The sequence below is a fragment of the Amycolatopsis sp. 3B14 genome (assembly GCF_050958625.1).
Lineage (GTDB): Bacteria > Actinomycetota > Actinomycetes > Mycobacteriales > Pseudonocardiaceae > Amycolatopsis_E > Amycolatopsis_E thermoflava.
Genome location: NZ_JBHZEN010000064.1, coordinates 1 through 54,101 on the forward strand (window position 1 = coordinate 1; position 54,101 = coordinate 54,101).

Consider the following 54,101-nt stretch of genomic DNA (forward strand, 5'->3'; position numbering starts at 1 on the left):
GCGACGGGATGACCACCCAGCACTGGTGGTGGGTTGGGCCCACTGGACGGCTGCGTTAGTCAGCGTTAACCTGTTGGTGTGGCGAGTGTGCGTGAGCTGGGGTTGCCCCAGCGGGAGGCGTCCAGCGGGGACCTGCCGGAGCGGGTGACGATCTGGGAGGTCGGCCCGCGTGACGGGCTGCAGAACGAGCAGACCGTCGTCGGCCTGGAGACGAAGCTCGAGTTCCTCCGGCGGCTCGCCGGGGCGGGGCTGACGACCCTCGAAGCGACCAGTTTCGTCCACCCGAAGTGGGTTCCGCAGCTCGCCGACGCCGATGACCTCCTCGCCAAGCTCGACCGCCGCCCGGGGGTGAAGTACCCCGTCCTGGTGCCCAACGAGCGCGGCCTCGACCGGGCGCTCGCGCTGGGGGTGGAGTCGATCGCCATCTTCGGCAGCGCCACCGAGACCTTCGCGCGCAAGAACCTCAACCGTTCCTACGACGAGCAGTTCGCGATGTTCGAGCCGGTCGTACGGCGGGCCCGGCACGAAGGGCTGGAGGTGCGCGCCTACCTCTCGATGTGCTTCGGCGACCCGTGGGAGGGCGCCGTGCCCGTCGAGCAGGTCGCGAACGCCGGCCGCAGGCTGCTCGACATGGGCTGTTTCCAGCTCTCCCTCGGCGACACGATCGGCGTCGCCACCCCGGGGCACGTCGAAGCCGTCGTCGGCGCGTTCGGCGATGTCACCAAGCTCGCCGTGCACTTCCACGACACCTACGGCCAGGCATTGTCCAACACGCTGGCCGCGCTGAAAGCCGGAGTGACCACAGTGGACTCCTCGGCCGGCGGCCTCGGCGGGTGCCCGTACGCGAAGGCGGCCACCGGCAACCTCGCGACCGAAGACCTGGTGTGGATGCTCGACGGCCTGGGCATCGAACACGGCGTGGACCTCGACGCGCTCGTGCGGACGAGCGCCTGGATGGCCCAGCAGCTCGGCCGCCCCAGCCCGTCACGGGTCGTGAAGGCGCTGACCGGCGGCTGAATTCCTCCGCCGGCGGTCAGGCCTCCTCGATCGGCAGCTTCCCGGCCTCCCGGTCGGCGCGCAGCTGCGTCTTCAGCACCTTGCCGCTCGGGTTCCGCGGCAGCGCAGGCACCACCGCGATCTTCCGCGGCCGCTTGTACCGCGCCAGCCGGTCGAGGCACCACTCCTCCAGCTCCGCGGCCGTTGGCGCGTCGCCGGGGGAGCGCGGCGAAATGACCGCCAGCGGCGTCTCCCCCCACTTCTCGTCCGGCACGCCGATCAACGCGACCTCGCCGATCTTCGGGTGCGCCGCCAGCACGTTCTCCACCTCGGCGCAGTAGATGTTCTCGCCACCGGAGATGATCATGTCCTTCTTGCGGTCCACCACGAAGTAGTAGCCGTCCTCGTCCTGCCGCACCAGGTCACCGGAGTGGAACCAGCCGCCGCGGAACGCCTCCGCCGTCTCGGCCGGCTTGTTCCAGTACTCCTTCATCACCATCGGGCTGCGGTAGACGATCTCGCCGACCTCACCGGGCTCGACGTCGTTCATGTCGTCGTCCACGACGCGCACCTCGACGTTGAGCATCGGCGTGCCGACCGAGCCGATCTTGCGGATCGAGTCCTCCCCGCGCAGCAGCGTGGTCACGGGGCTGCACTCGGTCTGCCCGAACGCCGTCGTCACCTCGGCCTGCGGGAACGTGTCGATCATCGTGCGCAGCAACGTCGTCGACGCCGGCGCCGCGCCCCACGAGATCTTCGACAACGACGACAGATCCCGCGAAGCGATGTCCGACACGTTCACGATCGCCTGCCACTGCGCGGGCACCAGGAACACCGACGACACCCGCTCGCGCTCCATCAGGTCCACCACGGCCACCGGGTCGAACTGGCCGCTCGGCAGCAGCACCGTCCGCCCGCCGAGCAGCAGGTTCGGCAGCATGCCGGACAGCCCGGCGATGTGGAACAGCGGCGCCGCGGCCAGCCACACCTTGTCACCGGGCCCGGTGTCCAGCGAGGCCATGTTGCTGAAGGCGTGCATGAGCAGGTTGTGGTGCGTGAGCACCGCGCCCTTCGGCCGGCCGGTGGTGCCCGAGGTGTACATGATGAACGCGGCGTCCTGCTCGTCCACCGCGATCTCGTCGAACTCGGGCGACGCCGCGGCCAGCGCCTCCTCGTAGTCCTCCATGCCCTCGAACGCGCCGCCGAACACCAGGCACGGGCCCGGCGCCCCGACCTGCTCGCGCGCCTTGGCCAGCGCCGCGGCGAGCGGCGCGTGCACCACGCTCGCCCTGGCCCCGCTGTCGCTCAGCACGTAGGCGATCTCGTCGGCGACGAGCCGGAAGTTCACCGGCACGCAGATCGCGCCGAGGCGCGTCGACGCGAAGTAGACCTCGAGCACTTCCAGCGTGTTCAGACCGAGCACGACGACCCGGTCGCCGTAGTGCACACCCCGGTCACGCAGCGCGTTGGCCAGCCGGCTCACGCGCTGGTCGAACTGGCGGTAGGTGAGGGTGGTGCCCTCGAACGAGAAGGCGGGCTCGTCGCCCTGCTTGCGTGCGTGGCGGGCGAGCTGGTCGCCCATGGTCATCCCACGCCCGAGGAGGCGGGGCACTTCGACAGCTCCGGACATCGGCAACCTCGGCGATCCGGTGGGTCAGGGTAACCGCGTTTCTACCGTGCGCCGAGGGAAACAGTCAACACTGACCGTCAGCGAAGAGCAGCCGGTGCGCCAGCGACTTCCACAGCGCGACGTGCGGGTCGTTCGCCGGCTGCCGCCGCCGCTCGAAGGTGTAGGGCAGCGCCGCGCCACGCATGCTCGTGAACAGCAGCTCCCGCAGCTCCGGGTAGCTCGGGTGCGCGCACACCGCCGGGCCCCAGATCCGGTCGCCGACCCGGCGGATCGCGTCGCGCAGCGCCCGCTCCTCCGGCCGCAGCGCCGCCGCGAGCGCCTCGTTCGTCCGTGCCGCGGTCCACAGTTCGACGGCCGCCCAGAACACCGGCTCGTGGAAGGTCATCCACAGCAGCTCGATGCACCGCTCGACCCGTCGCGGGCCCTCCGGTTCGCCGGCGAGCTGCTCGGCGACCCGCACCTCGGTCTGCGCGAGCCGGGTCGCGGTGAGGTGCTGGGTCGCCGCGACCAGCAGCTCGTCCCGCGACGGGAAGTGGTGCAGCAGGCGGCCACGCGACACGCCCGCCTTGGCCTGGATGGCCAAAGTGGACGCGCCCGCGTAGCCGAGTTCGACCAGGCACTCGACGGCCGCGTCCAGGATCAACGTGCGCGTGCCCGCCGCGCGGTCCTGCCGGGTCCGGGTTTCGGTCACCACGGGGATCACCATAACCCGATAACAGTCGGTGTTGACTGTTACGCCGAATCCTTGCACTCTCGCAGGGGAGTTCAACGGTTCGAGGAGGAGCCGCATGTACCCGGGTACCCACGCCGACGCCAACCCCGACAAGCCAGCCGTGATCATGGCGGGCTCGGGCGAGCGGCTGACCTACGGCGAGCTCGACGAGCGGTCCGCCCGCCTCGCCGACGCCCTGACCGGCGCCGGGCTCGGCGTGGGCGACACCGTCGCCCTGCTCAGCGACAACTCGGTCCGCGCCTACGAGGTCTACTGGGCCGCCATGCGCTCCGGCCGCTACCTGGCCGCGGTGAACAGCCACCTGTCGCCCGCCGAGGTCGCCTACATCGTCACCGACTCCGGCGCGAAGGCACTGGTCGTCTCGGCCGCACTCGGCCCGCTGGCCACCGCCGTGGCCGAGCTGGTCCCGGACGTCCCGGTCAAGCTGGTCTACGGCGGCGCGGCAGACGGGTACCGCGACTTCGACGAGTTCCTCGCCACCGGCTCGCCCGAGCGGCCCGCGGACCAGCCCGCGGGCGCCGACATGCTCTACTCGTCCGGCACCACGGGCCGTCCGAAGGGCATCAAGGTCGACCTGCCCGACCGCCAGGTGGACGAGCCGGGCGACGTGCTCACCCCGGTGCTGCAGCACATGTACGGCTTCGGCCCGGACACGGTGTACCTGTCCCCGGCGCCGGTCTACCACGCCGCGCCCCTGCGGTTCGGCGCGACGGCGCAGCGCCTCGGCGGCACGGTGGTGATGATGGAGCGCTTCGACGCCGAGGCCGCGTTGCGTGCGATCGAGACCTACCGCGTCACGCACAGCCAGTGGGTGCCGACGATGTTCGTGCGGATGCTCAAGCTGCCGGAGGAGGTGCGCGGCCGCTACGACCTGTCCAGCCACCGGGTCGCGGTGCACGCCGCCGCGCCCTGCCCGGTGGAGGTCAAGCAGGCGATGATCGGCTGGTGGGGGCCGGTCCTCTACGAGTACTACGCGTCCACCGAGGGCGCCGGGATGACGTTCATCGACAGCGAGCAGTGGCTCGCCAAGCCCGGCTCGGTCGGGCGTTCGGTGGTCGGGGTCGCGCACATCTGCGACGACGCGGGCAAGGAGCTGCCGACGGGCGAGGTCGGCACCGTCTACTTCGAACGCGACGAGGTCCCGTTCACCTACCACAACGACCCGGCCAAGACCCGCGAGGCTCAACACCCCGAGCACGAGACCTGGACGACCACCGGCGACGTCGGCTACCTCGACGAGGACGGCTTCCTCTACCTGACCGACCGCAAGGCGTTCATGATCATCTCCGGCGGGGTGAACATCTACCCGCAGGAGGTCGAGGACGCGCTCGCCCTGCACCCGGCGGTGTTCGACGTCGGCGTGATCGGCGTGCCGGACGAGGAGATGGGGGAGGCGGTCAAGGCCGTCGTCCAGCCCGCGCCCGGCGTCACGCCCGGCCCGGAGCTGGAAGCCGAGCTGCTCGCGTATGTCCGCGAGCGGATCGCCCACTACAAGGCGCCGCGCAGCGTGGACTTCGTCGACGAACTTCCCCGCACCCCCACCGGCAAGCTGGTGAAGCGGCGGCTCAAGGAAAGGTATAGCAGGTCCGCTGGCGAAGCGGCGCAGGTAGCGGAACCTCAGACGCCTTCTCGCTCCGGGATCGCCTCCTCATGAATGCCAATTCACCACGTCGGCGCTGTCCTCGCGAGAAGACGTCCGAGAACCCGCGGCGGCGCGAGTTGGCGGCCCACAGCGAGCGGCTCCGCCGCTCAGAAACGCGAAACGGATGAAGGAGGAGCAGTGCGAGACGCGGTGATCGTGGAAGCGGTGCGCACCCCGGTGGGCAAGCGTGAGGGCGGCCTGTCCGGCGTGCACCCGGTGGACCTGTCGGCGCACGTGCTGCGTGGCCTCGCCGAGCGGACCGGGATCGACCCGGCCGCCGTCGACGACGTCGTGTGGGGTTGCGTGAGCCAGGCCGGTGAGCAGACCGGCGACATCGGCCGCAACGCCGTGCTGGCGGCGGGCTGGCCGGAGAGCGTGACCGGCGTGACCGTCGACCGGCAGTGCGGCTCGTCCCAGCAGAGCGTGCATTTCGCCGCCGCGGGACTGATCGCCGGGCACTACGACGTGGTGGTGGCGGGCGGCGTCGAGTCGATGAGCCGGGTGCCGATGGGTTTCTCGGCGCAGGGCAAGAACCCGCTGGGCGACCAGGTGCTGGCCCGCTACGGCGGGGTGCGGCCCAACCAGGGCATCGGCGCGGAGATGATCGTCGAGCGGTGGGGTTTCAGCCGCACCCAGGTCGACGAGTTCTCCCTGGCCTCGCACGAAAAGGCCGCCGCCGCGCAGGACGCGGGCGCGTTCGACGAGCAGCTGCTGCCGGTCGCGGACGTCACCGCGGACGAGGGTGTGCGCCGGGGCGGGTCGCTGGAGAAGCTGGCCGGGCTCAAGCCCGCGTTCCGCGAGGACGGCGTCATCACCGCGGGCAACAGCTCGCAGATCAGCGACGGCGCCGCCGCCCTGCTGATGACGACCAGCGAGAAGGCCGCCGAGCTCGGCCTGCGGCCGATCGCCCGCGTGCACACCGCGGTGCTCGCGGGTGACGACCCGGTGATCATGCTGACCGCACCCATCCCGGCCACCCGGAAAGCCTTGCAGCGCAGCGGGTTGTCGATCTCCGACATCGGCGTGTTCGAGGTCAACGAGGCGTTCGCGCCGGTGCCGATGGCCTGGCTGGCCGAGACCGGCGCCGACGCCAAGACCCTCAACCCGCACGGCGGGGCGATCGCGCTCGGCCACCCGCTCGGCGCGAGCGGCGCGCGCATCATGACCACCCTCGTGCACCACATGCGCGCCGCCGGCATCCGCTACGGCCTGCAGACCATGTGCGAGGGCGGCGGACAGGCCAACGCGACGATCCTGGAGCTGATCGCATGAGCGAGTTCCGCGAGAAGGTCCGCGCCTGGCTCGCCGAGAACGTCCCCGGCGACGAGGAACTGGCGACCGCCAAGCGGTTCCAGGCCGCGTTGTACGACACCGGGCTGGCCGGCATCACTTGGCCCAAGGAGTTCGGCGGGCAGGGGCTCACGTCGGCCGAGCAGCAGGTCTTCGACCAGGAGTCGGCCCGCTACGACCTGCCCAACTCGGTCTTCCGGATCGGCATGGGCATGTGCGGGCCGACGATCCTCGACCTGGGCACGCCCGAGCAGAAGGCCCGCTACATCCCGCCGCTGCTGCGTGGCGACGAGATCTGGTGCCAGCTGTTCTCCGAGCCGGGCGCCGGGTCCGACGTCGCGAGCCTGCAGACCCGCGCGGTGCGGGACGGGGACGAGTGGGTCGTGAACGGGCAGAAGGTGTGGACGACGGTCGGGCACCTGGCCGACTTCGGCGCGCTGCTCGCCCGCACCGACCCGGACGTGCCCAAGCACCAGGGCCTGACGATGTTCCTCATCGACATGCACGACCCGGCGGTCACCGTGCGGCCGCTGAAGGACATGACCGGGCGGGCGCCGTTCAACGAGGTGTACTTCGAGAACCTGCGCCTGCCCGCGGACGCGGTGCTCGGCCAGGTCGGCCAGGGCTGGCTCGCCGCGGTCACCATGCTCGGCCACGAGCGCGTGTCGATCGGCGGGTTCGTGCGCAAGCGGCACGACCCGCTGGCGCACGCGAACCTCGCCGAGACCGCCCGGCGCTACGGCCGCGACGCCGATCCCGTGGTGCGCGCCGAACTGGCGAAGCTCTACGCGGCGGAACGGGCGCTGGCGCTGTTCAACGTGCGGCTGCGGCAGGAGGCCGAGGCCGGATCGCCGCCGGGCGCGCGCGGGTCGGTGGCCAAGCTCGCCGGCGCCCAGCTGCAGCAGCAGGCCGTCGCGGTCGCCGGGCTGATCGCCGGGCCGCGCGCGACGGCGTGGGAGCCGGGCGACGCGGCCGGGGAGGAACTGGCGCTGGCGATCAACCAGACGCCGTCGTCGAGCATCGCCGGCGGCACCGACCAGATCCAGCGCACCATCATCGGGGACCGGATCCTCGGACTGCCCCGCGAACCCGTCGTCGACCGCGACGTGCCCTTCCGCGAGCTGCGGGTGGGCACGCAGCGACCCGCCTGAGAGGAGAGGGATCGTGCAGCTGGTGCTCGACACCGAACAGCAGCAACTGCGGTCGACGGTGCGCAAACTGCTCGCCGACCACAACAACGTCCGGTCCGTAGTGGACGGTGACGACGCCTACGACGCCGCGCTGTGGCGGCACCTGGCCGAGCTCGGCCTGACCGGACTCGTGGTGCCCGAGGAGCTTGGCGGCGCGGGCGCGGGACATGTGGAGCGGGCCGTGGTGCTCGAAGAGCTGGGCCGCGCGCTCGCGCCGGTGCCGTTCCTCGCCTCCGCCGTGCTGGCGGTCGACGCGCTGGTGGCGTTGGGGGACACCGAGGTGCTGCCCGCGCTGGCGGCCGGCGAGAAGATCGGCGCGCTGGCGGTTTCACCGGAGTGGGGGCCGGCCCCGGTGAGCGCCACCGAACGCGACGGCGGCTGGGTGCTCGACGGGCACGCGCCGTTCGTCATCTCCGGTGACGTGGCCGACGTCTTCGTCGTGTACTCGGCCGACGGGTGGTTCGTGGCCGAGGACGCCCGGCGGACGCCACTGACCACTTTGGACCCCACGCGTGGCCAGGCGAAGCTGGAGTTCGCCGCGACCCCGGCCCGCAGGCTGGACACCGCGGACCCGGCCGCCGTGCTGGAGGAGGTGCGTGACCTCGCGTCCGTGGCGCTGGCCGCGGAACAGGTCGGCGGCATCGCGAAGGTGCTGGAAACCACGGTCGAGTACGCGAAGGTGCGGGTGCAGTTCGGCCGCGCCATCGGCTCGTACCAGGCGGTCAAGCACGCGTGCGCGGACCTCTACAGCACGAGCGAACGTGCGGAGTCCCTGCTGCGGCACGCCGCGTGGGCCGCGGACCACGACCGCGAGGCGCTGCCGCTGGCCGCGGCCACCACGCAGGTGTTCACCGGGCCCGCCTACTTCGCGGCGGCGGCGTCCGGCCTGCAGTTGCACGGCGGCATCGGCTACACGTGGGAGCACGACGCGCACCTGTACTACAAGCGGGCCAAGAGCAGCGAGCTGCTGTTCGGCGGCCACGACGAGCAGCTGGCCCGGCTCGCCGGCCGACTGGACGGTGTTTCGTGACGGAACAGCCGGTGCTGCTCGACCGGGCGGGCGCGGTGCTCACCGTGACCCTGAACCGGCCGCACCGCAAGAACGCGATCGACCAGCCGATGTGGGACCGGTTGTACGACGCGTTCCACGACGCCGAACGGGACGACGACGTGCGCGTGGTCGTCGTCACCGGCGCGGGCGGCGACTTCTGCGCGGGCGCCGACCTGTCCGCGGACCGGACGGACCACCCGCTGACCCGGATGCACCGGGTCAACGACGTCGCGCTCGCCCTGAACGAGATCTCGAAGGCGACGATCGCGAAGGTCGACGGCGTCGCGGTCGGCGCGGGCTGGAACCTCGCGCTCGGCTGCGACCTCGTGGTGGCCACCGAGCGGGCGCGGTTCAGCCAGATCTTCGCCCGCCGCGGACTGTCGCTGGACTTCGGCGGCTCGTGGCTGCTGCCCCGGCTCGTCGGGCTGCAGCAGGCGAAACGGCTCGCGCTGCGGGCCGAGATGATCGACGCGGCCGAGGCGCACGACCTCGGCCTGGTCACCTGGATCAAGCCGGCCGCCGAGCTGGATTCCTTTGTGGACTCGCTCGGTGCTGAACTGGCCGAACTGCCGCCGGTCGCGCTGGCGCTGAGCAAGCGGCTGCTCGAAGAGGGCGCGAGCCGGACCCTGCGCGAGGCGCTGGAGGGCGAGGCGCGAGCGCAGACGGTGAACTTCGCGACCGAGGACGCGCCCGCCGCGTTCGGGGCGTTCCTCGCCAAGACGGAAGCGAAATACACGGGACGATGGGCGGTGCGGTGAGTTACGACGAGATCATCTACGAGGTCGCCGACGGGATCGCCACGATCACGCTGAACCGGCCGGCGCGGCTCAACGCGTTCACGCTGGAGATGGCGCACGAGCTGGTCGCGGCGTTCGACGAGGTGGACGCCGACGACTCGGTGCGGGTGGTCGTGGTGACCGGCGCCGGGCGCGGCTTCTGCGCCGGGGCGGACCTCGAACGCGGCGCGGGCACGTTCGACAAGAACGCGATCGGCGACGTCAAGGGGTTCGGCGAGATCGACGGCGTGCCGCGAGACGCCGGTGGCGCGGTGGCGCTGCGGATCGCGGCGTGCAAGAAGGTCGTCATCGGCGCGTTCAACGGGCCCGCGGTCGGGGTCGGCGTGACGATGTCGCTGCCGATGGACATCCGGATCGCCAGCGAGAACGCCAAGTTCGGGTTCGTGTTCGCGCGGCGCGGGATCCTGCTGGAGGCCGCGTCGTCGTGGTTCCTGCCGCGGGTCGTCGGCATCTCGCAGGCGATGGAGTGGGTGGCGACCGGGCGCGTGTTCGACGCCGCCGAGGCCCGCGCGGGCGGGCTGGTGTCGCGGGTCGTGCCGCCGGACGAGCTGATCCCGGCGGCGACGGCGATCGCGCGCGAGGTCGCGGACAACACGTCGGCGGTGTCGGTCGCGGTGTCCCGGCAGCTGCTGTGGGGCATGCTCGGCTCGCCCACGCCATGGGACGCGCACCGCGCGGACTCCAGCGCGTTGCTGCAGCTCGGTGCGGGCAAGGACGCGATGGAAGGCGTGATGGCGTTCCTGGAGAAGCGCGCGCCGGCCTTCCCCGGCCGCGTCTCCGTGGACTACCCGGACGGGGTCCCGCCGTTCCCCGGGACCCCGTGAGCCGGTGGCCCGGTCAGAAGCTGAGGTAGCCGCCGTCCACGGTGATCGTGTCGGCGGTGTGGAACGCGCTGGCCGGGCTCGCCAGGTACACGGCGAGCGCGCCGAAGTCGTCCGGCCTGCCCCAGCGGCCGACCGGCATCCGCGGCAGCACCCGGCGCTGGAACCCTTCGGAGTCCAGCGCCGGGGCCGCCAGCGGCGTGTGCACCCAGCCGGGCAGGACCGCGTTGGCGCGGATGCCGTGCCTGGCCAGCTCGACCGCGATCGACTTGATCATCGCGGTGAGCCCGGCCTTGCTCGCCGCGTACGCCTGCCCGCGCGGCTGGCCCTGCACCGACGCCACGCTCGACGTGCCGACCAGGCTCCCGCCGGTGCCCTGCGCCAGCATCACCCTCGCCGCCGCGCGCAGGGTCAGGAACGCGCCGTCCAGGTCGACCCGGGTGACTCGGCGGAACTCCGCCAGCGACGTCTCAGTGAACCGGCTGCCCACCCCGGCCACACCGGCGTTGACGAAGCAGGAATCCAGGCGCCCCAGCGCTTCCACGCTGCGCGCCATCGCGGACTCCACCTGGTCCTCGTCGCCGACGTCGCAGCGCACGGCGAGGACCTTGGTGCCGTGACGGGACAGCTCGGCGACGGCTTCGTCGTTGCGTTCGGCGTTGGTGCCCCAGATCGCGACGTCGGCGCCGGCGGCGGCGAGCGCGCCGGCCATCGCGAGGCCGATCCCCGAATTGCCGCCGGTGATGACGGATGCGTGCCCGGTGAGGTCGAACGGGTTGGTCATCCGCGGATAGTGCCCCAGTTTTCCTCCGCCACGCAAGGAGTTGCCCCATGGACTTCGAGTTGCCCGCGGCGTTGCGGCAGCTGCTCACCGACCTGGACCAGTTCCTCGAGGACGAGATCTGGCCGCTGCAACGACAGGACGACAACGAGCGCTTCTTCGACCACCGCCGGGAGTTCGCGCGCACCGACTTCGAGGCGGGCGGCACCCCGCGCCGCGAATGGGAAGAGCTGCTGAGGGAGATGTTCCGGCGCGCCGACCGCGCGGGCTGGCTGCGGTACGGCCTGCCGAAATCCGTCGGCGGCAGCGACGGCAGCAACCTCGACATGGCCGTGATCCGCGAGCACCTCGCCGCGAAGGGCCTCGGCCTGCACAACGACCTGCAGAACGAGTCCTCGGTCGTCGGCAACTTCCCGTTCGTGCACATGTTCCTCGCCGCGGGCACGCCGGAGCAGCAGAGCGAGTTCGTCGAGGACATGATCACCGGGCGCAAGCGGGTCGCGTTCGGACTGACCGAACCGGACCACGGCAGCGACGCGACCTGGCTGGAGACCACCGCCGTGCCGGAAGGTGACGGCTGGATCCTCAACGGCGCCAAGCGGTTCAACTCCGGCCTGCACTCGGCGACCCACGACGTGATCTTCGCCCGCACCTCCGGCGACGGCGGGGATCCCCGCGGCATCACCGCGTTCATCGTGCCCACCGACACGCCGGGGTTCTCCGTCGACTTCCACTGGTGGACGTTCAACATGCCCACCGACCACGCCGAGGTCACGCTGACCGACGTCCGCGTGCCCGCCACCGCGGTGTTCGGCGAGGTCGGCAACGGCCTCGCGCTGGCGCAGCACTTCGTGCACGAGAACCGGATCCGGCAGGCTGCCTCCGGGGTCGGCGCGGCGCAGTACTGCATCGACCGGAGCGTGGCGTACGCGCGGGAGCGCCGGACGTTCGGCCGCCCGCTCGCCGAACGGCAGGCCATCCAGTGGCCGCTGGTCGAGCTGCAGACCGAGGCCGAGCTGGTGCGCACCCTCGTGCGCAAGACGGCGTGGGAGCTCGACCGCACCGACCACATGCTGATCAGCGACAAGGTGTCGATGTGCAACTACCGCGCCAACCGGCTGGTGTGCGACGCCGCCGACCGCGCGATGCAGGTGCACGGCGGGCTCGGCTACACGCGGCACACCCCGTTCGAGCACATCTACCGGCACCACCGCCGCTACCGGATCACCGAGGGCGCCGAGGAGATCCAGATGCGCAAGATCGCCGGTTACCTGTTCGGGTTCGCGGGGCCGGACAAGCGATGACCGGGCTGGCGGAGGCGCTCGGACGGCGGCTGGGCGCGCAGATCACCGGGCTGCGGCGGCTGAGCGGCGGCGCGAGCCGGGAGACCTGGGCGTTCACCGCCGAGCCGGGCGGGCGGCTGGTGCTGCGGCGGGACCCGCCGGGGGAGTGCCGCCCGGCGGAGATGGCGCGGGAGGCGGCGTTGATCCGGGCCGCGCGCGAGGCCGGGGTGCCGGTGCCGCGGCTGGTGGACCACGGGCCGGACGTGCTCGGCTCGCCGTACCTGATCACCGAGCATGTCGACGGCGAGACGATCCCGCGGCGGTTGCTACGGGACCCGGAGTTCGCGGACGTGCGGCCGAAGCTCGCGGCGGAGCTGGGGCGGGTCGCGGCGCGCATCCACGCCATGCCGGACGTGCCGGGGCTGCCCTCGGCGGACCCGCTGGAGTCGCTGGTGGAGCTGTACGACGAGCTGGACCAGCCGTTGCCGTCGCTGGAAATCGGGTTGCGCTGGTTGCGCGCACACCGCCCGGAGCCGGCGGGGAACACCGTGGTGCACGGCGACTTCCGCACCGGCAACCTGATCATCGGCCCGGACGGACTGGCTGCGGTGCTGGACTGGGAACTGGCGCACCGCGGCGACCCGCTGGAGGACCTCGGCTGGTTGTGTGTGAAGGCGTGGCGGTTCTCCTCGCCGCTGCCCGCGGGCGGGTTCGGCACCCGGGAGGAGCTGCTCGACGGGTACGCCGAGGTCGCCGGGTTCCGCCCGGATCCCGCGGCCGTGCACTGGTGGGAGGTGTTCGGCACGTTCCGGTGGGCGGTGCTCTGCCTGCGGCAGGCCGACCGGCACCTGAGCGGGCGGATCCGGTCGGTCGAGCTGGCTGCGGTCGGGCGGCGGGTGTGCGAGCAGGAGCACGACCTGCTGACGGCGCTCGGCACGCCCGCCGTCCCGGTGGCCGCGGCGCCGGATCCGGCGCCGGACCTGCACGGCAGGCCGACCGCGGCCGAGCTGGTGGAGGCGGTGGCGGAGTTCCTGCGGGCCGACGTCATGCCGGGCACCGAGGGGCGGGTGTCGTTCCAGGCGCGGGTGGCGGCGAACGTGCTGGGCATCGTGTCGCGTGAGCTGCGCCTGGGCACCGCGCAGGAGCGGCGGCACGTGGACCGGCTCGCGGCGCTGGGGTTCGCGACGCACGCGGAGCTGGCGCGGGCGGTGCGGTCGGGCGCCGTGGACGTGGCGGACGTGGTCGCCGCGGTGCGGGCCGACGTGACGGACCGGCTGCTGGTGGCGAACCCGAAGTACCTGGAGACGGCGTGAAGGAGATCGCGAGCGGGCCGCGGTTCCCGGAGGGGCGGGTCGCGCTGGACGACGGCTCGGTGCTCGTCGTGGAGATCGAGCGCGGGACGTTGTCGCGGCGGGTGTGGCCGGACGGATCGGTGACGGTGGTCGCGGACTGCGGCGGCGGGCCGACCGGCGCGGCGATCGGGCCGGACGAGTGGCTTGCTCACCGTCCGGAAGCCATCACCGCCTCGCGGTGCCCGCGTACTTGAGCCGCAAGCCCGGGGGGCCGGCCGTGGCGGCCTGCGATGGTGCGCGCGCCCTCGCCCGGGGGTGGCCTTCCCACCTGCCCGGGCCGCGCCTCAACTGCCCTTTGTGAGCTTGTCCAGCTGGGTCTGCAGCTCGTCGAGCCGCGCGTGCAGCAGCGCGACCTCGGCCGACAGCAGCGGCACCAGCTCCGGCGCCGACGTGGTCGAGCCGGTGGTGAAGGCGACCGCCCGGTCGTCCCGGTGCACCGGCACCCCGGCCAGCCTGCTGAAGTGCTCCAGCGTGAGCGGCGGGCGGTTGCCCGCGCACGTCGAGCACACCGGCAGCAGCTTGCGCCACCCCACGACCCCGGTGCCGGTGGCCACGAACACCTGCGCCGGCCAGCCGCACGCGCACAACCCGGCGTGCACGGCCGTCACCGTCTGCTTCGAGTACCGCACGCCCCGCTCGTACAGGAAGTAGCGCCCCGCGGCGTCCACCTCCAGCAGCACGCTCTGCTGGTACTGCGGGTCGCAGGCCAGCGCGCGGGCGTCGGCGAGTTCGTGGAAGCAGTAGAACCCGCAGTCGCACAGGCGGGACGGGCTCTGGTGACGGCTGCTCTGCGCGCACTTCGCCTCGGCTGTCACCCGGTACGCGTGCGTGCGGCCGAGCGACACGCCGGTGAACCCCACCTCGGTGCCGTCGGCGGAGAGCATCGGGTAGGCGAGCTTGTAGCCGCGCAGCGGGACGTCGCGCCGTTCCTGGGGCGTGCGGCGCAACGACAGCCTGCCCGCCATGGCTCAGCGATCGGCGGTGACGGGGGCGGGGCGCTCCGGTTCGGGGGTTTCGGCGGTTTCGCGCGGCTCCTCGATCGGGGTGACCTCTTCGGCCTTGGATTCTTCGACGACGCCCACGGCAAGCTTCCGGCCCAGTCTCATCGCAGCCTCCTCGCGGATCACGGGTGCGTTTTTCCAGCGTGACCCGCGAACGCGGGGATGTCCAGAGCTATTCGAAACGCGCGGTGTCCCCAGCACCCGTTCGGACGATCTCCGGCTCGCCGCTGGAGAAGTCGATCACGGTGGTGGGCTCGGTGCCGCAGTCGCCGGAGTCGACCACCGCGTCGACCACGTGGTCCAGTTCGTCCTTGATCTCCCAGCCCTGGGTGAGCGGCTCCTCGTGGTCGGGCAGCAGCAGCGTGCTGGAGACCAGCGGCTCGCCCAGCTCGTCGAGCAGGGCCTGCGCGACGACGTGGTCCGGGATGCGCACGCCGACGGTCTTCTTCTTCGGGTGCAGCAGCCGCCGCGGCACTTCTTTCGTGGCCGGGAGGATGAACGTGTAGCTGCCCGGGGTGGCGGCCTTGATCGCGCGGAAGACGGTGTTGTCGACGTGCGCGAACTGCCCGAGCTGGGCGAAGTCGCGGCAGACGAGCGTGAAGTGGTGCCGGTCGTCGAGGTGCCGGATGGCGCGGATGCGGTCCAGCCCGTCGCGGTTGCCGAGCTGGCAGCCCAGGGCGTAGGCGGAGTCGGTCGGGTAGACGATCAGGCCGTCCTGCCGCAGCAGGTCGACGATCTGGCCGATCGACCGGCGCTGGGGGTTGTCCGGGTGCACGTCGAAGTACTTCGCCATCCCCAGAGCTTAGGATCTTGCCTCCCGGCCCGCCGACAGAGGCGAAAGACCCGAGCCCGCAGGGCCGTTCGGCACGTTCTGCGTCCCGGTTGTCGACTCTCCGTGTCGATCACACAGCGTGGTGAAGTGTGACGTGCGTCACTATCTGTTCGGGCTAATGACCTGCTCCGAACTTCCTATATGCCGGTCATGTTGGTGACTCCTCGTCATTCGGTGGGCCGGGACCGCGTGGTCGTCGTGATCCCGGCGCACGACGAAGCCGCGAGCGTCGGCGCGACGATCGACTCCGCGCTGGCGCAGACCGTCCCGCCGGACGCGATCTTCGTCGTCGCCGACAACTGCTCCGACGACACGGCCGCGATCGCGGTGGCGCACGGCGCGCGGGTGCTGGAAACCGTCGGCAACACCGACAAGAAAGCCGGCGCGCTGAACCAGGCCCTCGAGGTCGTCCTGCCCCAGCTCGACGGGGACGACCGCGTCCTGGTCATCGACGCGGACTCGCTGCTCGCTCCGGAGTGGATCGAAACCGCGCTCACCGTGATGGAGCGGCCGGGGGTCGGTGCGGTCGGCGGCATCTTCTACGGCGAGGGGCGCGCGGGGCTGATCGAACAGTTGCAGCGCAACGAGTACGTCCGCTACGCCCGGGACGTGCTGCGGCGTGGCAAGGGTGTCTGGGTGTTGACCGGCACCTCCACGTTGTTCCGGGTGTCGGTGCTGCGCGAGATCGCCGCGGCGCGTGGTGCGGTGTTGCCGGGGCGGGCTGGGGAGTTCTACGACCGGCGCGCGCTGACCGAGGACATGGAGATCACGCTGGCGAGCCTCAGGCTCGGCTACCGGTGTGTGTCGCCGGCGCGGTGTGCGACGACGACCGAACTGATGCCGACGTGGCGGGACCTGTGGCTGCAGCGTGTGCGCTGGCAGCGCGGCGCGATCGACAACCTGCGCTCGCACGGCGTCAACCGAGTCACGTTGCCGTACCTGGGGCAGCAGCTGTGGGCGGTGCTGGGGTTTCTGGTGATCGTGGGCTACCCGCTGCTGCTGGGCCTGTCGCTGGCGGCCGGGATGCCGTTGGTGCTGCACCCGTTCTGGCTCGCGATGGGCGTGGTGTGCCTGGTCGACCGGGTGGTGACGGTGCGGAAGGCGGGCTGGCGCGGGATCGTGCTGACGCTGCTGTTCCTGCCCGAGATGTACTACGACTTCTTCCGCCTGGCCGTGTACCTGGCCGGGTGGCGGGACGCGGTGCTGCGGCGTACGGCCGGATGGCACCACCTGACGGCTGTGAGGGGGTGAAAGACATGTACGGAAAGGGTTTCACCGCCGCCGGTTCCGGTTCGGCCGCGCTGGCCTACACCGGGTTCGGCACGGCGTGGACGATCCTGGCGGGGCTGATGCTGTTGCTCGCCGGAGTGGCGCTGGTCAAGCTGGTGCCGCGCAAGGGGCAGGCCTGAGTGGGTGCAGCGCGCCCTGGCTGGCGTCGTTCTCCCCGTCGAAACTGGATTTCGACGGAAAGGAGAACGGAAATGCCGGTCATCGTCATCACGGGAGCGAGCAGCGGAATCGGGCGGGCCACCGCGGAGGCGCTGGCGGCGGCGGGGCACCAGGTCTTGCTGGGCGCGCGCCGGGAACAGCGGCTGAAGGAGCTGGCCGCGCGAATCGGGGGCTCGTACCGGAGGCTGGACGTGACGGACGCGGAGGACGTGCGGTCCTTCGTGGACTGGGCGGTGGCCGAGCACGGCCGGGTCGACGTGATCGTCAACAACGCCGGCGTGATGCCACTGTCCGCTTTGGACCGGCTGAGGCTGGACGAGTGGAACTGGATGATCGACGTGAACATCCGGGGCGTGCTGCACGGGATCGCCGCGGGGCTGCCGGTGATGCGCCGGCAGGGCGGCGGGCACTTCGTGAACGTGGCGTCGATCGGGGCGCACGAGGTGGTGCCGACGGCGGCGGTCTACTGCGCGACGAAGTACGCGGTGTGGGCGCTGTCGGAGGGGCTGCGCCAGGAGACGGGCCCGGACATCCGGGTGACGACGATCTCGCCGGGCGTGACCGAGTCCGAGCTGGCGGACAGCATCACGGACGCGGAGGCCGCCGAGGGAATGCGAAGCTACCGCGCGAAGACAATCCCCGCCGCGGCGATCGCCCGCGCGATCGCGTTCGCGATCGAGCAGCCCGCCGAGGTGGACGTGAACGAGATCATCGTCCGCCCGGCGGCTTAGGCGTAATCCAATCGCGACGTTGAACAGTGTTGCACCGAGCCGGTGACTCCCGATCCAACTGACGTCTCCACGGCACGCAAGTTAGGGGCAGTCGGTGAAATCGAGAACTCGCTGGGAAATCGGCGTCGCGGTGGTCGGTGCGCTGGTGGTCGCCGGTGTGACGGTCGGCGTGACGGCTGCCCTCGACGGGACAGACGCTCCTCGCTCGGCCGGCTCGCCGGCGACCACCACGTCGCGGTCGCCGGTCTTTTCGTCCACGGTGACGGCCGCGGCGCCATCGAGCACGCCCGTAGCGCCGCTCATCCGGTCGCACGTGACCTCGATGGCCGCGGTCGATGACGCGGCGATCATGGACCTCGTCCGGACGATGTGCACGAAGCTCAGTAGCGGCGCAGATCCCAGGGCCCTGTTCGAAAGCGGGGTGAGCTCCGGCTTCTCGGAGAGTGACTGGCAGGCGTTCATGGCCATGTCGGCGGCGCTGCACTGTCCCGCGAACAGCTCGAAGGTCACCTACGACGCGGTGGGCTGGCACCCCGGCGACAAACCCAAGTCCAAGAAATCCATTTCGGAGGGCACGTTCGAAGTCGGGGTGGACATCGAAGCGGGAAAGTACAAGGGAAACTGCCCCAACGGCGGGTATTGGGCCCGCTACGCCGACGATTCCGGCAATGACATCATCGCCAATGACCTCACCGAAGGGTCCTCCACGATGCAGTTCACCGCCAGGAAGGGCGAGTTCGTGTCGGTCAGTCGCTGCACCTTCACCAAGGTGAACTAGTTACCGCAGCAAGGAACCCAGTCGCTGGGCCGCGTCGACCACCGTGCGGCCCAGCGACTCCTCGTCGGGTGCGGAGAACAGTGACAGGCCGATGCTGACGTCCCGTCCGGGCACCACCGCGGAGATCCCGATGATCGACGGCGCGATTTCGCCGTAGGACACGGCAAATCCGCGCTTGCGGGCCAGTGCGACCTCCTCCCGCTCGCCCTCCGCCGCCGGCGCCGCGGACAGCAGCGCCAGGCCCGCCGAACCGCGGTCGATCGGGTCCACCTGGCCGGGCCGGAAGCTCACGTGCATCCGCGCCTGCCGCGGCTCGACGATCATCAGCATCCGCACCTCGTCCGCGCCCTCCCGCACCACCAGGTGCGCCGTCGCCTGGGTGAGGTCCGTCAGCTCCTCCAGCACGGGCCGCGCGAGCGTCCGCAGGTCCTGCTCCACCGGCTCGGCCAGCCGCACCAGGCCCGTCCCGAGCGAGATCCGCTTGAACCGGTCCCGCCGGCACAACCGGTGCGCCTCCAGCGTCCGCACGAGCCGGTGCGCCACCGTCCGGTGCACGCCCACCCCTTCGGCGATCTCCGTCAGCGTCATCCCCTGCGGGTGCGCGACGAGCAGTTCCAGGATCTGCAACCCGTTGTGCAGCGTTTTCGACATCCCCGAGTCGACTTCGGACACGCGGGCACCCCCTTGACGACGAACCGGACCGCGACCTACTGTTTCCGTAGTTCGCACGCTGCGTGCGATAATAGCACGCCGATCGCAGCGCGCAAGCCCCCGGAGGAGGTCATCGTGGACGTGGAGACGCTCGTGCTCGTGCACCAGCTGTACGGCGCGCAGAGCCACTACATCGACGAGGGCCGGGCCACCGAATGGGCGCACACCTTCACCCCGGACGGGGAATTCCACTCACCCAGCTATCCGGCTCCGGTGATGGGCACGGCGGCACTCGCGAAGTTCGCCGAGGACTTCGCCGCGCAACAAGGCGTCACCCGCCACGTCCTCACCAACCTGCACGTCACGCCCGCGGACGACGGCCTCACCGCGCGCGCATACCTGCAGATCGTGCGCACCCTCCCGGACAGCCCGCCCGAACTCCTCCGCCTGACCACGATCACCGACCACCTGGTCCGCCACGCGGGCACGTGGCGCATCCGCCGCCGGACGGTGCGCCGCGACGACACGAAGGAGAACCGATGAGCGACACACGCGCCCAGCACGAACCGATGACGGCCGTCTACCCGGAATTCGCGGGCAAGGTCGCGGTCGTCACCGGCGCGGCCCGCGGCATGGGCGCGCGCTTCACGGCCGCGCTCGCCGGCCGCGGCGTGCACGTCGTCGGCGCCGACATCAACGAAGAGCAGATGCTGGCGACCGCGAACGAACTCACCGCGGAACTCGCCGGCAGCGACAAGCCGGGCCAGATCGTCGGCGCCCGCATCGACGTCACCAAGCCCGAGGACCACGAAACCGTGGCACAGCTGGCGCTGGAGCGGTTCGGGCGCATCGACTTCTGGGTCAACAACGCCGGCATCTTCCCGTTCGCTCTCGCCGACGAGATCACGCCGGAGCAGATCAACGCGACCCTGTCGGTCAACGTCGAGGGGGTCCTCTACGGGGCGCAGACCGCGGCGCGGCACATGGAACCCGGCAGCGCGATCGTGAACATGTCGTCCGTGTCGGCGGTCCGCGTCCGCCGCGGCCGCGCCGCCTACTGCACCTCCAAGGCCGCCGTCGCGCACCTCACCGAATCGCTCGCCGTCGAGTTCGGCGACCGCGGCATCCGGGTCAACGCGATCGCCCCCGGCTACATCGACACCGAGATGACCCGCTGGGTCAAGGAGGACCCGGCCGCGCTGCGGCACGCGCTCGACGTCGTGCCGCTGCACCGGCTCGGTTCGCCCGAGGAGGTCGTCGGCCCGCTGCTGTTCCTGCTCTCCGACAGCGCCCGCTACGTGACCGGCCACAGCATCGCCGTCGACGGCGGGTCGCGGCATGTCTGAGTACCCGGACACGGTGCTCGTCACCGGGGCCGCCGCCGGCATGGGCGCCAGCCACGCCCGGGCCCTGGCCAAGCTCGGCACGCACGTGTGCCTCGCCGACGTCGCCGACGCCACCCCGGTCGTCGAGGAGATCGCGAACGACGGCGGCTCGGCGTCCGCGCACGAACTGGACGTCACCGACCCGCGGGCGTGGGCCCGCGTCGTCGACGAAATCCGGAAAGCGCGCGGCCGCCTCGACGGCCTCGTCAACAACGCGGGCATCTCGCGCCGCCTGGAGTTCCTGGACACCACCGACGAGGTCTGGGAGCAGGTCCTCCGCATCAACCTGTTCGGCCCGTTCTACGGCATGAAGGCCGTCGCGGAGCTGATGCGCGACTCCGGTGGCGGTTCGATCGTCAACATCTCGTCGATCTCCGGCCAGATCGGCTACTTCTCGCCCGCGTACAGCTCCAGCAAGTGGGGCCTGACCGGGCTGTCCAAGTCGGCCGCGGGCAACTTCGCCAAGTGGGGCATCCGGGTCAACTCCGTCCACCCCGGACTCGTCGAGACGGCACTGCTCGCCGGGGCCGATTCGTTCGTGGAATCCGCGGTGGCCAGCATCCCGGCCGGGCGCATGGCGCGGCCGGCGGAGATCACCGAGGCCGTGTTGTTCCTGCTGTCCAGCAGGTCCAGCTACATGACCGGCAGCGAGGTCACCGTGGACGGCGGCCTGGTGTCCAACGGCCTCTACCACCGCATCATCGCCGAGACCGGAGGAGACCTGGCATGAACGACGACTGGGACGTGGTGGTCGTCGGAGGCGGCGGCGCCGGGCTCGCCGCGGCCACCTCCGCCGCCGAGCGGGGCGCGTCGGTGCTGCTGTTCGAGTCGGAGACCGAGCTCGGCGGCTCGACCCAGCTGTCCGCGGGCATGTTCACCGCCGCCGGCACGAGCGTGCAGGCCGCGCTGGGCGTCGAGGACTCCGCGGAGCGGTTCTTCCAGCACTACATGGACCTCAACTCCTGGCAGCTCAACCCCGGGCTGATCGAGGCGTTCTGCCGCCACTCCGGCCCGACGCTGGAGTGGCTGATCGGCCTCGGCGTGGAGATCCCGGCGAAGGTGTCGGGCAACGCGCACACGCCGGGCCTGTGCCAGGCCGGGGTCGAGGACGTGTGGCGCGGCCACGTGCCGAAGGACCAGGGCTACGGCGTGGTCCAGGTGCTCGCCAAGGCCGCCCGCGCCCGGGGCGTCGAGATCGTCCTCAACACCCGCGTCGAGCGGCTCGTCGAAGACGACGGCCGGGTCTGCGGCGTCGTCGCCGACGGCATCGAGGTGCGCGCGGGCGCGGTGGTGGTCGCCAGCGGCGGGTTTGCCCAGGACCCGGACCTGCTGGCCCGCTACTACCCGGCGGCGCTGCGGGCGGGCGAGGACCTGTTCGTCGTCGCCGCCGACGGCAGCCGCGGCGACCACCTGCGCTTCGGCGAGCAGGTCGGCGCGGGCGTCACCGGCGACGGCTGGGGCCTGCTGCTGCCCACCGCCTACTTCCAGCGACTGCACCACTGGCAGTCCGGGTTCCCGCCGAAGTCGCGGATCTACGTCAACGCGGCCGGCCGCCGGTTCATGGACGAGGACGCCTCCTACGCGGTGTCCAGCGGCATCATCGAGCGGCAGGGCGGGAGCGCGTGGGCGATTTTCGACGAGCGCGCCCGCCGCAGCCTGCCCGCGGGGTACGCGCACTGGGACGCCGGCCACGTGCTGGCCGAGGCGGAAGCCGGGCGCACGCTGCGCGCCGGTAGCCTCGAGGAGCTGGCCGGCAAGGCCGGGATCCCCGCCGACGCGCTGGTCGCGACCGTGCGCCGGTGGAACGAGCAGCTGCCGTCCGGGCACGACCCGGAGTTCCTGCGGCACCGCACGCTCGCCAACAAGGGCTCGGCCGGCCACCTGGACCCGATCGGCGAACCCCCGTTCTACGCGGCGCGCCTGCTGCCCGCGGAGCTGGTGTGCACGCACGCCGGACTGGAGATCGACGCGCGCGCCGCGGTGCGCGACGAACGCGGCGAGGCCATCGCGGGCCTGTTCGCCGCGGGCGAGGCCGGAGCCGGCGTGCTCGGGCAGCGCTACGTCGGGGGCGGCAACGCCGTCGCCAACGCCCTGACCATGGGCCGCCTCGCCGGCGTCAACGCCGCGGCCTGACTTCGCACACTCAACGAGGAGAGACATGAGCGAAACCACCGCTGCCGGGGAACTCGGCAGCCGCACGATCCGCAAGGTCAGCAAGAGAGTCCTGCCGCTGGTCGCGCTGCTGTACGTGTTCAACTACATGGACCGGTCGAACATCAGCTACGCCCAGCTGGGCATGCAGCACGAGCTGCTGATCACCACGGCCGTGTTCGGCACCGCGTCGGCGATCTTCTTCCTCGCCTACGTGGTGTTCGAGATCCCCAGCAACATGATCATGAAGAAGATCGGCGCGCGGATCTGGCTCGCGCGCATCGCCATCAGCTGGGGCATCGTCACCGCCGTCACCGGGTTCGTGCAGAACATCCCGCAGCTCTACATCGCGCGGATCGTCCTCGGCGTCGCCGAGGCCGGGCTCTACCCGGGCCTGCTGCTGTACCTGACGCTGTGGTTCCGCCCGAAGGAACGCGGCCGCGCCATCGCGACGCTGGCGATCGCGCAGCCGGTCGCGATGATCCTCGGCAGCCTCACCGGCGGCCTGATCCTCGACCACATCAACTGGTCCGGCCTGTCCGGCTGGCGCTGGGTGTTCATCCTGCAGGGCCTGCCCGCGGTGCTGGTCGGCCTGGTCGTGCTCGCGTATCTGCCGAACAAGCCCAGCCAGGCGCGTTTCCTCTCGCGCGAGGAGAGCGAGTGGCTGGAAACCGAGATCAACAAGGACTACGCGCCGGAGCAGAAGGAGACCTTCCTCGGCCAGCTGCGGGTCATGAAGGACCGCAAGGTGCTCTACATGGCCTTCGCGAACCTGTTCGCCGCGTGCGGCCTGTACGGGTTCACCTTCTTCCTGCCGCAGATCGTCAAGCAGATGGACCCGTCCTACTCGGCGACCAACATCGGTTTCCTCGGCGTGATCCCGTGGATCGTCGGCGCGGTGGGCATGCTGCTGGTCGCCCGCAACTCCGACCGGACGGGGGAGCGGCGCGGGCACGTCGTCGCGATGATGCTGCTGGCCGCGGTCGGCCTGTTCGGCACGATCCAGTTCCGGCACACCCCGGTGGCGGCGCTGATCTGCCTGTCGCTGGTCGCGATCGGCGTGCTCGGCTACCTCGCGCCGTACTGGGCGCTGGCCTCGCGGGTGCTGTCCAAGGAGCACACCGCGGTCGGGCTGGCCGCGATCAACTCGATCGCCGCGCTGGGCGGGTTCTTCGGGCCGTACGTGATCGGCAAGAACGCCACCGCCGACGACGTGTCGGTGGGCCTGTACTTCCCGATCGCGTGCCTGGTCATCTGCGCGGTGATGCTGTCCTTCCTCAAGGTGACGAAGGAACGGCGTGGCGCCGCGGCGGCCCACGAGATAGTTTAGATATTAACTACTTCCTCCGGCGATAGGGTTGCGGTCATGGCGGATGGCGAGCTCGACTTCTGGTCCTTCGTCGAGCTCGCCAACCGCAGGCTCGCCGAGGAGTTCGGCTTCCGGCACCAGCTCGCCACCGAGGTGCTGCTGACGCTGAACCGGGCCTCCAACATCGTCACCTACGACCTGGAGGCCAGCGTCCACCGGCCGCGCGGCCAGTCCTGGTCCGGCTTCCGGCTGCTGTTCGTCACCTGGCTGGCCGGTCCGCTGGAGGCGAAGAAGGCCGCCGAGCTGACCGGCATGAGCCGCGCGGCGGTGTCCAACCTGTCCAAGACCCTGGTGGCCGACGGGCTGCTGGAGCGCACGCCCGGCGAGCACGACGGCCGCTCGGTGCTGCTGTCGCTGTCCGAGCGCGGGCGCGCCGAGATGGTCGAGGTGTTCCGCGAGCACAACGAGCGCGAGCACGAGTGGACCAGCGTGCTCACCGAGGCCGAGCAGCGGATCCTGGTGATGCTGCTGGACAAGCTGATCACGAACCGCGACCAGTTCGACGTGCGTGGCCGCAACTGACCCTTGCGCACGAGCGAAGTAGTACATACATTTACTACATCGGACCGGCAAGGAGGCGAGGTCATGGCGTACTACCGGCAGGTCGGTGCGGTTCCGCCGAAGCGGCACACGCAGCACCGCACCCCCGAGGGTGGCCTGTACTACGAGGAGCTGATGGGGGAGGAGGGCTTCTCCAGCGACTCGTCGCTGCTCTACCACCGCAACATCCCGTCGGCGATCGTCGACTCGACGGTCTGGGAGCTCCCGGACCTGACCACCGAGGCCAACCACCCGCTCCGGCCGCGGCACCTCAAGCTGCACGAGCTGTTCCCCGGCGAGGAGTGGAAGTCCAACGACGTCGTCACCGGGCGCCGGCTCGTGCTCGGCAACGGCGACGTGCGCATCTCCTACGTCGTGGCGGGCGAGGCCTCCCCGCTGTACCGCAACTCGATCGGCGACGAGTGCGTCTACATCGAGTCCGGTGAGGGCGTCGTCGAGACCGTGTTCGGCGTGCTGCCGTTCCGCCAGGGCGACTACGTGATCCTGCCGCGCGCCACCACCCACCGCTGGGTGCCGGACGGCCCGGTGCGGGCGTACGCGATCGAGGCGAACTCGCACATCACGCCGCCGAAGCGGTACCTGTCGAAGTACGGCCAGCTGCTGGAGCACGCGCCGTACTGCGAGCGCGACCTGCACGGGCCCACCGAGCCGCTGCTGGTCGAGGGCACCGACGTCGAGGTGCTGATCAAGCACCGCGGCAGCACCGGGATCGTCGGCACCCGGTTCGTGTACCCGCAGCACCCGTTCGACGTGGTCGGCTGGGACGGCTGCCTCTACCCGTACACGTTCAACGTCAGCGACTTCGAGCCGATCACCGGCCGCGTGCACCAGCCGCCGCCGGTGCACCAGGTGTTCGAGGGCGACAACTTCGTCGTCTGCAACTTCGTGCCGCGCAAGGTGGACTACCACCCGCTGTCCATCCCGGTGCCGTACTACCACTCCAATGTGGACTCCGACGAGGTCATGTTCTACTGCGGCGGCGACTACGAGGCGCGCAAGGGCTCGGGCATCGGGCAGGGCTCGATCTCGCTGCACCCGGGCGGCCACTCGCACGGCCCGCAGCCGGGCGCCTACGAGCGCAGCATCGGCGTGGAGTTCTTCGACGAGCTGGCGGTCATGGTCGACACGTTCCGCCCGCTGGAGCTGGGTGAGGGCGGCCGCGCGGCCGAGGACCCGAACTACGCGTGGACCTGGGCCGGGCGGGGGCCGAAGTGAGTGTGTTCGCCGGCTTCCTCGACGACGCGGCGGTGTTCCCGCCCGGTCTGAAGCCCCTGCCGCAGGCGGTGCCGGACCACGCCGCGCACCTCGCGTCGGGCTACGGCGAGCTGGTCGGCCCGCTGGTCCTGGCCGCGCCGGCGCTCGCGGAGCTCGGCGCGGTCGCTGCCGAGCCGCTCGATCTGTCGGTGACCGCGCCGGGCGGCCCGGCCCAGCTGCCGGACGCTCTGGGCCGGGCCGCCGACCTGCCGGTGCGGCTGGCCGGGTTCGAGGTCGCGGTGCCCGCGGAGTCGTCGGTGCCGGAGTTCTTCCGCGCGCTGGAGGTGGCCGGTGACGTGCCGGTGTTCGTCGAGGTGCCACGAGACTCCCGCCGGGCCGAGGTGATCGCGACCTGCGCGAAGACCGGGCACGCCGCGAAGTTCCGGACCGGCGGGGTGAAAGCCGAGCTGTACCCGGACGAGGCGGAGCTGGCCGCGGCCGTGCACGCCGTGGTGCGGGCGGGGGTGCCGTTCAAGGCGACCGCCGGGCTGCACCACGCGGTGCGGAACACGGACCCGTCCACCGGGTTCGAGCAGCACGGGTTCCTGAACCTGCTGCTGGCGACGGCGGCGGCCCGCTCCGGCGCGGACGAGGACGAGCTCGTCGCGTTGCTCGCGGAGCGGGACGGCGCGCGGGTGGCCGAGCTGGTGTCCGAAATGGACCCGGCGGCGCGTGAGTCGTTCCGGTCGTTCGGGACCTGCAGCATCGACGAACCGGTGGCCGAACTGGTGGACCTCGGACTGGTCCCGGCTTCGGCGCTGGAAGGAGGAGTGACGGCGTGACCACGATCGACATCCCCGAGGGGTCCCTGTTCGGGCTGGACAACCTGCCCTATGGCGTGTTCTCCACGGCGGGGACGCAGCCGCGGGTCGGCGTGCGGGTGGGCGATTCCGTGGTCGACCTGGCGGTGGCGCTGGGCGACGACGTGTTCGCGCGGCCGTCGTTGAACGCGTTCATGGCGCAGGGCTACGACCGGTGGGTAGAGGTGCGGGCGCGTATCTCGGAGCTCGTGCGGGGTGAGGTGCCCGCCGAGGCGGTCTTCCCGGTGTCCGAAGTGGAGCTGCACCTGCCCGTCGAGGTCGCGGACTACGTGGACTTCTACGCCTCCGAGCACCACGCGGCCAACCTGGGGCGGCTGTTCCGGCCGGACGCCGAGCCGCTGATGCCGAACTGGAAGCACCTGCCGGTGGGCTACCACGGGCGGGCCGGGACGATCGTGGTGTCCGGCACGGACATCGTGCGGCCGTGCGGGCAGCGCAAGGCGCCGGACGAGGACGCGCCGTCGTTCGGCGAGTCGCGGCGGCTGGACATCGAGGCGGAGCTGGGGTTCATCGTCGGCGTCCCGTCGCCGCTCGGTTCGGGTGTCCGGACGGAGGACTTCGCGCGGCACGTGTTCGGCGCGGTGCTGGTGAACGACTGGTCGGCGCGGGACATCCAGGCCTGGGAGTACGTCCCGCTGGGCCCGAACCTCGGCAAGAGCTTCGCGACGTCGATCTCGCCGTGGGTGGTGCCGCTGCTGGCGCTGGAGGCCGCGCGGGTCCCGACGCCGGAGCAGTCGCCGGAGCCGTTGCCGTACCTGCGGGAGTCGTCGCCGTGGGGGCTGGACATCGCGTTGTCGGTGTCGTGGAACGGGCAGGAGGTCAGCCGCCCGCCGTACCGGGAGATGTACTGGTCGCCGGCGCAGATGCTGGCGCACATGACGGTCAACGGGGCGTCGTCGCGCACGGGCGACCTGTACGCGTCCGGCACGATCTCCGGCCCGGAGAAGAACCAGCGCGGCGCGTTCATCGAGCTGACCTGGGGCGGCAAGGAGCCGGTCGAGGTCAACGGCGAGCCGCGAACGTTCCTCCTGGACGGCGACGAGGTGGCGATCACGGCGACCGCCCCGGGATCGGCAGGCCGCATCGGTTTCGGCGAGGTGCGGGGGCGGATCCTGCCGGCCACTGAAGCCAAGCGCTGACGCGCCGGGCTCCGGCCTGGCGCGTCAGCGCTCGGCCGGAGCCCGCACTGTCACAGCACCCGCCGCCGCACCCGCCACAAGCCGGCCGCCAGGACCAGACCGCCCAGCACCACGTGGATCCCGCTCTCGATCCCCTGGAAACGCCAGAACCGGTCGGCGGGGTGGAACGCGGCCCGCTGCGCCGCCACCCCCTGGTTCTCCAGGCAACTACGCGCGGTGTCGGCGGACGTGCAGGCGGACGGTTCGAACGCGACCTCGTGGCCGCTCGCGTCGTAGTACGCCGCCCCGAGCCGCCAGGCGTCGTACGGGACGGGGTTCGTCGCGGCGACGGAGGCCGTGGCCTGGGCGGGCTCGGCGAAGCCCGGCCTGGCCAGGTTCGCGACCCCGACCACGACCACCAGGTAGACGAGCAGTGTCGCCGCCATCGCGGCGAGCGTGTTGCGGAAGAACAGCCCCGCCGTCGCGCCGACGGCGAACGCGAGCACGGTGTAGGCGCCCAGGACAGGCCCCTGCGTCTCGAAGCCCGGTGTCATGATCGCACCGCGAGTCACGTAGTGCAGCGGTTCGAACGCCCAGGCGCTCACCAAGCCGAGCGCGAACATGCCGAGGAGGATCGGCGTACCCACCACGAGCAGCTTGCTCAGCCACCAGCGGAACCGGCTCACCGACTGCGTCAGCCCGAGGATGTGGGTCCCCTGCTCGAATTCGCGCGCGAACAGCGGAGCGCCGGTGAACATGCCGAGCAGCACGGGGAGGCCGAGAAGCACCATCGGGAAGTTGCGCGCGAAGCTCTGGAACTCGTCCTCGAACGCCGCCATCGCCGGGGCGGTGCACCGTCCACTGTCGACCACCTGGCACCCCTCGATGCCGTGGGCCGCCAGGTAACCGGTCGCCTGCACGTGCTCGACGACCAGCACCACCGCGACGGCCGCGGTCAGTCCGAGACCGAGCAGCAGCTGCAGGCGGTGCAGCCGCCAGGTCACCCAGGTCACGCGGCCACCTCCCGCGCGGGTGCCGCGGCGCTGCCCGCCCGCAGGTGCGCCATCACCAGTTCCTCCAACGTGGGTTCGTGTGATTCCCAGCCGGGAGCGGGCGCCGGCCCGCGCCCCCGCACCAGGGCCGTGACCTGCCGTGCCGTCTTGCGCCGCTCGACCACCGTGTCCGGGGCGAGGTCACCGTCCGCGGGGCCGACCAGAAGCCGGTGCCCGGCGAGCAGGTCCGCCACGTCGCCGCACAGCCGCGTCCGCCCGTCGGCGAGCAGCAGCAGGTGATCGCACACGTTTTCGAGGTCCGACAGCACGTGCGAGGAGAGCAGCACGGTCATCCCGGTGTCGGCTGCTTCGGCCATCAGCGTCCGCATGACCTCGTCCCGGGCGATCGGGTCCAGATCCGCGAGCGGCTCGTCGAGCATGAGCACGCGCGGACGCCGGCCCAGAGCCATCGCGAGCGCCACCCGCGTGCGCTGGCCCCCCGACAAGGTCCCGATGCGCGCGGCGCGCGGGACACCCGCCTCGGAGAGGAGCCGCTCCGCGTAGGCCTGGTCCCACGTGGTGTTGAGCGCCCGGCCCGCACGCAGCATGTCCGCCACCGTGAACCCGCGGTACAACGGCTTGTCCTGGGCGAGGAACGCCAGGTCCGCGGGAATCCCCCGGCTGTCCGGCACGCGACCCATCACCCGCACCTGCCCCTCGGTCGGTTCGAGCAGGCCGGTCGCCAGCGCCATCAACGTCGTCTTGCCCGCGCCGTTGGGGCCGACCAGCGCGCTGATCCGGCCGTGTGGCACGGAAAAGTCGCAGTCCCGCAGCGCCCAGCCCCGGCGATACCGCTTGCCGAGACCGGTCGCCGTCAACGCGTCGCTGCTCGCCATGCCCCCTCCTTCACGTCCAGTGGTGTTCGTCGAGTACCGACTTGACCAGCGCTTCGACGTCCTCCCGCTCCAGCCCCGCCGCGCGCGACTCCCGGATCCAGCTCTCCAGCTTCTGGCGCAGCAGGGCGCCGTCCACCGCGTCGCCGTGCCCGAGCGAACGCCGGACGAAGGTGCCGAGCCCGCGCCGCGCCTCGACGAGGCCTTCGCGTTCGAGTTCGCGGTACGCCTTGAGCACCGTGTTCGGGTTGATCGCGATGCTGCTCACCACCTCCTTGGCGGTGGGCAACCGGTCGCCCGGCTGGAGCCGGCCGAGCCGCAACGCCTGTTCGACCTGCTGCACCAACTGCAGGTACGTGGCCACGCCGCTGCGCCGGTCGATCCGGAACTCGATCACAAGAACCCTTTCACTAATCAAGTAGTGAAAGGGTAGTACACGGCGGCTCCGCCGAGCCACCGGTGTGCCCGGTCAGCGGCCGGTGAACTTCGCCTTCCCCGGACCCTCCGCCAGGAAAGACCGCACCGCGTTGCGCAGGTCTTCCGTGCGGTACAGGTCCGCCGCGAGCGACGTGATGTGCTTGTTCGCCTCGGCGACGCCGCCGTTCGCGAAGTGCGACAGCACCTTCTTCGTCGCCGCGTGGGCGCGCGTCGGGCCCTCCGCCAGCGACGCCGCGAAGGACCGGGCGGCCTCGTCGAACCCGGCGTCCGGCAGCACCCGGTTCACCACGCCCCACCGCGCCAGCTCGGCCGCCGGGTAGCGGTCGCCCGTCATCACGAACTCCGCGGCCCGCCCGACGCCCGCCCGCGCGGCCAGGCGCTGCGTGCCGCCCATCGTCGGGGTCAGGCCGACGACCTTCTCGACCAGGCCGAACGACGCCCGCTCCGCCGCGAGGATCAGGTCGCACGCCACCGCGACCTCAAAAGCCCACGTCAGGCACAACCCGTGCGCCGCGAACACCGTCGGGATCTCCAGCGCCGCGATCCGGTCCGGCAGCGCCAGCATCCGGTCGAACAGCTCCTTCGCCTGCCCGGGCGTCTCCTGCGCGGCGAACAGCGACACGTCGACCCCGCCGCTGACGATCTTGCCCTCGGCACGGATCAGCAGCGCCCGCGCATCCCCGAGGCGGTCCAGCGCGGCGTCGAAGTCCGCGTGCAGCTCGAGCGTGTACAGGTTGAGCGGCCCGGCATCGATCGTCAGCACGGCCAGTCCGGTGGGCTCGAGATCCAGGCGCACAGTCACAAGGCCGCAGACTAGACGGCCGCGCCCGGACGCACAGTGATCACCGCCGCATTCCCGACCGCCACCCGCGGCACCGCGGACCCCGACACCGGGTCCACCCCGGTCGTCGCCACGCGGATCGGGCCGCCGTGCGTCACCACGACCAGCTCCTCCCCGGCGTGCCGCGCCGCCAGCCTGCCCAGCGTCCGCCGCACCCTCAGGTGCAGGTCGGCCACGCTCTCCCCGCCACCGGGCGGCAGCCGCAGCGGGTGCGCCCACAGGCCGTCGATCACCGGCTGCACCTCGGCGAACCGCCTGCCCTCCAGCGCGCCGAGCCGCTGCTCCCGCAATCCGGCGTCGACCAGCACCGGCAACCCCAGCCGGGCCGCGATGATCTCCGCCGTCTCCCGCGCCCTGGGCAGATCGCTCGACACGAGCACCGTCCCGGTCACGTCCAGCGCGGCCGCCTGCGCCCGCCCCGCCGCGGTCAGCGAACCCGCCCGCGGCGACTGCCCCTGCACACGGCCGGCGACGTTCCACGCGCTCTGCCCGTGCCGTACCAGGTGCACGGCCATCAGTACTGCAACCGCGGGTCGTCGTAGTTCTTGAACTCCAGCACGTTGTTCGACGGATCCACCAGGAACAACGTCCGGTGCTGCTCGGCCGTCCCCTCGAACCGCAGCGACGGCCCGGACAGCACCGTCAACTTCCGGTGCTCGACGACCCGCACCAGCCGGTCGAAGTCCTCGGCCCGCGCGAAGCTCACACCGAAGTGCCGCGGGTAGGCCACCGCCTCCGCGGGCACGTTCTCCGACAGATGGCACACGAGCTGGTCGCCGAAGAAGTCGAACGTCACACGGTCGTCGTAGCGGCGGGCCAGCTTCGCGCCGAGTCCGAACACGTAGAACTCGACGGCCTCGTCGAGGTCGCGGGCCGGGATGGCGACGTGGCAGGCATCGCGAGGGTCACGCATGGACGGTTCCCTTCAGGGGCGGGGTGAGCTGGATGAGGGTGTCGGCGCGCAGCCCGCGCCGCAGGGTTTCCACGCCGAGCACGTCGGTGGTGGCGATGTTGCCGAGGTTCACCGACGGCCCGAGCGTCTGGATCAGTTCGACCTGCAGCTCCTTGGTCGGCGCCTCGAACAGCAGGCGCCGGTGGTCGACCGCGGAGATCACCGCGTGCAGCACGTCCTCGCGCACGTGCCCGTCCGGCCGGGCCAGGCCGCTGCGGCCGCTCTCGCGCGTCTCGGTGATCACGAAGTCCGCGCCGGCCGCGAGGTCCTCGGTGATCGCGCCGACCCAGTCCGCCGGCCCGAGGCACGCCGAACGGCCCGCGTCCTTGTAGCCGACCTCGGCGAGCACCGGCCGGTACCGGGTCATCCGCTCGACGTAGGACGCCTTGTCGTGCTGCGACAACGGGATCGTGCCGTTGGACACCTCGATGTGCGTGGCGCCGGCGTCGTCGACGAACGCGAGGTAGTCGTCCAGCCGGTCGCGCACCAGGTAGTGCTCGAACAGCGTGCCGCCGAAGTAGCAGCCGATCCCGGCTTCGCGCAGCACGGCGACCTTGCGGTGCAGGTCCCTGGTCACCAGTGCGGTGCCCCAGCCGAACTTGAGCAGGTCGATGTGGTCGCCGTGGCTGGTCACCAGGTCGGTGAACGCGCCGGTCGGCAGACCGGGGTCGATCACCATGGTCACACCGGTGTTCATCGGGTTCCTCCTGTGGGGACGAGGGCGGGTGCGGGCACGCGTGCGCGCATCCGGGCCCGCCCGGTGAGGGCGAGGCTGGCCGGGGTGCGCCGCGCCAGTGCGGTGACCAGGCCGGACACGGAGTAGACGAGCGGGACGACCGCCAGCACCAGCACGGGCAGCAGCACCGCGTCCGGCGGCTGCGCGGGGCCGGCGGCGGCGACCGCGAGGAGCAGGCCCTGCAGCAGCAGCGGGTGGATCAGGTACACGCCGAACGACGCGTCGGAGGTCGCGCGGACCACGCCGCGCCACGGCGTCCCGCGCTCCGTCCACACCAGACCAAACGCGAGGAACGCCCAGGCCACGGCGAAACTCTCCACCGCGACGACGGGCTGGAACACGATGCTCGCCACCAGCGGCGGTTGCCCGGCCAGGTAGACCTGTCCCGAGTAGACAGCCACGCCGAGCGCCAGCACCGCCGCGCACCCGCCGAGGACCACCCGCACGTGCGCGCGGGTCCACGCCACAAGCCGTTCCCGGTGCGTCCCGGCCAGCGCGCCGACCAGCACGTAGCCGAGGTAGCTGGGCAGCCAGGCGTCCGGCGCGTGCACCCACCCGGACAACCCGCCGAGGTTCCACTGCTGCTGCACGGCGAGCGAGAACACCAGCTGGAACGCCACCGCGAAGGCCAGCAGTGCCCAGTGGTACCGCCGGGTCACCGCGATCAGCCTCCGGACCGCCGGCCACACCAGGTAGATCTGCATCGACACGAGCAGGAAGTACAGGTGGTAGCGCGCGGTCCCGGTCAGCAGCTCGCTGAAGAACGCCACCGCCGAGTACGGCCCGCCGTCCGCGAGGAAGTAGACGACCGTCCACAGCAGATACGGCACGACGACGAACAGGTAGCGCCGTCGCCAGAACTCGCGCCACCGCGGCTTGCGCGCCGTGCTGTAGGTGAGCACGAACGCGGTCAGCAGGAAGAACACCTCGCGGCTGACGTGGAAGACGACGATCAGTCCGCCGATCGGCACCCCCGGTGCGAACGGCGCCAGCGCCAGCACGTGCAGGCCGATCACCAGCCCGACGGTCAGGACGCGCACCAGGTCGACGTAGTGCAGGTGCTCGCCGCGCCGGCTCACCGCCCGCCCGCCGCGGCGCGCAGTTCACGGCGCAGCACCTTCCCGGTCGGGCCGAGCGGCAGCGCCGCCGTCACCTCGATCACCGACGGCCGCTTGTAGCGGGCCAGCCGCTGTTCGCACCAGCCGTGCAACGCCCGCGCCAGCCCGGGTTCCGGCCGTCCCGTCACGAACGCGACCGGCACATGGCCGAGGCGCTCGTCCGGCGCGCCGACGACCGCGACCGCGGTGACCGCCGGGTGCGCGAGCAGGACGTCCTCGATCTCGTGCGGGTAGATCTTCTCGCCGCCGCGGTTGATGACGTCGTCCACGCGCCCGGCGAGCGTGAGGTACCCGTCGTGGTCGAGGACGCCGACGTCACCGGTCGGCAGCCAGCCGTCCGGCGTCCGGGCCGGGCGGATCCGTTCGCCGAGACCGTCCAGTTCCAGGTACCGGCTCACCACCTGACGGCCGCGCAGCCGCACCTCGCCGCGTTCGCCGGGCGGCAGCACCTCGCCGTTCGGCCCGGCGACGACGAGACCCACCCCGACGGGCAGACCGACCGAACCGGCGCGGCGCAGCCAGGGGTCGAGCGGGTTCGCGGTGATCTGCCCGGCGGCCTCGGACATCCCGTAGGTCTCCAGCACACCGACGCCGGTTCGCTCGGTGAAGCGCCGCGCGATCTCTGGTGACAGCGGCGCCGACGCCGAGCGCGCGAACCTGATGCGGCGGGCGACGTGGTCCGGCGGCGCGGGCTGCCGGGCGAGCGAGGCGAGGATCGCGGGGACAGTGTTGAGCCAGGTCGGCGACCAGCGTTCGACGAGGTCCCAGTAATCGCCGGCGCTGAACCTCCGGTCGAGGACCAGCGAGCCGCCGCTGATCACCGTCGCCAGCAGGCCCATCACCTGCGCGTTCACGTGGAAGAGGGGGAGCGGCGTGTACCCGCGCTCGCCGGGGCCGAACCGGTGGTGTCGCGCGACGCGGCGGGCGGTGCGCACGAGCTGCCATTCGCTCAGCGGGATCCCCTTGGGCGCTCCGGTGGTGCCGGAACTGGTCAGCAGCACCGCGGGCCGCAGCGCGGCGCCGTCGGCACGGATGCGAGCGGTCCGGACGGGGCGCGGCCCGTCGCGGTCGAGTGCCCAGGTCGGGCGGCCGGGCACGAGGTCCGGCCGGTCGGTCGCGACGACGGCGGCGCGCACCCGGTCGAGCGCGGTGCCCAGTTCGGCCGTGGTGAGGCGGGGGTCGACCGGCGCCGCGGTCAGGCCCGCGGCGAGGCAGCCGAGGTAGGCGGCGGTGAACGCCAGCGGATGGGCCGCCACCAGACCGATCCGGGTGCGGGGCGGCAGGTCCCTGGCGAGTTCGCGCCAGCGCCGCGCGGCAGCCGCGACCGAACGCCAGGTCAGCTCGCGCCCGTCCGCGCCGTCGAGGAAGGCTACCTCGTCCGGCCGGTCCTGGGCGCGGACCTCCAGCATCCGGGAAACGACGGCCATCTGCACTCCTCCGGTTCGGCGAACGACCCGGCCGAGTGTCGTCCCCCTTTCTGGGCGGCCGGTGAGAACCGCCTGAGAAAACGCTGTGCGCACCCCCGTGCTCCCGGTGACGGTCCGGTATGGACTGCACGATTTCGCTGTGCGGCAGGGAACTTCGAGGGCAGCATAGGCGGAATACTCTCATTCCGGACTGCCGTTTCTGGCCGTGTTGCACGGTCGCGGAATGAATGTCCGAAAAATAGCGAGCCGGACCGGTTTTCTGCGGTTCGCGGAAAATGAGCACGCCGATATCGTGTATCCGCCTAGGACGTGCGCGAACCACGCCGCGGCGGGGTTGTCCGCGCTCGTCGCCGCGGGGACCGCGGACCGGATCCTCCAGCACGGCGCCCAGGTGGTGCAGCACGCCACTGCGACCTGGCGGGCCCTGAACTCCTGGCCGCCGCACTCCTCCGCCCGGCGGACCGGCCCGGCGGTGGTGACGAACACGGAGGAGATGTGTCATGCCTGCTTCCACCTCAGGCGTGCAGCGTCTACGTCGACGGCCGCCTCGTGGTCAACCTCTGGGACGGCCTCGCCGATCGCGAGGCGAACCGGCCGTGGCGCGCGAACACCATCGCGCAGGTCGCCTCGACGACGAAGGGCGCCACCGCGGTTTGCGCGCACCTGCTGCTGCAGCGCGGTCTGCTGGACCTGGACGCGCCGGTCGTCCGGTACTGGCCGGAGTTCGGCGCGCGCGGCAAGGACACGATCCCCGTGCGATGGCTGCTGTCCCACCAGGCCGGCCTGCCGGTCCTGGACGGGCCGCTGACCTTCGCGGACGCGTGCGCCTGGCACCCGGTCATCCGGGCGCTGGAAGCGCAGCCACGCGGACACGGTCACCGCGTGGGTGACCGCCCGAGCTCGGCGGCGCCTTCGACAACACGACCAGCTACTTCACCACGCGCGCCTGGCGTGCGGCGGAGTTCCCGGCCGCGAACATGGTCGCCGACGCGCACTCGATCGCCCGGATGTACGCCGCCACCGTCAGCCGCGTTGACGGTGTGCGGCTCCTCCAGCCGTCGACCGTCGGGGTGACGGTCCTGCCGCCCGGGTGTGCCGCCGGTCAGGCGCACGGCTGCACGACCGGCGCGGGCGCCCGGCGGTGCAGCAGTTCGGGCAGCACGGTCAGCAGGCCGAGCGCCGCGAGACCGGCGCCGAGCCACAGCGGTGCGCGCAGTCCGGACGTCTCGATCACCAGCCCGCCGAGCGACGACCCGAGGATGACGCCGAGCGTGATGAACGACGAGTGCACGGTGTTGACCAGTGGCCGGGCGTTGCCGGCGCGCTGCACGCGGGTCACCATCGCCGGGTTCATCGTGACGCCGACCAGCCCGATGCCGAGCATCGCCACCAGCGCGGGCGCGGGCAGGTCGGCGAGCACGGCGAACGCGGCGAGGAAGACCAGGTTCAGTGCGAGGCCGGCCACCAGGACGGGCACGGTGTGCCGGTCGGCGAGGCGCCCGACGACGACGTTGCCGACAACGGTGGCCGCGCCGTAGGCGACGAGCAGCAGCGGCACGGTGCCGCCGTCGAACCCGGTGACCTCGGTGAGGATCGGCGTGAAGTAGCTGAACGCAGAGAACGTGGCGCCGATGATGAGCGTGCTGGTGGACAGTGCCAGCCACAGCCGCGGGGCGCGGAACACGCCCAGTTCCTCACGGAAGGTGCCGCCGTCGGCCGATGCGGCGAGCGCGGGCACGCCGGCGAGCGTGGCCAGCGCCGCGACCACGGCCAGCACCCCGATCGCCCAGAACGCCGCGCGCCAGCCGAGGTTCTCGCCGACGACCGTGGCGAGCGGCAGGCCGAGCAGGGTGCCGAGCATCAGGCCGTTCATCACCACGGCGATCGCGCGGCCGCGGACCTCCGGGCGGGTGAGCTGCGCGGTCAGCGAGATGCCGATGCCGAAGAACGCCTGCGCGGCGACGCCGGTCACGACGCGGGCGACCAGCATCGTGCCGTAGCCGGTCGCGGTCGCGGCCAGCACGTTGCCCGCCAGGAAGACCGCGAACAGCAGCATCAGCGCGGTCTTCGGCGCGAGCCGCATCAGGGCGACGGTGAGGACCGGACCGCCTGCCGCCATCGCGACCGCGAACGCGGTGATCAGGTAGCCGATCTGCGGCACCGTGACGCCGAGCCCGTCCGCCAGCTGGGGCATCAGCCCGGCGACGACGAACTCGCTCGTGACCATCGCGAACACGCCGAGGCTCAGCACGTAGATCGCGCGCGGCATGCGCACTCCCTTCATAGACAACCGTACGTTCCAGAATCAGGTCAAGCCGCGAGGGCTTTCAGGCGAGCAGCGACAAGGCCTGGTCGACGGCCTCGTCCAGGCGGCGGGCGTCGTCGGTCTTGCCGACCACGCGGATGCCCTGGATGAACGTGACGAGGAACCGGGCCAGCGCCCGCGGGTCCTTGTCCGGCGGGAGGTCGCCCTCCTGCTGGGCGCGGGAGAGAGTGCCTGCCAGCGCGGCCTCCAGCTCGCCGAAGGCGATGTCCACCCGTCGGGCCGCCTTCGCGTCCCGGGGCAGCAGCTCGGTCGCGGTGTTGGTGACCAGGCAGCCCTTGCTTTCCGCGTCCTCGTGGCATTCGGTGACGTAGGAGCGGATGAAGTCGCGGACCGCGTCGAGCGCGGGGCCGGGCCGGTTCAGCGCGGTCATCGTCTCGATGCCGCGCAGTTCGCAATAGCGGTCCAGGGCGCGCAGGTAGAGGTCGTGCTTGCTGCCGTAGGTGGCGTACAGGCTGGCGCGGTTGACGCCGACGTGGTCGACCAGGTCCTGCATCGAGGTGGCTTCGTAGCCCTGCCGCCAGAACAGCTCCAGTGCTGCGTGCAACGCGACGTCGGGATCGAACTCCTTGGTCCTCGCCATGATCGGCAGCGTAGCGCATTGCCAACCGATCGTTCCAGTAACCCTGGTCTGTGAGCGCCCCTGCTGCCCGATTATCGAGTTGATCGTCAACCAAGAGAGGCGCGAATGTTGCACAATCGAATGATGCATCCGCCCGGTGGGGCGGTGACCGGAAGTCATCGGGAGGCGTGAACTGATGAGCCGCACGGGGCAGGCCGCGCGTGAAGCGGTACCGCCCGAAGCGGTGCTGACCCCTGCCGCGGTGGCGAGCAGGCTCGGTGTCGCGGTCGCGACACTGCGCAGCTGGGACCGCAGGCACGGGCTGGGGCCGAGTTCCCGCGAACCGGGTCGGCACCGCCGGTACACGGTCGGCGACCTGCGCCGCCTGGAGCGTGTGGTGCACCTGGTGCGCCAGGGCGTGCCGGTGGCGAGCGCGGCCGCGAGCGTGAGCGCGGGTGCGGCACCGCCGATCGCCCCGCCCGGTCAGGTGCCCGACCGGGTGGCGAGCCGCCGGCGGCGGTCACTGCGCGGAGCCGCCGAGAAGCTCGACCCGGACGCGTTCCGCCGCATAGTGGTCGGCTTCCTCGACCGGCACGGCACCGTCGACACCTGGCAGAAGCTGCTCGTCCCGTTCCTGCAGGAGCTGGGCGAGCGGTGCGCCGAGCCGGGCGGGCCCGTCGAGGTCGAGCACCTCGCCACCGACGGGATCATCGCGGCACTGCACGCGGTCCCGCCGGGCGGCACCGGTTCGGCGTCCGTGCTGCTGGCGTGCGCGCCGGACGAACAGCACTCGCTGCCGCTGGAGGTCCTGCGGCACGCGCTCGCCGAACGCGGTCGCGGCGCGATCTCGCTCGGCGCGCGGGTGCCCCCGCGGTCCCTGCTCACGACCGTGACGGTGCGCAAGCCGGCGGCGACGGTCGTGTGGGCGCACACGCCCGAGCTGGCCCGCCAGGTCCCGGCGGACGAGCTGACCGGCACCCGGCTCTTCGTGGCCGGCCCCGGCTGGGACGGCCTCGCCCTCCCCGACGGGACGCGGCACCTGCGCAACCTGGCCGAGGCGGTCGAGGCCCTGGCCTGAGCGTCAGGGGTTGACGCCGGTCAGCGCGAAGAACTCCTGCCGGGACCGGGCGTCCTCGCGCAGCGTGCCGAGCAGTGTCGAGGTGACGGTGCTCGAACCCACGGCCTGCACGCCGCGCAGCGTCATGCAGGTGTGCTCGGCCTCGATCACCACCCCGACGCCCTTCGGGTGCACGTGCTCGGCGAGCCAGTCCGCCACCTGCTTGGTGAGCCGTTCCTGCACCTGCGGGCGCCGCGCGAAGTGCTCGACGATCCGGGCCAGCTTGGACAGGCCCAGGATGCGCTCGCCGGGCAGGTACCCGACGTGCGCGACGCCGACGAACGGCAGCAGGTGGTGCTCGCACACCGACCGCACCGGGATCCCCCGCGCCAGCACCAGCTCGTCGTACCCCTCGTCGTTGGGGAACGTGGTCAGGTCGAACGGCCGCGGCGAGAACAGCTCGGCGTAGGCGCGGGCCATCCGGCCGGGCGTTCCGCGGAGGCTCTCCGACTCCAGCGACACGCCCAGGGCTTCGAGGAACTGGGCGGCGTGGAGCTCGGCGGCGGCGAGGTCGACTCCCTCGGCGGGCTCGTGGACGACTCGCAGGGCGGTTTCGGACTGCACGGACGTGCCTTTCGGTCGGGTTGGGTCAGTGGGCGGGGCGGGTGCGGTGGGCGGGCCGCGGGCGGTACCCCTCGGCCTGCACCTCCTCGGCGGCGACGCGGACGCCGAAGCGGTAGGCGAGCTTGCCGCCGAGGTAGCCGGACACCGCCAAGGCCGCCAGCGCGGCCGCGGACAGCACCAGCGGGCCGATGCCGACCCGCCCGTCGAGCTCGCCCTGCCGCCAGAAGAAACCGGCGGCGAACGCGCCGGTGACGGTGAGGTTGAGCCCCATGTGCGTGAGCCCGGTCCGGAAGGCCCGGGTGCCGCGCGGCACCGCCAGCAGGTCGAGCGCGCCGGTGGCCGCGGCCAGCAGTGCGCCGACGATCCCGATGGCGATGAGCCAGACCGATCCCCGTGTCAGGAACCCCGGCCCGGCGACGATCCGGGACCCGATGTCGAACACCAGGCTGCTCACCCACGCCCCGATCGGCACCGTCACCAGGATCGGGTGGAACGGGTGACCGTAGGGCCCGGCGAGCGCGGCGCTCGCCGGCCGTTTCGCGTCTGCCATGACGACCTCCGGCTACTCGGTTTTCGCCAATGAAGTTTGGTCTTATTGCTCGTGAACGTCAAGAGCAGGCAATTGCACAGGTGAGATTGGGTGATATCGTGACACGATGAGCGAGGGGCCGATCCGGGCGCTGGCCGCGCTCGACGACGAGCTGCGGCGCAGCATGTACGCCTTCATCCGCCAGGCGCGGCGCCCGGTCACGCGGGACGAGGCCGCCGCCTCCGCCGGCATCTCGCGCAAGCTCGCCGCGTTCCACCTCGACAAGCTCGTGGCGGCCGGGTTGCTGCGGGCGCGCTACGAGTTCGTCGGCGAACGCCGGGGCGCGGGCCGCACTCCCAAGGTCTACGAGCCCTCCGGCGAAGAGGTGCGGGTCAGCATCCCACCCCGCCACCACGACCTGCTCGCCGACATCCTCCTCGGCGCGGTCCTGGACGAAGGCGAACGCGAGACCGCCCGCGACGCCGCGCTGCGCGTCGCCCGTGAGCGGGGCCGGGCGGTCGGGACCGCCGAGCGCGAGCGGACACGGCCGGGGCGCCTCGGCGCCGAGCGGGCGCTGACCGTCGCCACGGAGGTCGTGGAACGGCACGGCTTCGAACCCAGCCGCGAGTCCCCGGTGTGCGTGCGGCTGCGCAACTGCCCGTTCCACCCGCTGGCCGCGCGCGAACCGGCCGTGGTGTGCGGGATCAACCAGTCCTTCCTCGGTGGACTGCTGGACGGCCTCGACGCGGCGAGCGTGGAGGCGGCCCTGGAACCGCGCGCGGGGGAGTGCTGCGTGGAACTGCGCGCCAGGTCCTGAGCAGCCGATAGCGGCGCCCGGCCGGTCGGCTCGCGTGACACTCGGCTGAGTGACACGCACGGGGGGTTGTGACAACGTGGCGGCATGGTCGAACCTGCCGTCCGGGTCGAGCGCAGCGGCCCCGTCCACACCGTGATCCTGTCCCGCCCGCAGGCGCGCAACGCCGTCGACGGCCCGACCGCGCAGGCGCTGCTGGAGGCCTTCGAGGCGTTCGACGCCGACGACTCCGCCGCGGTCGCCGTGCTGTGGGGCGAGGGCGGCACGTTCTGCGCGGGTGCCGACCTCAAGGCGATCGGCACCGAGCGCGGCAACCGGCTGGGCGAGGACGGCCCCGGCCCGATGGGGCCGACGCGGCTGCGGCTGGGCAAGCCGGTGATCGCGGCGATCGCCGGGCACGCCGTCGCGGGCGGGCTGGAACTCGCGCTGTGGTGCGATTTGCGGGTCGCCGCCGAGGACGCGGTGTTCGGGGTGTTCTGCCGGCGCTGGGGGGTGCCGCTGATCGACGGCGGGACCGTGCGGCTGCCCCGGCTGATCGGGGTGAGCCAGGCGATGGACCTGGTGCTGACCGGTCGCCCGGTGCCGGCCGAGGAGGCGCTGCGGATGGGCCTGGCGAACCGGGTCGTGCCTGCGGGCACCGAGCGCGCCGCGGCGGAGGAGCTCGCCGCGGCGATCGCCGGGTTCCCGCAGACGTGCCTGCGGGAGGACCGGCTGTCGCTGCTGGAGCAGGACGGGATGGACGAGCAGGCCGCGATGGCGAACGAATGGCGGCACGGCATGGTCTCGCTGGCCGCCGACGCGGTGCGCGGCGCACAACGCTTCGCAGCCGGCGCGGGGCGGGGCGGTTCGTTCGAGTAGCGCAGCCGCGCGGAGCACCACCCAAGGGTGGCGGGCGCTCCGCGACGTGGCGGGCCGTCAACTGGCGCAGTCGACCGGCACCGTCGCGGTTCGGGTCGGCCCAGGCACGTGGAGCACCACCAGCGGACAGCGGGTGCGCTCGTGCCTCTTTCCCCGTCGGGGCGATGGGCCGGGCGCGGACGCGGAGCACCACCAGCGCGCCGGCCTGATCGGCTAGCCGTTCTCGTTGATCGCGTTGTTCGTGCCTGTCACGAGCCAGCGCGCGACCTCGTGCAGCTTGCGGTTCGTGTTCTGCGAGGCGCGGACCAGCAGGTCGAACGCCTGGTCGTCGGTCACCTGGTGGCGTTCCATCAGGATGCCCTTGGCCATCGAGATGACGTCGCGCGACTCCAGCGCGTTGCGCAGCTGCGCCTGTGCGCGCGACCCGGCCAGCGCGACGGCCGCGTGCGCGGCGAACAGGCCGGCCACATGCTCGGCGGAGTCGTCGAACGCGCTCGGTTGGGTCGAGTACAGGTTGAGCGCGCCGAGCAGCGTCTTGCCGGTGAACAGGCGCACCGCGAGCATCGAGTTGATGCCGAGCTCGGCGGCGGCGTAGCCGAACTTCGGCCAGCGCTCGTCCGCGGCGATGTCGGAGGTGCGGTAGACGATGTCGGTGAACACCGCGTCCACGCAGGGGCCCTCGCCCAGCTTGTGCTGCAGCTGGTCGAGCTGCGAGACCCGCTCGCTGGACGGGGCGACGGACTTCAGGCTGCCCGACTCCAGCAGGGAGATGCCGGCGTCCTCGGTGCCCGGGACCGTCGCCGCGACGGCCTGCACGATGTTCGCGACCGTCTGCTCGACGTCCGGCTCCGGTTCGAGCGTGCGCACGACTGCGCTGAGCGCGTCCGCGAGCTCGAGGTCGGCCGGCTTGATGAGTTCGTCCGTCACCTGGACAGTCTCATGCATGGCCCCCCGGCGGCGACAGGGGCAGCCCCCTCCTATCAGATTCCGGGGTCCCTCGGTGGGTTGACGCGGTCCCGACGGAAGGCCGCCGCGACGCAGGCCGCGGAGGCGAGCACGAGCACCCCGGCCAGCGCCCACGCCCAGGCCGCGCCCATGGTGACGGCCAGGTAGACCTCGGCCGCGGCGGTGCCCGCGAAGGCGAGCGCCACGAGCAGCCAGAACCACCGGATGGCGGATGCGCGCATGGGAACCACTCCTTGCCGGGTTGCTTCGCCTATCGCGCCCCGGCGGTGCGGGGTTACCTGCGTTGCTATTCGCAGTACTTGAGCAGCGGCAGGATCGCCCGTTCCGGCAGCTCCGCCGGTTCCGCGCACGCCGCCAGCCGCGACAGCAGGTCGTCCTCGTCGAGGCCGGTCCCGATCAGCACCAGGCGCGTGGCCGGGGCCTCCGCGCCCCACGGCGACCGGTGGAACCGCAGGTACGGGCCGACGGTCTGCAGCAGGAACCGGTCGTCGTAGCCGGGCACAGCGAAGCGCACCGGCCCCTTCATCCGGTACAGCCCGGCAGGCCGCTCGGTCAGGAACGCCAGCAGCCGCCGGGGGTGGAGCGGTGTGTCGCACGAGAACTCGACGCTGCGGTAGGCGTCGTGCAGGTGTTCGTGGACCGCGCCGTCGGAGTGCCGCAGGTCGTCGAACGACAACTGCCGCGCCACCGGCTTACGCTCCCGCGCGTCGAACAGCAGCCCGGGGTCGATCGCGCCGAACGCCGACCGCACCACCGGCCGCCCGTCGCTCACCTTGCGCACCAGCTCGACCAGGCCGGGATCGTCGCGCCGGTCGGTCTTGTTCAGCACCACCAGGTCGGCGAAGCGCAGGTGCTCGTCCAGCTCGGGGTGGCGCACCCGGTTGGCCTCGAACTCGACCCCGTCCACCACCTCGACGAGCCCGCCGTAGGCGACGCGCGGGTTCTCGCTGGACAGCAGCATCCGGACCAGGTCGCGCGGCTCGGCGAGGCCACTGGCTTCGATGACGATCGCGTCGATGCCCAGCTCCGGCTCGGCGAGCCGCTCCAGCATCCGGTCCAGGCCCGCCGTGTCGACCGCGCAGCACAGGCAGCCGTTGCCCATCGGCAGCATGGCGTCGACCTGCCCGGCGACGGCCAGCGCGTCCACGTTGACGCGGCCGAAGTCGTTGACGATCACGCCGATGCGGTGGTCGCGGGCGTGCGTCAGGAGGTGGTTGACCAGTGTCGTCTTGCCCGAGCCCAGGTAACCGGCGACCAGGACCACGGGAATCGCCTCGGAAGTGCTCACCGCGCGACACCCTAGCGCGCGGTGGGTCGCGTCAGTGGGATCGCCGCCCCGGCCGGTCGCGGTGGGGGTACGAACTCAACCGCGCCAGTGGTACTGCCGCTCCGGCCGCCCCGTTCCGCCGTAGCGCAGCCGCACCTCCGCCCGCCCGGCGGCCACGAAATGCTCTAGGTACCGCCGCGCGCTGGGCCGCGACAGGTCGGTCACCCCGGCGCACTCGCTCGCCGACAGGCCGTCCGGATGCGCCTGCAACGCCTGCCGCACCAGGTCGGCCGTCTGCTCGGTCAGCCCCTTCGGCAGCGCTTTCGGCGTGCGGGCCCCGAAGACCGCGTCCACGTCCTCCTGCCCGGCCGTGCTGCGCTGCGCCAGCCGGTGCAGCTTCCGCCGCAGCGTGGCGAACTCCTCCAGCTGCGCCTGCAGCGCCGACGACGAGAACGGCTTGATCAGGTAGTGCAGCGCGCCACCACGCAGGGCGCCGCGCACGGTCTCCACGTCCCGCGCGGCCGTGATGATCAGGACGTCGATGTCCTGCGTCGCCGGGTCGGCCCGCAGCTGCCGCAGCACCGACAGGCCGTCCACATCGGGCAGGTAGATGTCCAGCAGCACCAGGTCCGGGTGCAGCTCCCGCGCCGCGCGCAGCGCCTCGGCCCCGGTGTGCGCCACCCCGGCGACGGTGAACCCGGGCGCGCGCGACACGTATCCACTGTGGACCTTCGCGACCATGAAGTCGTCGTCCACCACCAGGACCCGCATCACCGGGGCACCTCCGATCGCGTCGGCAGGACGGCGGTGAACACCGCGCCGTCAGCGTTGTGCACGGCCACCGAACCGCCGCGGCGCAGGCAGGTCTGCCGCGTCAGCGCCAGCCCGAGCCCGCGCCTGCCGCCGTGCTCGGCCGCCTTCGTGGTGAACCCGTGCGTGAACACCTCGGTCGCGATCTCCGGCGCCACCCCCGGCCCGGAGTCCCGCACCACCACCGAAACCGCGTCCGCGTCCTGCCGGATCTCGACCTCGATCCAGTCGCCGTCCCGCCCGGCCAGCGCGTCCAGTGCGTTGTCGACGAGGTTGCCGACCACGGTCACCAGGTCCGCCGACAACCGGTCGTCCACATCGTCCAGACCGGTGCCCGGCGCGAGCCGCAGTCCGACGCCCCGCTCGGCGGCCAGGCTGGCCTTCGCGATGAGCAGCGCCGCGACCGCCGAGTCGGCGATGTGCGCGGTGACCTCCTCCTGCCACTTCGTCTGGGCCTCGCTGACCAGGTCGACGTAGTGCCGCACCTCGTCGTACTCGCCCAGCTCGATCAACCCGGCGATGGTGTGCAGGCGGTTGCTGAACTCGTGGGCCTGCGCGCGCAACGTGTCCGTGGCCCGCGACGTCGCCTCCAGCTCCTCGCGGAGCGCGGCCAGCTCGGTGCGGTCCCGCAGCGTCACGACCGCGCCGCGCGCGATCGGCATCCGGTTGAGCGCCAGCACCCGCCCCGCCCGCAGGCCGATCTGGTCGACGCCGTGCGCGCGTCCGGTGAGCACGTCGGTGAGGCGCTCGTTGAGCCCCAGTTCCGCGACCGGCCGCCCGACGCAGTCCGCCGGCAGCGCCAGCAGGTCGCGGGCCTGGTCGTTGACGAGCGTGACCCGGTGCTGGGAGTCCAGGCCGAGCACACCCTCCTTGATGCCGTGCAGCAGCGCTTCCCGGTGCTCGGCCAGCGCGGTGATCTCGCGCGGTTCCATGCCCAGCGTCTGCCGTTTCACACGCCAGGTGAGCAGCAGCGACCCGGCGACCCCGACCACGGTCGCGAGCCCCAGCATCGTCAGCGCCGCGCTGGGCGAGTTCGCCACGCCCTCGAACAGGCCGGGCGTCTCGGTGCCCGCCGCGACGATCCCGACGATCTGCCCGGCGTCGCCGATCACCGGCACGTGCGCGACCAGCTGTCCGGAGATCTCGCCGACCCACGCACGCCCCTGCAGCACGGTGCTCGCGCCCAGTGGCAGTTCGGTGCGCAGCTGGTTCGGGTCCGGGGAGGTGAGCACGATCCGGTCGGGCGCGGCGATGATCACCGAGTCCGCCCCGGACAGTGTCCGCGCGGACTCGGCGAAGGCAGGCAGCGCATCCCGCCGGACCGGGTCGGCCAGGCTCGCCCGCACCCCGGCGGTCGCGGCGACCTGTTCGGCGACGGCGAGCAGCTTGCGGCCCTGCGTGTCGGTGAACGTCCGGTCGGACTGCACGGCGGAGTAGCCGAACACGCACGCGAGCAGGGCGAACACGATGATCAGCTGCCAGCCCAGCAGCTGGCGGGCCAGCGATCCTTGCGCACCCACGCCCTCACTATCGCATCCGCGACGCCGGATCGTGCCGTGACCACAATGACCACAACGACCGATAGGTGCCTAACGGGTGACAGCGGCGCGGCCCCGGTGCACGATGCCGGGCAACGAAGGTCCACAACGAGGTGCGCTGATGAAGAATCGCAAGGGCTGGCTCGCCGTTCTCGGCGCGGCCGTGGCTCTCCTCCTCGTCCCCCCGCTGGTGTCGGCGGGCGGCGAGGAGACCGGGCCCCAGATCAGGGGCCTGCGGATGATGGTCCCCAACTCGCCCGGCGGCGGCTACGACATCACCGCCCGCACGGCCGTGAAGGCGGTCGAGGACGCCGGGCTCAACGGCAACATCGAGGTGTTCAACCTGCCCGGCGCGGGCGGCACCGTCGGCCTGGGCCGTTTGGTGAACGAGCGCGGCAACGGCAAGCTCGCCATGTCCATGGGGCTCGGCGTGGTCGGCTCGGTCTACACCAACAAGTCGCCGTCGTCGCTGCAGGACACCACCGCGATCGCGAAGCTGACCGAAGAGGCCGACATCGTCGTGGTCAGCAAGGACTCGCCGTACCAGACGATCCAGCAGCTGGTCGAGGCGTGGCGCGCCGATCCGGGCAGCGTCCCGGTCGGCGGCGGCTCGGCGCCCGGCGGGCCGGACCACCTGGCGCCGATGCTGATGGCGCAGGCGGCCGGGATCCCGCCGACGCGGGTCAACTACATCCCGTTCGACGGCGGTGGCGAGCTGATGGCGTCCGTGCTGGGCGGCAAGGTCGGGTTCGGCGTCTCCGGCATCGGCGAGACCCGCGACCAGATCGCCTCCGGTGCGTTGCGGGCGCTGGCGGTGACCAGCCCGCAACGGGTGCCGGGCATCGACGCGCCGACGCTCCAGGAGTCCGGTGTGGACGTCTCGTTCACCAACTGGCGCGGCATCGTCGCGCCGCCGGGTCTGTCCGACAGCGACCGGGAACGGCTCATCGGGCTGTTCACGCGACTGCAGGACACGCCGCAGTGGCGGGAAGCGTTGCAGCGCAACGGGTGGACGCCGGCGTTCCAGCCGGGTGACGACTTCGCGGCGTTCCTCAAGACGGAGAACGACCGGGTGGCCGCGGTGCTGAAGGAGCTGGGGCTCGCATGAGCGTGATCGAGGAGAAGACGGCCTCCGCGCCGAAGTCCTGGTGGCGCACGCACTCCGAGCTGGGTGTCTGCGTGTTCCTGTTCGCCGTCGGCGTGCTGGTGCTCGTCGACGCGCTGAGCATCCCGACCGACTTCACGCAGCGCGGGCCGGTCGGCCCGAAGGCGGTGCCGATCCTCGTCGGCTCGCTGCTGCTGCTCGTGTCGCTGCTGCTGGCGCGCGACGTGCTGCGTGGCGGCCGGGGCGAGGCGGAGGCGGGGGAGGACGTCGACCTGGACGCCCCCGCGGACTGGCGCACGGTGCTGCTGCTGTCGGGCGCGTTCTTGGCGAACGCGGCGCTGATCGACACGCTCGGGTTCCCGCTGTCGTCGGCGATCATGTTCTGGGGTGCGGCCTACGCGCTGGGCAGCAGGCACCTGGTGCGGGATCCGCTGATCGCGGCCGGCGTCTCGCTGGTCACCTGGTTCGTCTTCACGGTGCTGCTGGGCGTTCCGCTGCCCGGCGGCCCGCTGATGGGGGTGCTGTAGCTCATGGACCTGTCCAACCTGTGGGCGGGCTTCGCCACCGCGCTGACCCCGTCGCACCTGATGTTCGCCGCGATCGGTGTCCTGCTGGGCACCGCGATCGGCGTGCTGCCGGGCATCGGCCCGGCGATGGCGGTGGCGCTGCTGCTGCCGGTGACCTACGGCCTCGACCCGACCGCGGCGTTCATCATGTTCGCCGGCATCTACTACGGCGGCATGTTCGGCGGCTCGACGACGTCGATCCTGCTGAACACCCCGGGGGAGAGCGCGGCGGTGGTCACCGCGATCGAGGGCAATCCCATGGCACGCCGGGGCCGCGGCCCGCAGGCGCTGGCCGCGGCGGCGATCGGGCACTTCACCGGCGGCATCATCGGCACGATCGCGCTGGTGCTGCTCGCGCCGCTGATCGCCGACCTGGCCGTGGACATCGGGGCGCCGGACTACTTCGCGATCATGGTGTTGTCGTTCGTCGCGGTGACCTCCGTGCTGGGCAAGTCCCGCGTGCGCGGGTACGCCTCGCTGCTGATCGGGCTGACGATCGGCCTGGTCGGGCTCGACGAGATGACCGGCCAGTCGCGGCTGACGTTCGGTGCGCTGCACCTGGCGGACGGCATCGACGTGGTGATCGTCGCGGTCGGCCTGTTCGCCGTCGGCGAGTCACTGTGGGTGGCCGCGCACCTCCGGCACAGCCAGGCCGAGGCGATCCCGGTCGGGCGGCCCTGGCTGTCCCGGTCGGACCTGCGGCGGACGTGGAAGCCGTGGCTGCGCGGGCCGGTGATCGGGTTCCCGTTCGGCGCGATCCCCGCCGGTGGCGCGGAGATCCCGACGTTCCTGTCGTACGTGACCGAGAAGCGCTTGTCCCGCAGGCAGGACGAGTTCGGCAAGGGCGCGATCGAGGGCGTCGCCGGGCCGGAGTCGACGGCGAGCGCGTCGGCGGCGGGCACGCTGGTGTCGATGCTGACGCTGGGCCTGCCGACCACGGCGGTCGCCGCGGTGATGCTGGCGGCGTTCCAGCAGTACGGCATCCAGCCGGGGCCGCTGCTGTTCCAGCGCGAGTCGGCGCTGGTGTGGGCGCTGATCGCGAGCCTGTTCATCGGGCTGGTGCTGTTGCTGCTGATCAACCTGCCGATGGCGCCGGTGTGGGCGAAGCTGCTGCGGATCCCGCGGCCCTACCTGTACGCCGGGATCCTGTTCTTCGCCAGCGTCGGGGCCTACGCGGTCAGCGGCTCGGTGATCGACCTGGTCCTGTTGTACGTGATCGGGGTGATCGGGTTCGCCATGCGGCGCTTCGGGTTGCCCGTGCTGCCGGCGATCATCGGCGTCATCCTCGGCCCGGCCGCGGAGCAGCAGATGCGGCGGGCGCTGCAGATCAGCGACGGCGACCTGACCGGGCTGGTGAACTCGCCACTCGCGATCGGCGTGTACGTGCTGGTCGCGGTGCTGCTGGCGTGGCCACTGGCGCGCAAGCTGGTGCGCCGCCGCGAGCCGGCGAAGGTGTGAGGTCCGGGAGGGCGGCCGGGGGTGCGGCCGCCCTCCCTCGTGTTCAGCTGTAGTTCTCACCTGGTGCGGCGCCGGGAATCGGCTTGGCGATGAGCGCGACCGGGACGAAGAAGCAGATCTGGGCGATCACCAGGGTGAGCGTCCACAGTTCCCGTTCGTCGTAGTGGGCGGCCGCCCTGGCGAACAGTTCGTCGGGAACGCGCTCGCCGGACGGGTTCGGGGTGAGCACGGCCTCGGTCAGCTCCAGCGCGACCCGCTCCGCGTCGGTGAAGTACGGCGCGTTCCGCCACGACGCCACCGCGGTGATGCGCTCCTCGGTCTCCCCGGCTTTGCGCAGCTGCTCGGTTTGGCCGATGGTTTGGTAGGTGCTGCCGACCAGCTGACCGGCGCGCAGTTGCACCAGGTGGATCGTGGTGTCCGGGACGGCCCCGTTGTGGATGGCCTGCTGTGTGGCGCCGGCGATCGTGCCCACTTCGGGGATGTAGCGGGCGGGGTCGGGCAGGCGCGAGCGAAGAGTGGTCATCGGCTTCCTTTCTCGATGGTTGCTGGAAGTCCGACGACGCGGCGGCCGCGGATGTGAGGTGCTACGGGCGCAGGGTGGCCACCTTGCCGGTCTCGAGCGCGACCCACACCTCGTCGTCCAGGACGGTCAGGCCGTGGGGTTCGGAGCCCGGGGTCGGCAGCGGGTGGTGGTCGAACTCGCCGTCGGCGGTGATGTGCCCGACGCGGTTCGCGCCCCATTCGGTGAACCAGCAGCCGCCGTCGCCGTCCGGGACGATCGCGTGCGGGCGCGCTTCGCGGTCGGGCAGCGGGAATTCGGTGACCTCGCCGTCCGGCGTGACGCGCCCGACCTGCCCGGCGCCGATCTCGACGAACCACACCGCCTGGTCGTCCGCGGTGATGCCGACCGGGGCGGCCTTTTCGGTGGGCAGGGCGAAATGGGTGACCGCACCGCCGGTGGTGACGCGCGTGATCGTGTCCGCCTGGTTCAGCGTCACCCACAGCGCGCCGTCCGGCCCGGTGACTATTGTGGACGGATAGGAACCCTTGACTCCCAGGGGGAATTCCTCGATGGCGCCGTCGGCGAGGCGGCCCACGCGGTCGGTGTTCATCTCGGTGAACCACATCGCGCCGTCCGGGCCCGCGGTGATCCCGTACGGACCGCACTCCGGCGGGAGTTCGACGGAGGTCGCCGTGCCGTCGGTGGTGATCCGGCCGATGCGGTGGTCGTGCAGGCGGCTGAACCAGAGCGCGCCGTCCGGGCCGGGGGCGATGACGGCCGGCCCGCAGCCCGGGGCGAGGTCGAAAACCCGTGTGCCGCCGGAGATCCGCGCGATCTGGCCACTGTGGACGAGCGTGACCCACACGGCGCCGTCCGGCCCGGCGGTGATCCCGTAGGGCCCCTTGCCCGGGACGGTGAGTTCGTCGATCTGCACGTGCCGCCTCCCTAATGCGACGATTGTCGCGCTAAGATGATGGCATGAGCGACTCGGCACCCGCAACCGGATTGCGCAGGCCCGGCGGCCGCACCGCCCGCACGCGTGCGCTTGTGCTCGACGCCGTGACGTCCCTGCTGGTGGAGGTCGGGTACGACGGGCTGAGCATCGACGCGGTGGCGGAGCGTTCGGGTGTGCACCGGGCCACGGTCTACCGGCGGTGGCGGGACGTGGGCGGATTGCTGGCGGACGTGTTCGACGCGGCCGCGGGGGACGAGTGGGTCCCGGCCGACACGGGTTCGCTCGTCGGCGACCTCATCGCGCTCAACCAGGAGGTTTTCGAGTCGTTGCGGGACGAGACGTCGGTGACGCGGGCGCTGATCGCCGCGTCGTTCCGGTCCGCGCAGGCCGCGGCGGCGTTGCGCGAGTTCTGGCGGGACCGGTACCGGCGGTGCGAGGTGGTCGTCTCGCGGGCTCGGCGGCGCGGCGAAATCGCGGGCGAGGTGGACGCGCACCGGTTGCTGGTGGCCGCGACGGCGCCGCTTTACCACCGGCTCGTCCTGATGGGTGAACCGCCGCAGGCGGAAATGGCCGAACAGGCCGCGCGGGACGCGGCCTGTTCGGCTTTGCCGGTTATCGGTGGACCCGGTTACCAGGCCCGTCCGACGGAGTAGGAACTGGTCCAGATGTTCTGCAGCCGGACCGTGTCGCCGGATTCGGGGGCGGCCCAGATCTTGTTGTTCCCGGCGTAGATCCCCACGTGGTAGACGCTGCCACCGCTGGAGAAGAACACCAGGTCACCGGGTCGCATGTCCGACTTGGACACACTGCGCACGGCGGCCCGCTGGTCGCGGGCGGTGCGCGGCAGATCGATCCCGACCTGCTTGTGGGCGTACTGCGTCAGGCCGGAGCAGTCGAACCCGCCGGGTGTCTCACCGCCCGATCGGTAGGGCGTCCCGGCCTGCGCAGCGGCCGCGTTCACGATGCGATCACCGGTGGACAGCTGGGTCGCGCCGGCCGGCGCGGTGAACCCCAGCAGGGCGGCGGTCGCGATGGCGCAGGTGATCGGAATGGCGATCATCCTGCGTATTCGAGTGGGCACGGTATGAACCCCTCCTTCAGTCCTTGAAGGCATTTCGGTTCTTCTTTCCGGAACTGACCCACCGGCCGGAGTCAGAACCAGCGACCGAATTCCCAGGGCACCGATCACGAAACGGTATACACCCGGAATGGTGAATTAGAACACCATCGGCTTGCGGGTTTCGCAGGCGTGCGTGCGGCTACGTGTTGTAGCAGGGGTTTCACTGCTGGTCTTCGGCCGGTGTCGCGCGAGGGAACCTGTCGGGCGTACGAGCGGGCCACTCGCAGCGGTGCGGGTGGTCATCTCGCGGCTCGGCAACGGCACGACTGCCCCCGGCGAAGGCGAATGGGGCCGGCGGCGCGCAATGCGGCCTGGCAGTGCGAACCTGCGTGGGCGCTACGGGCGAACCCCGGGCCGGCCGCCCGTGCGGACTCGCGCCGGCCGCCCGTGCGGACTCGCGCCGGCCGCCCGTGCGGACTCGCGCCGGCCGCCCGTGCGGACTCGCGCCGGCCGCCCGTGCGGACTCGCGCCCGCCGCCCGTGCGAACCCGCGCCCGCCGCCATGCGGACTCGGGTCGCCAGGCGCGCGAACCCTCGCCACCAGCGTGGGAACCCGCGCCGACAGCCGTGCGGACCCGCGCCGCCGACCGCGACCCCGCGCCACCAGTCACGCGCACTCGCACCGCGCGCCGCGCAAACCCGCCCTCGCTACACAACCGACCGCCGCCGAGCGCTCAAACCCGCGCCGGCTCCGCCAGGTCGAACCGCACCTGCAACCCCGGCCGCGCCTGTGCCGCCTTGTCGACGTCCTCCGCCACCACCACCGCGATCACCGGGTAGCCGCCGGTCACCGGGTGGTCGGCGAGGAACAGCGTCGGCTTCCCGGACGGCGGCACCTGTAGCGCCCCGGTCACCATGCCCTCGCTCACCAGCTCGCCGTGCCGCGCCCGCGGCAGCACCGGGCCCTCCAGCCGAATTCCGATCCGGTTGCTCTCCGACGTCACCGCGTACGGCTGGGCCAGCAGCGTCCGCAACGCCGACTCCGTGAACCAGTCGTCCCGCGGCCCGGGCAGGATCCGCAACGCCAGTTCGTCCGACGGGGGCGCCGCGACCGGCGTGAAGCGTGGCGGCAGCGGCGGCGCGACGGCCGCCCCGATCGGCAGCAACACCCCGCGCCGCAACGGGTCCGGGCCCAAGCCGGACAACAGGTCGGTCGCCCGGGAGCCGAGCACCGGCTCCACCGCGATGCCGCCCCGCACGGCCACGTAACTGCGCAACCCGGTCGCCGGCCAGCCCAGCCGGAACTCGGCCCCGGCCGGGATCCGCAGTGCGGCGTTCATCGGCGCGCCCATCCGGTCGATCGTGATCGGGCACGGCGCGCCGGTCACCGCGATCGTCACCTCGGTGGTCGCGCGCGCCGCGAAGCCGCCGAAGGTCACCTCGATCCCGGCGGCGCCTTCGTCGTTGCCCGCCAAGCGGTTCGCCAACCGCAGCGAGGCCCGGTCAGCGGCGCCGGACTCCGTCACGCCGATGTCGGCGTACCCGGGCCGGCCCAGGTCCTGCACGGTCGACAACGGACCGCTGTCGACGACCTCGAGCACGGCGGCCATGACAACTCCGATTCGTTTCGGGTGCCGTGACCGTACAGATTGTTGAACGATCCTGCAAGAGGAATCTGTGACAGATGAACCCGAAACGTCAAAAACCGAAGAGGTCGTCCTGCCTCCGCGGGGCCGGCCTGCACCGGGGGCACGGCGCCTCGCGCGAAGTGATCAGACCGGTCACGGGATCGACGTCGGTCTCCAGGATCCAGCCCCCCGAGTCCCCGCACGTCCGGCAGAGGGTGCTCGTGTCAGCCATGGTCAGCCTGCCCATCTTCCCCCTCGATGGTCGTTACCCGATCGAGTGTGCGCCGCGGCGCTGGCGGATCGACCGCACCCGCCTGACCGCCCGCGAAGATCGAAACCGCAGGTCAGAAGGTCCGGTACGGCGTGACCACGGCGGGGCTGCGGGTGTCCACGACGGACTCAGGAGACGTAGGCCT

Annotated in this window: 61 protein-coding genes (1 of these 61 running past the window's edge); 31 read left to right on the plus strand and 30 right to left on the minus strand. The window is 71.8% G+C overall.

Translation table 11 applies throughout. The features are described 5' to 3' along the window. Positions 1-78 precede the first annotated feature (78 nt). Positions 79-1,017, plus strand: coding sequence for a hydroxymethylglutaryl-CoA lyase (locus ACCP09_RS31695; protein ID WP_167498996.1), 939 nt, complete (start codon positions 79-81; stop codon positions 1,015-1,017). A gap of 16 nt (positions 1,018-1,033) precedes the next feature. Here ACCP09_RS31695 and ACCP09_RS31700 read toward each other — a convergent pair whose 3' ends face one another. Together ACCP09_RS31700 and ACCP09_RS31705 are read right to left on the minus strand one after the other, a co-directional pair. Next, positions 1,034-2,626: a long-chain-fatty-acid--CoA ligase gene (locus ACCP09_RS31700; protein WP_433752385.1), complete on the minus strand. Its 1,593-nt coding sequence runs from the start codon at positions 2,624-2,626 to the stop codon at positions 1,034-1,036. A gap of 64 nt (positions 2,627-2,690) precedes the next feature. Next, positions 2,691-3,320, minus strand: coding sequence for a TetR/AcrR family transcriptional regulator (locus ACCP09_RS31705; RefSeq protein ID WP_378363756.1), 630 nt, complete (start codon positions 3,318-3,320; stop codon positions 2,691-2,693). 94 nt (positions 3,321-3,414) lie between these two features. Here ACCP09_RS31705 and ACCP09_RS31710 point away from each other — a divergent pair, with 94 nt between their 5' ends. The 6 genes from ACCP09_RS31710 to ACCP09_RS31735 all read left to right on the plus strand — a co-directional run bounded on the left by ACCP09_RS31710 (position 3,415) and on the right by ACCP09_RS31735 (position 10,153). Further along, positions 3,415-5,013: an acyl-CoA synthetase gene (locus ACCP09_RS31710; RefSeq protein ID WP_433752386.1), complete on the plus strand. Its 1,599-nt coding sequence runs from the start codon at positions 3,415-3,417 to the stop codon at positions 5,011-5,013. 126 nt (positions 5,014-5,139) lie between these two features. Then, positions 5,140-6,273: an acetyl-CoA C-acyltransferase gene (locus ACCP09_RS31715; protein ID WP_027931481.1), complete on the plus strand. Its 1,134-nt coding sequence runs from the start codon at positions 5,140-5,142 to the stop codon at positions 6,271-6,273. After that, positions 6,270-7,442 carry an acyl-CoA dehydrogenase family protein gene (locus ACCP09_RS31720; RefSeq protein WP_433752388.1) on the plus strand — a complete coding sequence of 391 codons (1,173 nt, stop codon included), beginning with the start codon at positions 6,270-6,272 and terminating at the stop codon, positions 7,440-7,442. The genes ACCP09_RS31715 and ACCP09_RS31720 overlap by 4 nt, the downstream gene beginning before the upstream one ends. A gap of 13 nt (positions 7,443-7,455) precedes the next feature. Further along, complete coding sequence (locus ACCP09_RS31725; protein WP_433752390.1) at positions 7,456-8,511, plus strand: acyl-CoA dehydrogenase family protein; 1,056 nt, start codon at positions 7,456-7,458, stop codon at positions 8,509-8,511. Then, positions 8,508-9,290 carry an enoyl-CoA hydratase/isomerase family protein gene (locus ACCP09_RS31730; RefSeq protein ID WP_433752392.1) on the plus strand — a complete coding sequence of 261 codons (783 nt, stop codon included), beginning with the start codon at positions 8,508-8,510 and terminating at the stop codon, positions 9,288-9,290. The genes ACCP09_RS31725 and ACCP09_RS31730 overlap by 4 nt, the downstream gene beginning before the upstream one ends. Continuing rightward, the gene (locus ACCP09_RS31735; protein ID WP_027931477.1) at positions 9,275-10,153 is read left to right on the plus strand and encodes a crotonase/enoyl-CoA hydratase family protein; all 879 of its coding nucleotides are present in this window, start codon (positions 9,275-9,277) and stop codon (positions 10,151-10,153) included. Before ACCP09_RS31730 ends, ACCP09_RS31735 begins: the two co-directional genes overlap by 16 nt. A gap of 13 nt (positions 10,154-10,166) precedes the next feature. Here the strand turns inward: ACCP09_RS31735 and ACCP09_RS31740 are convergent, their stop codons facing one another. Next, positions 10,167-10,934 (minus strand): SDR family NAD(P)-dependent oxidoreductase, encoded by a 768-nt coding sequence (locus ACCP09_RS31740; RefSeq protein WP_400981345.1) that lies wholly within the window; start codon positions 10,932-10,934, stop codon positions 10,167-10,169. Positions 10,935-10,981: 47 nt separating this feature from the next. Between ACCP09_RS31740 and ACCP09_RS31745 the strand changes: the two genes are divergently transcribed. The 3 genes from ACCP09_RS31745 to ACCP09_RS31755 are packed head-to-tail and all read left to right on the plus strand — an operon-like array spanning position 10,982 to position 13,760. Beyond that, positions 10,982-12,235 (plus strand): acyl-CoA dehydrogenase family protein, encoded by a 1,254-nt coding sequence (locus ACCP09_RS31745; RefSeq protein WP_433752394.1) that lies wholly within the window; start codon positions 10,982-10,984, stop codon positions 12,233-12,235. Beyond that, positions 12,232-13,527: a phosphotransferase family protein gene (locus tag ACCP09_RS31750; RefSeq protein ID WP_027931474.1), complete on the plus strand. Its 1,296-nt coding sequence runs from the start codon at positions 12,232-12,234 to the stop codon at positions 13,525-13,527. Before ACCP09_RS31745 ends, ACCP09_RS31750 begins: the two co-directional genes overlap by 4 nt. Beyond that, on the plus strand, positions 13,524-13,760 hold the full coding sequence (locus tag ACCP09_RS31755) for a hypothetical protein (protein WP_433752396.1): 237 nt from the start codon (positions 13,524-13,526) through the stop codon (positions 13,758-13,760). Before ACCP09_RS31750 ends, ACCP09_RS31755 begins: the two co-directional genes overlap by 4 nt. A 90-nt stretch (positions 13,761-13,850) precedes the next feature. Here ACCP09_RS31755 and ACCP09_RS31760 read toward each other — a convergent pair whose 3' ends face one another. Genes ACCP09_RS31760 through ACCP09_RS31770 form a run of 3 tightly spaced genes read right to left on the minus strand, consistent with a single transcriptional unit; the run spans position 13,851 to position 15,360 of the window. Beyond that, positions 13,851-14,531, minus strand: coding sequence for a hypothetical protein (locus ACCP09_RS31760; RefSeq protein WP_433752398.1), 681 nt, complete (start codon positions 14,529-14,531; stop codon positions 13,851-13,853). Between the two features lie 3 nt (positions 14,532-14,534). Next, positions 14,535-14,693, minus strand: a complete 159-nt coding sequence (locus ACCP09_RS31765; protein ID WP_157360626.1) for a hypothetical protein — start codon at positions 14,691-14,693, stop codon at positions 14,535-14,537. A 46-nt stretch (positions 14,694-14,739) separates the two neighbouring features. Then, positions 14,740-15,360 carry an L-threonylcarbamoyladenylate synthase gene (locus tag ACCP09_RS31770; RefSeq protein ID WP_027931472.1) on the minus strand — a complete coding sequence of 207 codons (621 nt, stop codon included), beginning with the start codon at positions 15,358-15,360 and terminating at the stop codon, positions 14,740-14,742. A gap of 180 nt (positions 15,361-15,540) precedes the next feature. Between ACCP09_RS31770 and ACCP09_RS31775 the strand changes: the two genes are divergently transcribed. The 4 genes from ACCP09_RS31775 (at position 15,541) to ACCP09_RS31790 (ending at position 18,357) form a co-directional block, all read left to right on the plus strand. Beyond that, on the plus strand, positions 15,541-16,650 hold the full coding sequence (locus tag ACCP09_RS31775) for a glycosyltransferase family 2 protein (protein WP_433752401.1): 1,110 nt from the start codon (positions 15,541-15,543) through the stop codon (positions 16,648-16,650). Positions 16,651-16,655: 5 nt separating this feature from the next. Then, positions 16,656-16,808: a hypothetical protein gene (locus ACCP09_RS31780; protein ID WP_167498995.1), complete on the plus strand. Its 153-nt coding sequence runs from the start codon at positions 16,656-16,658 to the stop codon at positions 16,806-16,808. 72 nt (positions 16,809-16,880) lie between these two features. Next, positions 16,881-17,579, plus strand: coding sequence for an SDR family oxidoreductase (locus ACCP09_RS31785; RefSeq protein ID WP_433752403.1), 699 nt, complete (start codon positions 16,881-16,883; stop codon positions 17,577-17,579). A gap of 94 nt (positions 17,580-17,673) precedes the next feature. Continuing rightward, the gene (locus ACCP09_RS31790) at positions 17,674-18,357 is read left to right on the plus strand and encodes a hypothetical protein (RefSeq protein ID WP_433752405.1); all 684 of its coding nucleotides are present in this window, start codon (positions 17,674-17,676) and stop codon (positions 18,355-18,357) included. On the opposite strand, the gene ACCP09_RS31795 is transcribed toward ACCP09_RS31790, so the two are convergent. Continuing rightward, positions 18,358-19,029 carry an IclR family transcriptional regulator gene (locus ACCP09_RS31795; protein ID WP_027931470.1) on the minus strand — a complete coding sequence of 224 codons (672 nt, stop codon included), beginning with the start codon at positions 19,027-19,029 and terminating at the stop codon, positions 18,358-18,360. Between the two features lie 114 nt (positions 19,030-19,143). Between ACCP09_RS31795 and ACCP09_RS31800 the strand changes: the two genes are divergently transcribed. The 9 genes from ACCP09_RS31800 (at position 19,144) to fahA (ending at position 27,688) form a co-directional block, all read left to right on the plus strand. Further along, positions 19,144-19,551, plus strand: coding sequence for a nuclear transport factor 2 family protein (locus ACCP09_RS31800; protein WP_400981361.1), 408 nt, complete (start codon positions 19,144-19,146; stop codon positions 19,549-19,551). Further along, entirely contained in the window at positions 19,548-20,354 is an 807-nt protein-coding gene (locus tag ACCP09_RS31805; protein WP_431904198.1) for an SDR family NAD(P)-dependent oxidoreductase, read from the plus strand. The genes ACCP09_RS31800 and ACCP09_RS31805 overlap by 4 nt, the downstream gene beginning before the upstream one ends. After that, positions 20,347-21,123 (plus strand): SDR family NAD(P)-dependent oxidoreductase, encoded by a 777-nt coding sequence (locus ACCP09_RS31810; protein ID WP_433752408.1) that lies wholly within the window; start codon positions 20,347-20,349, stop codon positions 21,121-21,123. Before ACCP09_RS31805 ends, ACCP09_RS31810 begins: the two co-directional genes overlap by 8 nt. Continuing rightward, positions 21,120-22,526 (plus strand): FAD-dependent oxidoreductase, encoded by a 1,407-nt coding sequence (locus tag ACCP09_RS31815; protein ID WP_433752410.1) that lies wholly within the window; start codon positions 21,120-21,122, stop codon positions 22,524-22,526. Before ACCP09_RS31810 ends, ACCP09_RS31815 begins: the two co-directional genes overlap by 4 nt. A gap of 25 nt (positions 22,527-22,551) precedes the next feature. Continuing rightward, on the plus strand, positions 22,552-23,874 hold the full coding sequence (locus ACCP09_RS31820) for an MFS transporter (protein WP_433752412.1): 1,323 nt from the start codon (positions 22,552-22,554) through the stop codon (positions 23,872-23,874). 36 nt (positions 23,875-23,910) lie between these two features. Next, the gene (locus ACCP09_RS31825) at positions 23,911-24,435 is read left to right on the plus strand and encodes a MarR family winged helix-turn-helix transcriptional regulator (RefSeq protein ID WP_027931464.1); all 525 of its coding nucleotides are present in this window, start codon (positions 23,911-23,913) and stop codon (positions 24,433-24,435) included. Positions 24,436-24,498: 63 nt separating this feature from the next. Continuing rightward, on the plus strand, positions 24,499-25,689 hold the full coding sequence (locus ACCP09_RS31830) for a homogentisate 1,2-dioxygenase (RefSeq protein WP_027931463.1): 1,191 nt from the start codon (positions 24,499-24,501) through the stop codon (positions 25,687-25,689). Then, a complete protein-coding gene (locus ACCP09_RS31835) occupies positions 25,659-26,510 on the plus strand; it encodes a hypothetical protein (protein WP_433752414.1) in 852 nt (283 codons plus the stop codon). The genes ACCP09_RS31830 and ACCP09_RS31835 overlap by 31 nt, the downstream gene beginning before the upstream one ends. Next, positions 26,507-27,688 carry a fumarylacetoacetase gene (gene fahA, locus ACCP09_RS31840; protein ID WP_433752416.1) on the plus strand — a complete coding sequence of 394 codons (1,182 nt, stop codon included), beginning with the start codon at positions 26,507-26,509 and terminating at the stop codon, positions 27,686-27,688. The genes ACCP09_RS31835 and fahA overlap by 4 nt, the downstream gene beginning before the upstream one ends. A gap of 50 nt (positions 27,689-27,738) precedes the next feature. Here fahA and ACCP09_RS31845 read toward each other — a convergent pair whose 3' ends face one another. The 9 genes from ACCP09_RS31845 to ACCP09_RS31885 form a co-directional block, all read right to left on the minus strand. Next, entirely contained in the window at positions 27,739-28,680 is a 942-nt protein-coding gene (locus tag ACCP09_RS31845; protein WP_123683229.1) for an ABC transporter permease, read from the minus strand. Continuing rightward, positions 28,677-29,555: an ABC transporter ATP-binding protein gene (locus ACCP09_RS31850; RefSeq protein WP_123683228.1), complete on the minus strand. Its 879-nt coding sequence runs from the start codon at positions 29,553-29,555 to the stop codon at positions 28,677-28,679. Before ACCP09_RS31850 ends, ACCP09_RS31845 begins: the two co-directional genes overlap by 4 nt. Before the next feature lie 10 nt (positions 29,556-29,565). Then, positions 29,566-29,949: a GntR family transcriptional regulator gene (locus ACCP09_RS31855; RefSeq protein WP_037322586.1), complete on the minus strand. Its 384-nt coding sequence runs from the start codon at positions 29,947-29,949 to the stop codon at positions 29,566-29,568. Positions 29,950-30,021: 72 nt separating this feature from the next. Further along, complete coding sequence (locus ACCP09_RS31860) at positions 30,022-30,786, minus strand: enoyl-CoA hydratase/isomerase family protein (protein ID WP_027931457.1); 765 nt, start codon at positions 30,784-30,786, stop codon at positions 30,022-30,024. Positions 30,787-30,803: 17 nt separating this feature from the next. Then, the gene (locus tag ACCP09_RS31865; RefSeq protein WP_051362730.1) at positions 30,804-31,346 is read right to left on the minus strand and encodes a histidine phosphatase family protein; all 543 of its coding nucleotides are present in this window, start codon (positions 31,344-31,346) and stop codon (positions 30,804-30,806) included. After that, positions 31,346-31,744 (minus strand): VOC family protein, encoded by a 399-nt coding sequence (locus ACCP09_RS31870; RefSeq protein WP_123683227.1) that lies wholly within the window; start codon positions 31,742-31,744, stop codon positions 31,346-31,348. The genes ACCP09_RS31865 and ACCP09_RS31870 overlap by 1 nt, the downstream gene beginning before the upstream one ends. Further along, entirely contained in the window at positions 31,737-32,480 is a 744-nt protein-coding gene (locus ACCP09_RS31875; protein WP_400981382.1) for a phosphosulfolactate synthase, read from the minus strand. The genes ACCP09_RS31870 and ACCP09_RS31875 overlap by 8 nt, the downstream gene beginning before the upstream one ends. Further along, on the minus strand, positions 32,477-33,598 hold the full coding sequence (locus tag ACCP09_RS31880) for an acyltransferase (protein ID WP_433752420.1): 1,122 nt from the start codon (positions 33,596-33,598) through the stop codon (positions 32,477-32,479). Before ACCP09_RS31880 ends, ACCP09_RS31875 begins: the two co-directional genes overlap by 4 nt. Then, complete coding sequence (locus ACCP09_RS31885; protein WP_433752421.1) at positions 33,595-35,064, minus strand: class I adenylate-forming enzyme family protein; 1,470 nt, start codon at positions 35,062-35,064, stop codon at positions 33,595-33,597. Before ACCP09_RS31885 ends, ACCP09_RS31880 begins: the two co-directional genes overlap by 4 nt. 495 nt (positions 35,065-35,559) lie before the next feature. Between ACCP09_RS31885 and ACCP09_RS31890 the strand changes: the two genes are divergently transcribed. Then, complete coding sequence (locus tag ACCP09_RS31890) at positions 35,560-36,138, plus strand: serine hydrolase domain-containing protein (protein WP_433752423.1); 579 nt, start codon at positions 35,560-35,562, stop codon at positions 36,136-36,138. Positions 36,139-36,166: 28 nt separating this feature from the next. Here the strand turns inward: ACCP09_RS31890 and ACCP09_RS31895 are convergent, their stop codons facing one another. Further along, positions 36,167-37,333, minus strand: a complete 1,167-nt coding sequence (locus ACCP09_RS31895; protein WP_433752425.1) for an MFS transporter — start codon at positions 37,331-37,333, stop codon at positions 36,167-36,169. A gap of 58 nt (positions 37,334-37,391) precedes the next feature. Next, positions 37,392-37,970, minus strand: coding sequence for a TetR/AcrR family transcriptional regulator (locus tag ACCP09_RS31900; RefSeq protein ID WP_123683222.1), 579 nt, complete (start codon positions 37,968-37,970; stop codon positions 37,392-37,394). 175 nt (positions 37,971-38,145) lie between these two features. Between ACCP09_RS31900 and ACCP09_RS31905 the strand changes: the two genes are divergently transcribed. Next, complete coding sequence (locus ACCP09_RS31905) at positions 38,146-39,027, plus strand: MerR family transcriptional regulator (RefSeq protein WP_378363776.1); 882 nt, start codon at positions 38,146-38,148, stop codon at positions 39,025-39,027. A 3-nt stretch (positions 39,028-39,030) separates the two neighbouring features. On the opposite strand, the gene folE is transcribed toward ACCP09_RS31905, so the two are convergent. Both folE and ACCP09_RS31915 read right to left on the minus strand, forming a co-directional pair. Continuing rightward, on the minus strand, positions 39,031-39,630 hold the full coding sequence (gene folE / locus ACCP09_RS31910; protein ID WP_027931451.1) for a GTP cyclohydrolase I FolE: 600 nt from the start codon (positions 39,628-39,630) through the stop codon (positions 39,031-39,033). A 25-nt stretch (positions 39,631-39,655) separates the two neighbouring features. Continuing rightward, entirely contained in the window at positions 39,656-40,180 is a 525-nt protein-coding gene (locus ACCP09_RS31915) for a DUF2231 domain-containing protein (RefSeq protein ID WP_433752428.1), read from the minus strand. Between the two features lie 106 nt (positions 40,181-40,286). Here ACCP09_RS31915 and ACCP09_RS31920 point away from each other — a divergent pair, with 106 nt between their 5' ends. Next, entirely contained in the window at positions 40,287-40,976 is a 690-nt protein-coding gene (locus ACCP09_RS31920) for a helix-turn-helix transcriptional regulator (RefSeq protein WP_027931449.1), read from the plus strand. A gap of 84 nt (positions 40,977-41,060) precedes the next feature. Then, positions 41,061-41,831 carry a crotonase/enoyl-CoA hydratase family protein gene (locus tag ACCP09_RS31925; protein WP_433752430.1) on the plus strand — a complete coding sequence of 257 codons (771 nt, stop codon included), beginning with the start codon at positions 41,061-41,063 and terminating at the stop codon, positions 41,829-41,831. Positions 41,832-42,044: 213 nt separating this feature from the next. On the opposite strand, the gene ACCP09_RS31930 is transcribed toward ACCP09_RS31925, so the two are convergent. The 5 genes from ACCP09_RS31930 to ACCP09_RS31950 form a co-directional block, all read right to left on the minus strand. Then, complete coding sequence (locus tag ACCP09_RS31930; protein ID WP_051362728.1) at positions 42,045-42,758, minus strand: GAF and ANTAR domain-containing protein; 714 nt, start codon at positions 42,756-42,758, stop codon at positions 42,045-42,047. Between the two features lie 53 nt (positions 42,759-42,811). After that, positions 42,812-43,018: a hypothetical protein gene (locus ACCP09_RS31935; protein ID WP_433752433.1), complete on the minus strand. Its 207-nt coding sequence runs from the start codon at positions 43,016-43,018 to the stop codon at positions 42,812-42,814. 65 nt (positions 43,019-43,083) lie between these two features. Then, the gene (locus ACCP09_RS31940; RefSeq protein WP_433752450.1) at positions 43,084-44,061 is read right to left on the minus strand and encodes a CobW family GTP-binding protein; all 978 of its coding nucleotides are present in this window, start codon (positions 44,059-44,061) and stop codon (positions 43,084-43,086) included. Between the two features lie 99 nt (positions 44,062-44,160). Then, complete coding sequence (locus ACCP09_RS31945) at positions 44,161-44,838, minus strand: response regulator (RefSeq protein WP_027931444.1); 678 nt, start codon at positions 44,836-44,838, stop codon at positions 44,161-44,163. After that, complete coding sequence (locus ACCP09_RS31950; RefSeq protein ID WP_433752435.1) at positions 44,835-46,394, minus strand: sensor histidine kinase; 1,560 nt, start codon at positions 46,392-46,394, stop codon at positions 44,835-44,837. Before ACCP09_RS31950 ends, ACCP09_RS31945 begins: the two co-directional genes overlap by 4 nt. Positions 46,395-46,533: 139 nt before the next feature. Between ACCP09_RS31950 and ACCP09_RS31955 the strand changes: the two genes are divergently transcribed. From ACCP09_RS31955 to ACCP09_RS31965, 3 genes are read left to right on the plus strand one after another with little or no spacing between them, the layout of a single operon-like run. Further along, a complete protein-coding gene (locus tag ACCP09_RS31955) occupies positions 46,534-47,520 on the plus strand; it encodes a Bug family tripartite tricarboxylate transporter substrate binding protein (protein WP_020416763.1) in 987 nt (328 codons plus the stop codon). Continuing rightward, positions 47,517-48,044, plus strand: coding sequence for a tripartite tricarboxylate transporter TctB family protein (locus tag ACCP09_RS31960; RefSeq protein ID WP_020416764.1), 528 nt, complete (start codon positions 47,517-47,519; stop codon positions 48,042-48,044). Before ACCP09_RS31955 ends, ACCP09_RS31960 begins: the two co-directional genes overlap by 4 nt. Positions 48,045-48,047: 3 nt before the next feature. Next, the gene (locus ACCP09_RS31965; protein WP_433752440.1) at positions 48,048-49,541 is read left to right on the plus strand and encodes a tripartite tricarboxylate transporter permease; all 1,494 of its coding nucleotides are present in this window, start codon (positions 48,048-48,050) and stop codon (positions 49,539-49,541) included. A gap of 43 nt (positions 49,542-49,584) precedes the next feature. Here ACCP09_RS31965 and ACCP09_RS31970 read toward each other — a convergent pair whose 3' ends face one another. Next, the gene (locus ACCP09_RS31970; RefSeq protein WP_123683215.1) at positions 49,585-50,064 is read right to left on the minus strand and encodes a carboxymuconolactone decarboxylase family protein; all 480 of its coding nucleotides are present in this window, start codon (positions 50,062-50,064) and stop codon (positions 49,585-49,587) included. A gap of 61 nt (positions 50,065-50,125) precedes the next feature. After that, positions 50,126-50,977, minus strand: a complete 852-nt coding sequence (locus ACCP09_RS31975) for a Vgb family protein (protein WP_433752442.1) — start codon at positions 50,975-50,977, stop codon at positions 50,126-50,128. 44 nt (positions 50,978-51,021) lie between these two features. Here ACCP09_RS31975 and ACCP09_RS31980 point away from each other — a divergent pair, with 44 nt between their 5' ends. Then, a complete protein-coding gene (locus tag ACCP09_RS31980) occupies positions 51,022-51,651 on the plus strand; it encodes a TetR/AcrR family transcriptional regulator (protein ID WP_433752444.1) in 630 nt (209 codons plus the stop codon). On the opposite strand, the gene ACCP09_RS31985 is transcribed toward ACCP09_RS31980, so the two are convergent. The 3 genes from ACCP09_RS31985 to ACCP09_RS31995 all read right to left on the minus strand — a co-directional run. Beyond that, positions 51,627-52,058, minus strand: a complete 432-nt coding sequence (locus ACCP09_RS31985) for a C40 family peptidase (RefSeq protein WP_123683212.1) — start codon at positions 52,056-52,058, stop codon at positions 51,627-51,629. The genes ACCP09_RS31980 and ACCP09_RS31985 overlap by 25 nt on opposite strands. A 733-nt stretch (positions 52,059-52,791) precedes the next feature. Then, the gene (locus ACCP09_RS31990; RefSeq protein ID WP_433752446.1) at positions 52,792-53,667 is read right to left on the minus strand and encodes a biotin-dependent carboxyltransferase family protein; all 876 of its coding nucleotides are present in this window, start codon (positions 53,665-53,667) and stop codon (positions 52,792-52,794) included. A 417-nt stretch (positions 53,668-54,084) separates the two neighbouring features. Then, positions 54,085-54,101 carry the 3' portion of a sigma-70 family RNA polymerase sigma factor gene (locus ACCP09_RS31995; protein WP_020416771.1) on the minus strand. It continues 904 nt past the right edge of the window, so only the last 17 of its 921 coding nucleotides appear in the window; its start codon lies off the right edge, out of view; its stop codon occupies positions 54,085-54,087.

Excerpts from the sequence above, each read along its gene's own strand:
- ACCP09_RS31700 (WP_433752385.1), bottom strand. The coding sequence starts at position 2,626 with ATGTCCGGAGCTGTCGAAGTGCCCCGCCTCCTCGGGCGTGGGATGACC.
- ACCP09_RS31710 (WP_433752386.1), top strand. The coding sequence starts at position 3,415 with ATGTACCCGGGTACCCACGCCGACGCCAACCCCGACAAGCCAGCCGTG.
- ACCP09_RS31720 (WP_433752388.1), top strand. The coding sequence starts at position 6,270 with ATGAGCGAGTTCCGCGAGAAGGTCCGCGCCTGGCTCGCCGAGAACGTC.
- ACCP09_RS31735 (WP_027931477.1), top strand. The coding sequence starts at position 9,275 with ATGGGCGGTGCGGTGAGTTACGACGAGATCATCTACGAGGTCGCCGAC.
- ACCP09_RS31740 (WP_400981345.1), bottom strand. The coding sequence starts at position 10,934 with ATGACCAACCCGTTCGACCTCACCGGGCACGCATCCGTCATCACCGGC.
- ACCP09_RS31745 (WP_433752394.1), top strand. The coding sequence starts at position 10,982 with ATGGACTTCGAGTTGCCCGCGGCGTTGCGGCAGCTGCTCACCGACCTG.
- ACCP09_RS31750 (WP_027931474.1), top strand. The coding sequence starts at position 12,232 with ATGACCGGGCTGGCGGAGGCGCTCGGACGGCGGCTGGGCGCGCAGATC.
- ACCP09_RS31760 (WP_433752398.1), bottom strand. The coding sequence starts at position 14,531 with ATGGCGGGCAGGCTGTCGTTGCGCCGCACGCCCCAGGAACGGCGCGAC.
- ACCP09_RS31770 (WP_027931472.1), bottom strand. The coding sequence starts at position 15,360 with ATGGCGAAGTACTTCGACGTGCACCCGGACAACCCCCAGCGCCGGTCG.
- ACCP09_RS31775 (WP_433752401.1), top strand. The coding sequence starts at position 15,541 with ATGCCGGTCATGTTGGTGACTCCTCGTCATTCGGTGGGCCGGGACCGC.
- ACCP09_RS31780 (WP_167498995.1), top strand. The coding sequence starts at position 16,656 with ATGTACGGAAAGGGTTTCACCGCCGCCGGTTCCGGTTCGGCCGCGCTG.
- ACCP09_RS31785 (WP_433752403.1), top strand. The coding sequence starts at position 16,881 with ATGCCGGTCATCGTCATCACGGGAGCGAGCAGCGGAATCGGGCGGGCC.
- ACCP09_RS31805 (WP_431904198.1), top strand. The coding sequence starts at position 19,548 with ATGAGCGACACACGCGCCCAGCACGAACCGATGACGGCCGTCTACCCG.
- ACCP09_RS31810 (WP_433752408.1), top strand. The coding sequence starts at position 20,347 with ATGTCTGAGTACCCGGACACGGTGCTCGTCACCGGGGCCGCCGCCGGC.
- ACCP09_RS31815 (WP_433752410.1), top strand. The coding sequence starts at position 21,120 with ATGAACGACGACTGGGACGTGGTGGTCGTCGGAGGCGGCGGCGCCGGG.
- ACCP09_RS31820 (WP_433752412.1), top strand. The coding sequence starts at position 22,552 with ATGAGCGAAACCACCGCTGCCGGGGAACTCGGCAGCCGCACGATCCGC.
- ACCP09_RS31825 (WP_027931464.1), top strand. The coding sequence starts at position 23,911 with ATGGCGGATGGCGAGCTCGACTTCTGGTCCTTCGTCGAGCTCGCCAAC.
- ACCP09_RS31830 (WP_027931463.1), top strand. The coding sequence starts at position 24,499 with ATGGCGTACTACCGGCAGGTCGGTGCGGTTCCGCCGAAGCGGCACACG.
- ACCP09_RS31850 (WP_123683228.1), bottom strand. The coding sequence starts at position 29,555 with ATGGCGAGCAGCGACGCGTTGACGGCGACCGGTCTCGGCAAGCGGTAT.
- ACCP09_RS31865 (WP_051362730.1), bottom strand. The coding sequence starts at position 31,346 with ATGGCCGTGCACCTGGTACGGCACGGGCAGAGCGCGTGGAACGTCGCC.
- ACCP09_RS31870 (WP_123683227.1), bottom strand. The coding sequence starts at position 31,744 with ATGCGTGACCCTCGCGATGCCTGCCACGTCGCCATCCCGGCCCGCGAC.
- ACCP09_RS31875 (WP_400981382.1), bottom strand. The coding sequence starts at position 32,480 with ATGAACACCGGTGTGACCATGGTGATCGACCCCGGTCTGCCGACCGGC.
- ACCP09_RS31885 (WP_433752421.1), bottom strand. The coding sequence starts at position 35,064 with ATGGCCGTCGTTTCCCGGATGCTGGAGGTCCGCGCCCAGGACCGGCCG.
- ACCP09_RS31895 (WP_433752425.1), bottom strand. The coding sequence starts at position 37,333 with ATGCCGCGCGCGATCTACGTGCTGAGCCTCGGCGTGTTCGCGATGGTC.
- ACCP09_RS31900 (WP_123683222.1), bottom strand. The coding sequence starts at position 37,970 with ATGGCGAGGACCAAGGAGTTCGATCCCGACGTCGCGTTGCACGCAGCA.
- ACCP09_RS31905 (WP_378363776.1), top strand. The coding sequence starts at position 38,146 with ATGAGCCGCACGGGGCAGGCCGCGCGTGAAGCGGTACCGCCCGAAGCG.
- ACCP09_RS31915 (WP_433752428.1), bottom strand. The coding sequence starts at position 40,180 with ATGGCAGACGCGAAACGGCCGGCGAGCGCCGCGCTCGCCGGGCCCTAC.
- ACCP09_RS31920 (WP_027931449.1), top strand. The coding sequence starts at position 40,287 with ATGAGCGAGGGGCCGATCCGGGCGCTGGCCGCGCTCGACGACGAGCTG.
- ACCP09_RS31925 (WP_433752430.1), top strand. The coding sequence starts at position 41,061 with ATGGTCGAACCTGCCGTCCGGGTCGAGCGCAGCGGCCCCGTCCACACC.
- ACCP09_RS31935 (WP_433752433.1), bottom strand. The coding sequence starts at position 43,018 with ATGCGCGCATCCGCCATCCGGTGGTTCTGGCTGCTCGTGGCGCTCGCC.
- ACCP09_RS31955 (WP_020416763.1), top strand. The coding sequence starts at position 46,534 with ATGAAGAATCGCAAGGGCTGGCTCGCCGTTCTCGGCGCGGCCGTGGCT.
- ACCP09_RS31960 (WP_020416764.1), top strand. The coding sequence starts at position 47,517 with ATGAGCGTGATCGAGGAGAAGACGGCCTCCGCGCCGAAGTCCTGGTGG.
- ACCP09_RS31965 (WP_433752440.1), top strand. The coding sequence starts at position 48,048 with ATGGACCTGTCCAACCTGTGGGCGGGCTTCGCCACCGCGCTGACCCCG.
- ACCP09_RS31970 (WP_123683215.1), bottom strand. The coding sequence starts at position 50,064 with ATGACCACTCTTCGCTCGCGCCTGCCCGACCCCGCCCGCTACATCCCC.
- ACCP09_RS31980 (WP_433752444.1), top strand. The coding sequence starts at position 51,022 with ATGAGCGACTCGGCACCCGCAACCGGATTGCGCAGGCCCGGCGGCCGC.
- ACCP09_RS31985 (WP_123683212.1), bottom strand. The coding sequence starts at position 52,058 with ATGATCGCCATTCCGATCACCTGCGCCATCGCGACCGCCGCCCTGCTG.
- ACCP09_RS31990 (WP_433752446.1), bottom strand. The coding sequence starts at position 53,667 with ATGGCCGCCGTGCTCGAGGTCGTCGACAGCGGTCCGTTGTCGACCGTG.